This is a genomic window from Chryseobacterium sp. (genome assembly GCF_041914225.1).
In the GTDB taxonomy this organism is placed as follows: Bacteria; Bacteroidota; Bacteroidia; order Flavobacteriales; family Weeksellaceae; genus Chryseobacterium.
The window spans coordinates 57672-115342 of the sequence record NZ_JAYSDT010000002.1 but is presented as its reverse complement, the minus strand read 5'-3'; the positions used below and the strand labels follow the sequence as shown (position 1 = coordinate 115342).

Annotated in this window: 57 protein-coding genes, 1 pseudogene and 1 riboswitch (2 of these 59 cut by a window edge); of the genes and pseudogenes, 38 read left to right on the top strand and 20 right to left on the bottom strand. The window is 37.6% G+C overall.

Annotated elements, in window-relative coordinates; all coding sequences use genetic code 11:
• Positions 1–835, bottom strand: partial view of a BamA/TamA family outer membrane protein gene (locus ACE3RB_RS01505; RefSeq protein WP_374462564.1) — the 5' end (the start) only. 1775 nt of this gene lie to the left of the window's left edge; the window shows 835 of its 2610 coding nt (coding positions 1–835); its start codon is at positions 833–835; the stop codon falls past the left edge of the window.
• On the opposite strand from ACE3RB_RS01505, the gene ACE3RB_RS01500 reads away from it, so the two are divergent.
• Complete coding sequence (locus ACE3RB_RS01500; protein WP_374462563.1) at positions 821–1546, top strand: TrmH family RNA methyltransferase; 726 nt, start codon at positions 821–823, stop codon at positions 1544–1546. The genes ACE3RB_RS01505 and ACE3RB_RS01500 overlap by 15 nt on opposite strands.
• Positions 1547–1626: 80 nt before the next feature.
• On the opposite strand, the gene ACE3RB_RS01495 is transcribed toward ACE3RB_RS01500, so the two are convergent.
• The 5 genes from ACE3RB_RS01495 to porQ all read right to left on the bottom strand — a co-directional run bounded on the left by ACE3RB_RS01495 (position 1627) and on the right by porQ (position 4716).
• Positions 1627–2127 (bottom strand): phosphoribosyl-ATP pyrophosphatase, encoded by a 501-nt coding sequence (locus tag ACE3RB_RS01495; RefSeq protein ID WP_374462562.1) that lies wholly within the window; start codon positions 2125–2127, stop codon positions 1627–1629.
• 3 nt (positions 2128–2130) lie between these two features.
• The gene (locus ACE3RB_RS01490) at positions 2131–2439 is read right to left on the bottom strand and encodes a phage holin family protein (protein ID WP_374462561.1); all 309 of its coding nucleotides are present in this window, start codon (positions 2437–2439) and stop codon (positions 2131–2133) included.
• A gap of 79 nt (positions 2440–2518) precedes the next feature.
• On the bottom strand, positions 2519–2869 hold the full coding sequence (locus ACE3RB_RS01485; RefSeq protein WP_002979824.1) for a YtxH domain-containing protein: 351 nt from the start codon (positions 2867–2869) through the stop codon (positions 2519–2521).
• Between the two features lie 95 nt (positions 2870–2964).
• On the bottom strand, positions 2965–3639 hold the full coding sequence (cmk, locus tag ACE3RB_RS01480; protein WP_374462560.1) for a (d)CMP kinase: 675 nt from the start codon (positions 3637–3639) through the stop codon (positions 2965–2967).
• An 84-nt stretch (positions 3640–3723) separates the two neighbouring features.
• Positions 3724–4716, bottom strand: a complete 993-nt coding sequence (gene porQ / locus ACE3RB_RS01475) for a type IX secretion system protein PorQ (RefSeq protein ID WP_332387016.1) — start codon at positions 4714–4716, stop codon at positions 3724–3726.
• A gap of 167 nt (positions 4717–4883) precedes the next feature.
• Between porQ and pyrH the strand changes: the two genes are divergently transcribed.
• A complete protein-coding gene (gene pyrH / locus ACE3RB_RS01470) occupies positions 4884–5591 on the top strand; it encodes a UMP kinase (protein WP_002979821.1) in 708 nt (235 codons plus the stop codon).
• Between the two features lie 86 nt (positions 5592–5677).
• On the opposite strand, the gene ACE3RB_RS01465 is transcribed toward pyrH, so the two are convergent.
• The gene (locus ACE3RB_RS01465; RefSeq protein WP_374462559.1) at positions 5678–7039 is read right to left on the bottom strand and encodes a hypothetical protein; all 1362 of its coding nucleotides are present in this window, start codon (positions 7037–7039) and stop codon (positions 5678–5680) included.
• Between the two features lie 585 nt (positions 7040–7624).
• Between ACE3RB_RS01465 and ACE3RB_RS01460 the strand changes: the two genes are divergently transcribed.
• From ACE3RB_RS01460 to ACE3RB_RS01450, 3 genes are all read left to right on the top strand, one after another.
• On the top strand, positions 7625–8038 hold the full coding sequence (locus tag ACE3RB_RS01460; protein ID WP_374462558.1) for a hypothetical protein: 414 nt from the start codon (positions 7625–7627) through the stop codon (positions 8036–8038).
• 293 nt (positions 8039–8331) lie between these two features.
• The gene (gene frr / locus ACE3RB_RS01455) at positions 8332–8886 is read left to right on the top strand and encodes a ribosome recycling factor (RefSeq protein ID WP_002979817.1); all 555 of its coding nucleotides are present in this window, start codon (positions 8332–8334) and stop codon (positions 8884–8886) included.
• Between the two features lie 208 nt (positions 8887–9094).
• Positions 9095–10156: a 3-oxoacyl-ACP synthase III family protein gene (locus ACE3RB_RS01450; protein WP_374462557.1), complete on the top strand. Its 1062-nt coding sequence runs from the start codon at positions 9095–9097 to the stop codon at positions 10154–10156.
• Positions 10157–10221: 65 nt separating this feature from the next.
• Here the strand turns inward: ACE3RB_RS01450 and ACE3RB_RS01445 are convergent, their stop codons facing one another.
• The 4 genes from ACE3RB_RS01445 to ACE3RB_RS01430 form a co-directional block, all read right to left on the bottom strand.
• Complete coding sequence (locus tag ACE3RB_RS01445; protein ID WP_374462556.1) at positions 10222–11010, bottom strand: hypothetical protein; 789 nt, start codon at positions 11008–11010, stop codon at positions 10222–10224.
• Between the two features lie 130 nt (positions 11011–11140).
• A complete protein-coding gene (locus tag ACE3RB_RS01440) occupies positions 11141–12598 on the bottom strand; it encodes an LptF/LptG family permease (protein WP_374462555.1) in 1458 nt (485 codons plus the stop codon).
• 120 nt (positions 12599–12718) lie between these two features.
• The gene (locus ACE3RB_RS01435; protein ID WP_374462554.1) at positions 12719–13366 is read right to left on the bottom strand and encodes an outer membrane lipoprotein carrier protein LolA; all 648 of its coding nucleotides are present in this window, start codon (positions 13364–13366) and stop codon (positions 12719–12721) included.
• A gap of 64 nt (positions 13367–13430) precedes the next feature.
• A complete protein-coding gene (locus tag ACE3RB_RS01430; RefSeq protein ID WP_374462553.1) occupies positions 13431–16025 on the bottom strand; it encodes a DNA translocase FtsK 4TM domain-containing protein in 2595 nt (864 codons plus the stop codon).
• Between the two features lie 376 nt (positions 16026–16401).
• Here ACE3RB_RS01430 and ACE3RB_RS01425 point away from each other — a divergent pair, with 376 nt between their 5' ends.
• The 14 genes from ACE3RB_RS01425 (at position 16402) to ACE3RB_RS01360 (ending at position 35509) form a co-directional block, all read left to right on the top strand.
• Positions 16402–17043 (top strand): cysteine hydrolase family protein, encoded by a 642-nt coding sequence (locus tag ACE3RB_RS01425; protein ID WP_374462552.1) that lies wholly within the window; start codon positions 16402–16404, stop codon positions 17041–17043.
• Between the two features lie 67 nt (positions 17044–17110).
• Positions 17111–17689 carry a Crp/Fnr family transcriptional regulator gene (locus ACE3RB_RS01420; RefSeq protein ID WP_374462551.1) on the top strand — a complete coding sequence of 193 codons (579 nt, stop codon included), beginning with the start codon at positions 17111–17113 and terminating at the stop codon, positions 17687–17689.
• Between the two features lie 40 nt (positions 17690–17729).
• A complete protein-coding gene (locus tag ACE3RB_RS01415; protein WP_374462550.1) occupies positions 17730–18863 on the top strand; it encodes a hypothetical protein in 1134 nt (377 codons plus the stop codon).
• A gap of 215 nt (positions 18864–19078) precedes the next feature.
• Positions 19079–22348 carry a cytochrome c biogenesis protein CcsA gene (ccsA, locus tag ACE3RB_RS01410; protein ID WP_374462549.1) on the top strand — a complete coding sequence of 1090 codons (3270 nt, stop codon included), beginning with the start codon at positions 19079–19081 and terminating at the stop codon, positions 22346–22348.
• Between the two features lie 915 nt (positions 22349–23263).
• Complete coding sequence (locus tag ACE3RB_RS01405) at positions 23264–24130, top strand: SPFH domain-containing protein (protein WP_374462548.1); 867 nt, start codon at positions 23264–23266, stop codon at positions 24128–24130.
• 81 nt (positions 24131–24211) lie between these two features.
• Positions 24212–24400 carry a hypothetical protein gene (locus ACE3RB_RS01400; RefSeq protein WP_034694367.1) on the top strand — a complete coding sequence of 63 codons (189 nt, stop codon included), beginning with the start codon at positions 24212–24214 and terminating at the stop codon, positions 24398–24400.
• A 476-nt stretch (positions 24401–24876) separates the two neighbouring features.
• Positions 24877–26427 carry an aldehyde dehydrogenase family protein gene (locus ACE3RB_RS01395; RefSeq protein WP_374462547.1) on the top strand — a complete coding sequence of 517 codons (1551 nt, stop codon included), beginning with the start codon at positions 24877–24879 and terminating at the stop codon, positions 26425–26427.
• 112 nt (positions 26428–26539) lie between these two features.
• On the top strand, positions 26540–27865 hold the full coding sequence (gene lat / locus ACE3RB_RS01390; protein WP_374462546.1) for an L-lysine 6-transaminase: 1326 nt from the start codon (positions 26540–26542) through the stop codon (positions 27863–27865).
• Positions 27866–27927: 62 nt separating this feature from the next.
• A complete protein-coding gene (locus ACE3RB_RS01385; RefSeq protein WP_374462545.1) occupies positions 27928–28158 on the top strand; it encodes a DUF2007 domain-containing protein in 231 nt (76 codons plus the stop codon).
• Positions 28159–28591: 433 nt separating this feature from the next.
• Positions 28592–29104 carry an N-acetyltransferase family protein gene (locus ACE3RB_RS01380; RefSeq protein ID WP_374462544.1) on the top strand — a complete coding sequence of 171 codons (513 nt, stop codon included), beginning with the start codon at positions 28592–28594 and terminating at the stop codon, positions 29102–29104.
• A gap of 115 nt (positions 29105–29219) precedes the next feature.
• Complete coding sequence (locus ACE3RB_RS01375; RefSeq protein ID WP_374462543.1) at positions 29220–29675, top strand: transcriptional regulator; 456 nt, start codon at positions 29220–29222, stop codon at positions 29673–29675.
• A 1-nt stretch (position 29676) separates the two neighbouring features.
• The gene (locus tag ACE3RB_RS01370; RefSeq protein ID WP_374462542.1) at positions 29677–30864 is read left to right on the top strand and encodes an efflux RND transporter periplasmic adaptor subunit; all 1188 of its coding nucleotides are present in this window, start codon (positions 29677–29679) and stop codon (positions 30862–30864) included.
• A complete protein-coding gene (locus ACE3RB_RS01365) occupies positions 30864–34010 on the top strand; it encodes an efflux RND transporter permease subunit (protein ID WP_374462541.1) in 3147 nt (1048 codons plus the stop codon). Before ACE3RB_RS01370 ends, ACE3RB_RS01365 begins: the two co-directional genes overlap by 1 nt.
• Before the next feature lie 83 nt (positions 34011–34093).
• Complete coding sequence (locus tag ACE3RB_RS01360; protein ID WP_374462540.1) at positions 34094–35509, top strand: efflux transporter outer membrane subunit; 1416 nt, start codon at positions 34094–34096, stop codon at positions 35507–35509.
• A gap of 230 nt (positions 35510–35739) precedes the next feature.
• Here ACE3RB_RS01360 and ACE3RB_RS01355 read toward each other — a convergent pair whose 3' ends face one another.
• From ACE3RB_RS01355 to ACE3RB_RS01345, 3 genes are all read right to left on the bottom strand, one after another.
• Positions 35740–36147: a C1 family peptidase gene (locus ACE3RB_RS01355; protein ID WP_374462538.1), complete on the bottom strand. Its 408-nt coding sequence runs from the start codon at positions 36145–36147 to the stop codon at positions 35740–35742.
• A 1-nt stretch (position 36148) separates the two neighbouring features.
• Positions 36149–36316, bottom strand: a complete 168-nt coding sequence (locus ACE3RB_RS01350; RefSeq protein WP_374462537.1) for a hypothetical protein — start codon at positions 36314–36316, stop codon at positions 36149–36151.
• Between the two features lie 302 nt (positions 36317–36618).
• Positions 36619–37596, bottom strand: coding sequence for a BtrH N-terminal domain-containing protein (locus ACE3RB_RS01345; RefSeq protein ID WP_374462536.1), 978 nt, complete (start codon positions 37594–37596; stop codon positions 36619–36621).
• Positions 37597–37764: 168 nt separating this feature from the next.
• Between ACE3RB_RS01345 and ACE3RB_RS01340 the strand changes: the two genes are divergently transcribed.
• The 4 genes from ACE3RB_RS01340 (at position 37765) to ACE3RB_RS01325 (ending at position 39422) form a co-directional block, all read left to right on the top strand.
• On the top strand, positions 37765–38253 hold the full coding sequence (locus ACE3RB_RS01340) for a GNAT family N-acetyltransferase (RefSeq protein ID WP_374462535.1): 489 nt from the start codon (positions 37765–37767) through the stop codon (positions 38251–38253).
• Positions 38254–38255: 2 nt separating this feature from the next.
• The gene (locus ACE3RB_RS01335; RefSeq protein WP_374462534.1) at positions 38256–38735 is read left to right on the top strand and encodes a MarR family winged helix-turn-helix transcriptional regulator; all 480 of its coding nucleotides are present in this window, start codon (positions 38256–38258) and stop codon (positions 38733–38735) included.
• 115 nt (positions 38736–38850) lie between these two features.
• On the top strand, positions 38851–39231 hold the full coding sequence (locus tag ACE3RB_RS01330) for a YdeI family protein (protein ID WP_374462533.1): 381 nt from the start codon (positions 38851–38853) through the stop codon (positions 39229–39231).
• Entirely contained in the window at positions 39216–39422 is a 207-nt protein-coding gene (locus ACE3RB_RS01325) for a YdeI family protein (protein WP_374462532.1), read from the top strand. The genes ACE3RB_RS01330 and ACE3RB_RS01325 overlap by 16 nt, the downstream gene beginning before the upstream one ends.
• An 81-nt stretch (positions 39423–39503) precedes the next feature.
• Here ACE3RB_RS01325 and ACE3RB_RS01320 read toward each other — a convergent pair whose 3' ends face one another.
• Positions 39504–42113 (bottom strand): TonB-dependent receptor, encoded by a 2610-nt coding sequence (locus ACE3RB_RS01320; RefSeq protein WP_374462531.1) that lies wholly within the window; start codon positions 42111–42113, stop codon positions 39504–39506.
• Between the two features lie 373 nt (positions 42114–42486).
• On the opposite strand from ACE3RB_RS01320, the gene ACE3RB_RS01315 reads away from it, so the two are divergent.
• The 7 genes from ACE3RB_RS01315 (at position 42487) to ACE3RB_RS01285 (ending at position 46468) form a co-directional block, all read left to right on the top strand.
• Positions 42487–42900: a low affinity iron permease family protein gene (locus tag ACE3RB_RS01315; RefSeq protein ID WP_374462530.1), complete on the top strand. Its 414-nt coding sequence runs from the start codon at positions 42487–42489 to the stop codon at positions 42898–42900.
• Between the two features lie 18 nt (positions 42901–42918).
• Positions 42919–43488 (top strand): CinA family protein, encoded by a 570-nt coding sequence (locus ACE3RB_RS01310; RefSeq protein ID WP_374462529.1) that lies wholly within the window; start codon positions 42919–42921, stop codon positions 43486–43488.
• A 32-nt stretch (positions 43489–43520) separates the two neighbouring features.
• On the top strand, positions 43521–44273 hold the full coding sequence (locus ACE3RB_RS01305; protein WP_374462528.1) for an SDR family oxidoreductase: 753 nt from the start codon (positions 43521–43523) through the stop codon (positions 44271–44273).
• Between the two features lie 12 nt (positions 44274–44285).
• Positions 44286–44747, top strand: a complete 462-nt coding sequence (locus tag ACE3RB_RS01300) for an alpha-amylase family glycosyl hydrolase (protein ID WP_374462527.1) — start codon at positions 44286–44288, stop codon at positions 44745–44747.
• Positions 44638–45201 carry an alpha-amylase family glycosyl hydrolase gene (locus ACE3RB_RS01295; RefSeq protein ID WP_374462526.1) on the top strand — a complete coding sequence of 188 codons (564 nt, stop codon included), beginning with the start codon at positions 44638–44640 and terminating at the stop codon, positions 45199–45201. The genes ACE3RB_RS01300 and ACE3RB_RS01295 overlap by 110 nt, the downstream gene beginning before the upstream one ends.
• Before the next feature lie 27 nt (positions 45202–45228).
• Entirely contained in the window at positions 45229–45726 is a 498-nt protein-coding gene (locus tag ACE3RB_RS01290) for an alpha amylase C-terminal domain-containing protein (RefSeq protein ID WP_374462525.1), read from the top strand.
• A gap of 169 nt (positions 45727–45895) precedes the next feature.
• Positions 45896–46468 carry a DUF892 family protein gene (locus tag ACE3RB_RS01285; RefSeq protein ID WP_374462524.1) on the top strand — a complete coding sequence of 191 codons (573 nt, stop codon included), beginning with the start codon at positions 45896–45898 and terminating at the stop codon, positions 46466–46468.
• Positions 46469–46524: 56 nt separating this feature from the next.
• Here ACE3RB_RS01285 and ACE3RB_RS01280 read toward each other — a convergent pair whose 3' ends face one another.
• The 3 genes from ACE3RB_RS01280 to ACE3RB_RS01270 are packed head-to-tail and all read right to left on the bottom strand — an operon-like array spanning position 46525 to position 48436.
• A complete protein-coding gene (locus ACE3RB_RS01280) occupies positions 46525–47373 on the bottom strand; it encodes a cyanophycinase (protein WP_374462523.1) in 849 nt (282 codons plus the stop codon).
• 24 nt (positions 47374–47397) lie between these two features.
• Positions 47398–48243 carry a hypothetical protein gene (locus tag ACE3RB_RS01275; protein WP_374462522.1) on the bottom strand — a complete coding sequence of 282 codons (846 nt, stop codon included), beginning with the start codon at positions 48241–48243 and terminating at the stop codon, positions 47398–47400.
• Positions 48236–48436, bottom strand: a complete 201-nt coding sequence (locus tag ACE3RB_RS01270; protein WP_374462521.1) for a hypothetical protein — start codon at positions 48434–48436, stop codon at positions 48236–48238. The genes ACE3RB_RS01275 and ACE3RB_RS01270 overlap by 8 nt, the downstream gene beginning before the upstream one ends.
• A gap of 192 nt (positions 48437–48628) precedes the next feature.
• Here ACE3RB_RS01270 and ACE3RB_RS01265 point away from each other — a divergent pair, with 192 nt between their 5' ends.
• Together ACE3RB_RS01265 and ACE3RB_RS01260 are read left to right on the top strand one after the other, a co-directional pair.
• A complete protein-coding gene (locus ACE3RB_RS01265) occupies positions 48629–49267 on the top strand; it encodes an alpha-ketoglutarate-dependent dioxygenase AlkB (protein WP_374462520.1) in 639 nt (212 codons plus the stop codon).
• Between the two features lie 115 nt (positions 49268–49382).
• A complete protein-coding gene (locus tag ACE3RB_RS01260) occupies positions 49383–49994 on the top strand; it encodes a DUF4142 domain-containing protein (RefSeq protein ID WP_374462519.1) in 612 nt (203 codons plus the stop codon).
• Between the two features lie 134 nt (positions 49995–50128).
• On the opposite strand, the gene ACE3RB_RS01255 is transcribed toward ACE3RB_RS01260, so the two are convergent.
• Entirely contained in the window at positions 50129–50590 is a 462-nt protein-coding gene (locus tag ACE3RB_RS01255) for a DUF2383 domain-containing protein (RefSeq protein WP_374462518.1), read from the bottom strand.
• A gap of 125 nt (positions 50591–50715) precedes the next feature.
• Positions 50716–50824, top strand: a riboswitch (TPP riboswitch).
• Positions 50825–50848: 24 nt separating this feature from the next.
• Between ACE3RB_RS01255 and pnuC the strand changes: the two genes are divergently transcribed.
• Together pnuC and ACE3RB_RS01245 are read left to right on the top strand one after the other, a co-directional pair.
• Positions 50849–51445, top strand: coding sequence for a nicotinamide riboside transporter PnuC (gene pnuC / locus ACE3RB_RS01250; protein WP_374462517.1), 597 nt, complete (start codon positions 50849–50851; stop codon positions 51443–51445).
• Between the two features lie 1078 nt (positions 51446–52523).
• Positions 52524–53417: a cation diffusion facilitator family transporter gene (locus tag ACE3RB_RS01245; protein WP_374462516.1), complete on the top strand. Its 894-nt coding sequence runs from the start codon at positions 52524–52526 to the stop codon at positions 53415–53417.
• Between the two features lie 5 nt (positions 53418–53422).
• Here the strand turns inward: ACE3RB_RS01245 and ACE3RB_RS01240 are convergent.
• Positions 53423–55462: pseudogene (locus ACE3RB_RS01240) on the bottom strand (M13 family metallopeptidase).
• Between the two features lie 287 nt (positions 55463–55749).
• On the opposite strand from ACE3RB_RS01240, the gene ACE3RB_RS01235 reads away from it, so the two are divergent.
• The 4 genes in view from ACE3RB_RS01235 to ACE3RB_RS01220 are tightly spaced (at most 25 nt apart) and all read left to right on the top strand, a layout consistent with a single transcriptional unit that may run on beyond the window.
• Positions 55750–56286 (top strand): type 1 glutamine amidotransferase domain-containing protein, encoded by a 537-nt coding sequence (locus tag ACE3RB_RS01235; protein ID WP_374462515.1) that lies wholly within the window; start codon positions 55750–55752, stop codon positions 56284–56286.
• Positions 56255–56479: a hypothetical protein gene (locus ACE3RB_RS01230; protein WP_374462640.1), complete on the top strand. Its 225-nt coding sequence runs from the start codon at positions 56255–56257 to the stop codon at positions 56477–56479. Before ACE3RB_RS01235 ends, ACE3RB_RS01230 begins: the two co-directional genes overlap by 32 nt.
• 12 nt (positions 56480–56491) lie before the next feature.
• A complete protein-coding gene (locus ACE3RB_RS01225) occupies positions 56492–57538 on the top strand; it encodes an acetoacetate decarboxylase (ADC) (protein ID WP_374462514.1) in 1047 nt (348 codons plus the stop codon).
• A 25-nt stretch (positions 57539–57563) separates the two neighbouring features.
• Positions 57564–57671: the beginning of an aldehyde dehydrogenase family protein gene (locus ACE3RB_RS01220; RefSeq protein ID WP_374462513.1), read on the top strand. Its footprint extends 1254 nt past the window's final position; the window shows 108 of its 1362 coding nt (coding positions 1–108); it begins with the start codon at positions 57564–57566; its stop codon lies beyond the right edge, outside the window.

Genomic DNA, 57671 nt, shown 5'->3' with positions numbered 1-57671 from the left:
TATGAATTTCCAGAGTTAAAGGAACCTGTTTCCTGCTTTTAAGAGAATCCGCTACAAAATAAACTTCGTCATTGGAGGCATTGAATCGATAATACCCAAACTCCCTCATCATATCGGTAATTCTTGTTACTTCTCTTTCAAGAACGGTCTGGTCAAGAATCTGTCCGGATCTTATAAGACTTTTGTTAAGGAAAGACTTGTAGTATCCTTTGATCCCCTGATCCGGGATATTGTAGTAATAATCCTTGATGCGTGTAGGATCATTATGTCTGACAAAATAATTAACAGATGCTTTTTTAGATGCGGAGTCCAAATTATGCCTGAATTTTACATCTGCATCCCAATATCCTCTGTAGGTAAGTCTTTTCTTAATAGATTCAGCACTTTTTTCACTTCTGCCCTGATCAAGAATGACAGGCGGTGTTCCCCAATTGTGCAGTAAACGGTCGAAAAGAAGGCTTTTTCCAACGCTGCTTTTCATATTATATTTAAGGAATAAAGAGTCTCTCAGTTTCTGATTTCTCATCTCACCGGGATAGGTCATATATTCATTAAGTATAGTGTCGTATTTCGGATCAGCCATATTATACAGAAGGAGACTTAATGGCATGAAAAGGAATTGCTTTTTATTGGGCTTCTGCTGAATGTAGTCCTTGAGCTCCTCATCGAAAAACACTTTCTTATCCTCGAACTCTAAAGTGTTCTTGGTAAGCAGGTATTCGCCATCAGGAACTTTTTTCGTAGTACTACAAGCATAAAGGAGACCAACAAATGTTGCAAATGAGATAATTTTATAATATTTTTGAGGAGAATTCTTATAATGCTTACAGCTCATACAATAAAAGTTTTACAATCTTTAGATAAAAAGAAGTTCAGACAAAAATACAATTTGTTTTTGGTTGAAGGTAATAAAATCATTTGTGAACTTTTTAATTCTAACTTTAAAGTTAAAGAAATATTGTCAACCGATCCACAAAAATTGAACCGTACTGATATCCCTGTTACCCATATCTCTGAAAATGAATTAAAAAAAATCAGTTTTCTTAAAACCCCAAAAGATTCCGTTGCAGTATGCTATCTTGCTGAGGAAGAAAAACTGGAGGATAAGAATATACAGCTGGTTTTGGACGGAATACAGGATCCGGGAAACCTGGGAACTATTATACGTCTGGCAGACTGGTTCGGGATTGAGCAGATCATCTGTAGTGAAGATACTGTAGATGTATACAACCCGAAAGTCATTCAGGCAACCATGGGTTCTTTCATCAGGGTGAATGTGGTATATACTGATCTTGTGGAATATCTTTCCAAAACAGAAAATGTGAACATCGGAACAGATATGGAAGGGGAGAATATCTATACTTTTAAGAAACCGGAGAAAATCAACCTGATCTTAGGAAATGAAGGAAACGGAATGAGAACGGAAACGGAGAAGCTTTTACAGAAAAGTATCAGTATTCCGAGATTCGGAAAATCCCAGTCTACAGAAAGCCTGAATGTATCTATGGCTGCAGGGATTATTTTAGGACAGCTGTTTTCAAAATAGAAACTGGAAACTAGAGGTTAGAAATTAGTGTAAATCACTTTCTGAATATTCTCTAACTTCTAGTTTCTGACATCTAGCTTCTATATAAGCTGTTCCATACTTGAAACACTTTTGTTTTTCTGATAGACCTCAATCTTTTTTCTGACATATTTCAGTGCTATTGGAGCAAGGTAGATCAGAGCAGCACCAATCAGTTTTTTCTTCCAGTTGGAGCTTTTCATATTTTTTTTGGCATAGTTTCCTACGATGGCAGTAACTCCCAGCTTAACAAGGCCGTCTGTGAGATTTCCTCCTTTGAAGGCAGAGCTGGCAATTCCTACAGCTGTATTTTTGCTAATTAAAAGGTCTTTTACTTCGGAAGTAAGCTGTTTGGCAATGACATCCTTCCTGAGAACTACTTTTTCATCACCGTCTTCATCAATCTTTTCCTGAAGATACTGGTCTGTTAAGCCGTTGGTAAATGCACTCAGGCTTTCCTTCGTATTTTTGAAGGTAAGAAGATTTTCCAGATCACCTATTTCACTTTGAAGCAGTTTTTTCTTTCTTCTTAATTCTTCTATGCTCTCGTATTTTCTGCCCATAGTTTAATGATTTAAAAATTTAATAACCTGATCTGCAACAGTGTTGACAATTTTACCTTTGAATGCAACAACAAATGCCATTACCACAGCATAAAACCCTGCAACAATTAAGAATCCGTAAGAGTAATTATCCAGTGCTTTCCCGATGAGGAAGGCAATTCCAAAATTGAAAAGGATAATAAAAAAAGCAAAAGCAACAAGCAGTACTACAAAGTAAGTAATGAGCCCGGCAGAAAGAGACGACTTCTCAGTCGCTTCAATTTTCAGAAGATCTATTCTCTTGGAGGCGTATTCTTTAATAGTTTCTATCATTGTTTTTTTTTAAAGTTACAAAAAAAGGAACTTTCGCACAAAAGTTCCTTCCCGTAATTTACTTAAAAAGATAAATTACTTATTTTTTTAGGTCATTCAGTTCTGCTTCCACATCTTTTGCCAGATCGGCAGTTTTGGAAACAATCTGATCCTTGTATTTATCATATCCGTCTTTCACAGTATGTGCTACGCTGCTAGCAGTTTCTTTGAAAGTAGAAGAAATATTGCTGTACTGGTCCTTTACTTTTTCAGAAACCTCTCCGTATTTATTTTTTGCCTGGTCTTTAAGATCATTGGCTTTAGTTTTGATTTTTTTTCTGGTTTCTTTACCTTCTTCCGGTGCGTATAACATTCCTAAGATTACACCTGCCGCAGCACCTGCAAGAAGTCCTGCCAATATACCTGCTGTATTATTTCCTTTTCTAGACATTTTAAGTTTTTTAATAATTAATAATAGATTAGTTTTTACAGTAATAAAACTTACAATTTGTATACCAAAGGAGGCTTTAAGCCTATTAAAAATTGTTAAATCTTTTTGATGTGAGATAAAATAAGGGCTATGGTTTCGTCCTTGGTCAGTTCAGAATTATCTATAACAATAGCATCTTCAGCCTGCTTCAATGGGGCTATTTCACGCTCACTGTCGATCTTGTCGCGTTCTATAAGGTTTTGTTTTACCTGTTCTTTATCAGCTTCTATGCCTAGGCCTTTCAGTTCCAAAAACCTTCTGTTGGTTCTTTCATCAATGCTGGCAGTAAGGAAGAATTTATAGTCTGCATTTGGCAGAACTACTGTCCCTATGTCACGTCCGTCCATAATGACACCTCCTTTTTCTGCCAAGGTGCGCTGTGACTGAAGTAAGAAATCTCTTACTTCCTTTTGTTTAGCAACAAGGCTTACATTATCGGATACGATATTGGTGCGGATTTCTTTAGAGATGTCAGAATCATTAAGAAAAAGAATCAGTGTGCCGTCGTTGTTTTTAAATTCAAGTTTGATACGGTCAAAAGAAGAGAACAATGTATTCAGGTCAATCTCACCGTTTACATTCACACAATGCTGCAAAGCATACCAGGTAACTCCTCTGTAAAGCGCTCCTGTATCCATATGAATAAGTCCCAGTTGATCAGCAATGATTTTAGAGATAGAACTTTTTCCGGTAGACGAGTACCCATCGATAGCAATTACAGGTTTTTTCATACTGCAAATTTCAAGATTTTTTCTTAAAAATCAAGAAGAAGTAGGAAATTTTCGGAATAATTAAGAAATTTCAGGACTGAAGAGTTATTCTCCTCTGTGGCTTGAAAGGTCCATGGAAATCCCTATCTGATTGACATTCGAAGAGTTGTGATATCTTACATGAGCATAATCTATACGGAATCTGGAAACTTTAACTCCAAATCCTGCAGAAAGTCCTGAGAAGTTTCTCTGATCTGCAACAGCCAGCTCATTTCCTCTTTTTACATTATATCCCAGCCTGATATTGAAGTTCTTTTCCGGAAACAATTCTGCTCCCAATGAAAAGTGGTCTGCAATCTTTCTGCCGGTTCCCACTTTCTGCCCGTCCAGATTCTCTTCTGAAGAAATATCAAATTTCTGAAGGTCATGTGCTGTAATAGTAATGGCAAGAGGGAAGTTCTTGATGGTTTTGGTGTATCCCAGATCTACTCTGAAAGGAAGGTTTTCTCTTGTGCCGTTGAAAGACTTCAGCTGAAAACCAAAGTTTCTCATGACCAATGAAACAACTTCTTTGTTCTTTTTGTTATGATAGGTAATTCCGGCCGTTCCCGAAATAGCGGAAGAAGTATAATTGTCAATTTTTGAAGTAATAAAATTAAGTCCTCCACCAATAGTCCAGTCTTCTTCAAACTGGTAGGCATAGCCTGCACCAATAGCGACATCGGAAGCTTTGAATTCTCCGTTTTCGAAACCGCTTTCATCCGTTCTCGGAATACTTCCATAGCTCATATACCTTGCATTGATGGTCGCCATATGGCCGTTTTCAAAGTCTTTGGCATAAGCAATCGTTCCGTATTTCGAATCGGCAAGGTATGCCGTTGCATTTACAGAAAGCTGTTTATCAGAATCTTTATTTAACAGGGCAGGGTTTGCAATAGCAAAGGAAACATCATAATCTCTTACTGAAATTGCATCACCGCCCAGGGCAGCTTGTCTTGCAGATACAGGTACATTTAAGAACGGATAAACATTTGTTCCTGTTTGCGCATAAGAAACAATTCCTGATAGAAATAATGAAAAAATGATAATTTTCTTCAATTCAATTTATAATTAATGCAAAAATAATCCTTTTTCGTACTTTTCAAAATATTTCTTACATTATTTCTATTTAAATATTTTTCTTTTATCAACATTTTTAATGATTATATTTGCAAAATCAAATTCCTGGGAAACCAGTACTAATAAAAAGTTATTAAAAATAAAAGATGAAATATAAAAGAATCCTTCTGAAACTGAGCGGTGAGGCCTTAATGGGAAACAGACAATACGGTATTGACAATGAAAGACTGCAGGAATATGCTGCTGAGATCAAAAAAGTAGTTGACAAAGGGTGTGAAGTGGCGATCGTAATCGGAGGAGGAAATATTTTCCGCGGTGTTGCAGGAGCGGCAAAAGGAATGGACAGAGTGCAGGGAGATTATATGGGAATGCTGGCCACTGTAATCAACGGAATGGCTTTACAGGGAGCACTGGAAGATGCAGGAATCAAAACAAGACTTCAGTCTGCGATCGAAATGGATAAAGTAGCGGAACCTTTCATCAAAAGAAGAGCAGTAAGACACCTTGAAAAAGGAAGAGTAGTGATCTTCGGCGCAGGAACAGGAAACCCTTATTTTACGACTGATACGGCTGCTACGTTAAGAGCTATCGAAATCGGTGCTGATGTGATCCTGAAAGGAACAAGAGTAGACGGAATCTATGACAGTGATCCTGAAAAGAATGCAGATGCTGTAAAATACAATTCATTATCTTTTGATGAAGTATTTGAGAAAAACCTTAAAGTAATGGATATGACTGCATTTACATTAAGCCATGAAAACAAATTGCCTATCATTGTATTCGATATGAATAAAGATGGAAATTTAGAAAAAATTGTAGACGGCGAAAATGTAGGTACCCTGGTTGATTTATAATCAGATTGTATCAATACGATAATATAAAAAACACCTGTCATAGCGAGTAGCTTTGACAGGTGTTTTGGTTTAAGCTATAATTTTAATTATTCATTCACTTCAACATTCTGCTGGGTGATTTCCTGCTGAGCTGCCGCATAGCGAACAGAAATCCAGCCAATAATCTGATTGATTATTTTCATAATCATCTCAAATTTTGTAACAGCAGTTACTCCCGGTACCAGCTTCACCTGTTGGGGTTGAGGTAATGGCTGCTGCAGAATAAGGCCGTTTACCTGAGGATAGCCAGGACCAAAGGAAGGAATGCCCGAGTACATATCTATATGCTGTAAAAATAACTGGTACATATAATCATACAAAGATTGGGGTGGTGTATTGATGCTGACACCAGGCCCATCCGAGTTCTGAAGCTTACCCGGAAGTGACTGGTTCTGTATCCTTGTATACGTCACACCCGACAGGGAAGCGTCAGCAAGACCAATATCCTGTAAGGTATCTAATGTAAAGGCAGTAAGTCTGTCAGGAGATTTGCCATATATCGTTGCAATCTCTTCCAGATCTGCTGCCGGCCAGGCATGAGGCACCACATCCAGATCGTTCCAGTGCATGGTGTTCCAGCTCTGATAATCTCCTGTCTGAGCCTGCCATCCGGCGGGTAATGGTGGAAATGAAGCATTGAACAGGCTGGCAAAAGCTGCTTCACCAGGAGTAGGTCCGGCAGTAGGATATACCAGTGTTATCCCGAAAGCGTCAAGGTCTTTATTCTCTTTCAGATACAGGGCAAGGGTAGGCGATAATGCTCCTGCAAGGCTGTGTCCGCAAAAAATAATGGCTGTATCCGGATCCGGATTTAAACCGGCAAGAAACTGCTGGAGTGTAGTATTCGGTGATGCGGCTGTATCCGGGCTTATAAGTCCGAGAAGTATGCCTATACCGGTAGCGGTTCCTTTTGAAATATAGGGATCAGTTCCATTGTACGATGATGGTGTAAAATTGGAAGGATCATACGTCGTCCAGTTGACTACTTCGGATACTGAAAAATCTTCTGTTTCCCAGTCGTACAGTGATGATGGATTGGTAGCTGCAATTGCTACAACGTAGACAGGAACTGAGGGGCCTCCCGGAAATGCGACAGTGTCACATTGTGCTACATACAAAGCATTATCTGCAACCCCGGTAGGTTTACCATTTTCGTCAGTTTCTTCAATCAGAGCAGGGCCCCAGACAAGATTCCAGTTTCCCAATACCGGAGTAACTGAAGGATCGGCTGTTGAGGGGGTGGTCTGATTCATTATTTTAACAGGAGGAACATTGTTGAAATAAAAAGATAAATCATACTGAAGCTGTTGCTGCAACTCGGTACCGGTACCATTGTAGCCCCCGGCACGGTTGGCAAGACCTGACATTGCAAAAACCTGTTGGTATGCGTCTAAAGATGGATTTGTCATGATGTGATAGGTTTAAATTAGTTTATAATCATTAAATACTGTCTTCTCCGAGACTTTCTGTTGATCATGGGGGTATCAATATAAGACCTCCAGAATCATCTTTTAAAAGGCATAGTAAAGGAAGTTAGAAAAAACGATATCTCACAGAGTAGAAATAACCGAAATATCCTGTAGGTATTTCTACCCGGATTCTTTGTTTAAAAAGAATTGAAAGAAACTCTGAAATGAGAAAAGAGTAAGTGCATATCTGAAAAATTAAGCCTGTTTTCTTTGAGAAAATATATGTAAATCGTGTGGTATTTTGTAGATTCAATAATTTTTCTATCTTTGAGACTTAACTAAACTAATAACTATGAAAAAATTACTTCTGCTAGCAAGCAGTGTATTGCTATTTTCTTGCTCAACAAATGAAGAAATAGAAATCACGAAACATCTACACTTTCTGAAACAAAAATTCAAGCTTTTAAAAAGGGTTCCGAAAAAGGATCATCTGGTGATCCGATTACTTTTAAGTGTGGTTCGACCAGCTATATTAATCCTATCAACGTAAATCCGAACTATCCGTACATCAGTAATTACGAGGTATTGTACAAGGAAGGAACTCCAATGTGGGGAAGAAACCAGATATATCTTGATAAATTTGTTGCAGAGGCTTTATTTCCGTCTACAAATAGTCCATTTCCCACTCTAGGTCCGACAATCTACTATGGATATAATGCATACGGGGATTTCCTGAGCGATCCCACTCCTTATGATAATAATGCGGAGTATTCGTACGGGCAAGATGCTGATAATGCTTCATTCTACGGAGATATTTTCCCTTATAATGCACCAATGACGGATGATGCAGCAAATACAGTTTATCATCACTTTAAAACTTATATTGACCAGTGGACATCTCAAGGTAAGCATGTGGTAGCAGTACACATTTTTACTGAAAGTTATCTTTGTATACCTGCTGCAAAAGGAATAAGAATAAGATTGAAATTTAGTAATTAAATATCTTCTTCTTTAATACTAATAATAGCCTTCTCTTTGAGAGGGCTTTTGTTATAAAGTAATTGTTGTAATAAAATAATTTTGCACAGTGTCCTATTTAAAAATATCAACGTTTTACAAAATACAGAATGCTGTCTTACCAAAATATCGAAAACAATCATTATTTTTGCAGCACTGAATAGTAAAAATTCATGTAAAGTAATAAGAAACACTGATGTTTACAGCGTTTTTTAGCTTTAATGAGTATTCAGATCGATTAATAGATGTGTAATTTATCAAACTATACTATAATAATGGAAGAATTAGATCTTATATTAGAATCTGTAAAACAAGACATGGATGCAGCTGTAAAGCACCTGGATCACGCATTTCAAAGAATCAGAGCGGGACGTGCTTCTACAACAATGGTTCAGGATGTAATGGTAGAATATTACGGGGCTATGACTCCTATCAACCAGGTTGCGAATGTTTCTATTCCGGATGCCATGACCATCTCTATTCAACCTTGGGACAGAACTGCAATCAATGCGATTGAAAAAGCGATCATCAATTCCAACTTAGGTTTTGCACCTTCCAACAACGGAGAAAATATCATCCTTAACGTTCCGCCTTTGACAGAGGAAAGAAGAAAAGAGCTTGCAAAGCAGGCAAAAGCTGAAGCTGAACAAACCAAAGTTACAGTAAGAAACGCAAGACAGGACGGTTTGAAAGAACTTAAAAAACTGGATGGAGTTTCTGAAGACGTCATCAAAGGTGTGGAAGAAGAAATCCAGACGTATACAGATAAATATGTAAAGCTTTGTGATGAGCATCTTAAGACAAAAGAAGCTGAAATTATGAAAGTATAATTTTCAGTTTGAAAATAAAATAATAAGAGAGGTTTCCGAAAGGAGGCCTCTTTTTTCTTGCTGTATTCCTTATCTGTTATTCTTTTTCATTTTTTATAATGCAATACATTCTTGTTTCATACGATATTGATGAATATTTACGTTCATTCATTATATTTAATAAATAATCCTGAAATATGATTAAAGAACAGGTAACAAACTTACTATAATGATGACAAAAATTATCGGGGTAGGAAACTACATCCCATCGGAAACCATAACCAATTTATTTTTTGATAAACATGTTTTTCTAAATGAAGAAGGTGTTTTATTAAAAGAGAATAATGCTTCCATTACGGATAAGCTGAAAAAGATTACGGGTATTGAAGAAAGAAGATATGCCGACAATACACAGGTTACTTCTGATCTTGGATATATTGCCGCAAAGAAGGCTATAGAAAATTCAGAAATTGATCCAGAAACTTTAGACTATATTATCTTTGCTCACAACTTTGGAGATGTCCGCTTTGGAACGGTTCAGTCTGATATGGTACCCAGCCTTGCTGCAAGGGTAAAACATCTGTTGGGAATCAGAAATAATTTCTGCGTGGCTTATGACGTTCTTTTTGGATGTCCGGGGTGGATTGAAGGGGTGATACAGGCCCATGCATTTATCAGATCGGGAATGGCGAAACGGTGTCTGGTCATAGGGGCAGAAACCCTTTCCCGTGTGGTGGATATTCATGACAGAGACAGCATGATCTATGCGGACGGGGCAGGAGCTGCTGTTTTGGAGGTCAATAATGATGATGAATCCGGTATTAAAGCTCACTTATCCGCTTCTTATACATTGGAAGAAAAAGATTATCTGTATTTTGGAAAATCTTACAACAACGAAAGATGTCCTGATACCCGGTATATCAAAATGGATGGCAGGAAAATCTACGAATTTGCCCTGGTAAATGTTCCAGATGCCATGAAAAAATGTCTTGACAGCAGTGGATATTCTATTGATCAGTTAAATAAAATTATTATTCACCAGGCGAATGAAAAAATGGATGAAGCCATCGTTAACAGGTTTTATCAGCTATATGGAAAACCTGTTCCGGAAAACATCATGCCTATGGTGATCCATAAGCTTGGAAACAGCAGTGTGGCTACGATTCCTTCTTTATTGACAATGATTCTGCAGGATGAGCTGGAACATCATAAAATCAGGAAAGGTGATGTCGTGTTATTTGCTTCTGTAGGAGCCGGAATGAATATTAATGCTTTTGTTTATCAGTTTTAAAAATTAAGAGGCTGCCTCCTGTGTTTGCAAAGTTCAATGTAGGAGACAGCTTCTTTAGTTGTTATTTATTTACAGTTTTCGTTATAATCATAAACAACTTCATTAATGATTGAAAGTTTATCTACTGTAGCATTGCTGATTTCATCCCGGATAAATTTCCCAAAGCCGGACCTTTTCTTTTCTTCATTTTTCAGGGAGCCATATTCTCCTTTTGCTATTTTTGCTTTTACATAAGGACAGTCTGCCAGAATAATTTTAGCCTTTGCCGGAGTCAGTTCTTCTACTTTTCCCCCTTTTTTCGAAAATATATAATTAGGATTTTCTCTTAACCGGTCCGTTTCTGTCTGGGAGATAGCCTGTGTGCTGTTTGCGGAAAGAGCAGTTGGGTAGCCGTAAAGTTTATACACTGTGATTTTCCCTTCCGTTACCACTTCTGCAAACTGTTCCGTTCTCGAAAGATTATTGATCGCCTTGAAGCCTGCAGCAAGTCCTGTTGAACTTTCGGAACTGTTTAAAGCTTCTCTCATATTGGAGTATTTAACAGATTTAAAAATTCTGGGCTTATCACCTTCATAGAGCATATATTCCTTGATATCGTCAGTATCATACGTTTTGAACTTAATCCTGTTTTTTACTTTGTCAATATCAGCAATGGCGGCAAATTTCACTTTTAACTGGTTTTGCCACGGGCTGGAATAGCCGCCATGCAGATGCACAACCCCTTCAATTTTTTTTCCGGCTTTATTGATGATGTATCCGTATTTTTCACCGTTGTAGGTATCGTTCTCTTCATCCTGGGCATAAGCATTCAGAGAGACAAGGCTGAATAAGCCAATAAGTAGTAATTTCTTCATGGTTCTGTTTTAAGTTTCCACAAATATAATTTTTTATATTCAAAATAGCAGGAAATGAAGTATTTTAAAAGCAATCAACAAAAAAGCTCCGGAAATTCTCCGAAGCTTTTTATTAATATTGATGTCAGGGTTATTGATACCTCTGATGTTCTTTACTTTTTGTAAACCTTTTGGTAATCGGTTTGAATAATGCTTTGTACTTTTCTGCATCAAACAGTTGTGAATCTGTAAGCGCCTTATACGTCATCCACACTCCGAAGGGAAGAAGGATCAGGTTAGGGAGCCAGGCGGCAAGATAAGGATTCATTTTTCCGCTCCATGACATGTTTTCCACGCCAACATTCATTACATAAAAGATAATGAAAATAACGATAGCGATGATTACCGGAAGTCCCATTCCTCCTTTTCTGATGATAGATCCTAAGCTCGATCCGATCAGGAAGAAGATAATACAGGTTACCGAGTACGCAACGATTCTTTGCTGGTAAATCACAAGTTTACTGAAGTATTTTACATTGGAACTGTATTCATTCTTTTTAGATTCCAGTGTAGACTTAAGATTATCCAGCCTGTTGTAGGAATTATAAATGATTTCAAGCTTTTTTTCACCTTTTACCGTATCCAGCTTGATCTGGGTTTTAGGAGCCACCTTATGTTTATTACCTTTATCCATATAAGTAATAACAGAATTGGTCTGATTAAGGACTTCAGACCCTATATTATCAAAGAACTGCTTATTGTCTTTCTTGGTCTTGGTAATCGTTCCGTCGAGCTGGTTGTAGGTCTGGAAACGGTAGTCGTCCGTAATCTGTTCCTTTTCGATGGCTTTATTGATGATTTCACTGATGTCAAAGTGGGAAACCAATGTATCAAACTTAATGGCCTGGTCGGGTTGTTTCTGTCTTACATTATCTCCTTTTCCGGCAAAAGCGTCTTCAAATACATATCCGTTATACAGCACAAGCTTTAGGTAATTCTTGTTAGCGGCAGGAACAAATTTCCCTTTTTCTGCAACAACAGATTGCTGGTTTTCGTAAGCATTGGCTTTTTTATGGACAAAAACGCCTTCAATATTTTCCCCGTTTTCCCCGTATATTTTGTCAAACTTCACCATATAGCCGGGAATCTGATCGATAAACTGTCCCGGAGTAAAGTTGATGGCCGGCTTGGTCTGGGCAATATTGAAAAGCATGTTTTTAGCTTTCTTCTGAAAATCCGGAATGATATTATTGGAAAAGAAGAACAGCATAATAGCAAGTGCTGTCGAAATTCCCAGAAGGGGAGTCATTACTCTGGTCAAAGGAATTCCTGCGGCTTTCATTGCCGCAAGCTCATAGCGTTCTCCAAATTCACCGAAAGACATAATGCTCGCCAGGAGGATAGTAAGTGGAAGAACCATACTGATAACATTCACCCCAAGATAAAAAAGAAGTTTGAGGATCTGCCAGTAGCTTAATCCTTTTCCCATAAACTGCCCCAACTGAACCCAGATAATGTTTACAATAAAAATGAAAAACAATACGCTGAATATAAAGAAAAACGGTCCAAAGAAGGTTTTTATGATATATCGGTCTAGTATTTTTAACATGCGCCAAAATTAATCAAAAAGCCACAAAGTTTACTTGTGGCTTTTTATATTTTGTTATTTTTTTTAAACTAAATCGTAAAAATGCAAATTTGCAGACGAGCAGCTTTGCATTTTACCTTTCTAAAGTTCTGTAATAATGTAGTTTTTGAATTTATTTTTGTCAAAAACAAACATATTGGGATCCAGCTCCTGATTTTCTTTGTATTCCTTAATGGCAATTACTGCAACATCTTTGTTGGTTCCGTGCTGTTCAAGTTTTACCATTTGCTTTTTCGCCGAGTCTACAAAAAGGTAAACATTCTTTATACCGTTTGATTTTACCGGGGTCAGTTTGATAAAGTCAGCGTTAACGCCATTTACCATTTTCTTACCATTGTAGGTTACATTATAATCGTTTCTGTAGGTGGTAAGATAATTGATAGGGGAGAACATGGTACTGCTTCCGTTAGGTTTGGCAATGGTTACTTCCATATCATCAGCGTTGATATTGTAAATTTTGCTTCCGTCGAAGATCTGTTCTGTATCCATGATCTTCAGTTTGTATTTTTCTCCGGCAACATAATAAATACCAGGTTCTGTTTTTGTCACCTGTCCGTTAAGACCGCTTCCAAAAGAAAATTTGAAGTAAGAATTCTTTTTAGAATTGTAGTTGGCTGTAATATCATCCAATATCTTTTTAGCTTTAGCATCAATCTTCTGAGCATTGGCCATCCCTACTGCACCTACAACAAAACTTCCCAATATAACTTTTGAAATAATATTTTTCATTTTCTTAATTTAATAATCTTTAGACATTCTTAATTTTAAAAGGTTAAAACTACTCGCTTTTCCTTTAATTACGCAGATCTTCCAAAAACTGTTCCAAAGAATGCAGATCACTGATCAGTACCTCTCTTGCTTTGGCTCCGTTAAAGCCTCCCACAATACCGCTTGCTTCAAGCTGGTCCATAATTCTTCCGGCTCTGTTGTAACCCAGTTTCAACTGTCTCTGAAGCATTGATGTAGATCCCTGCTGTGTAGAAACAATAATTCTTGCAGCTTCTTCAAACAGGGCGTCTTTTTCATTCGGGTCAAAAGCTCCTACTGAACTTGCAGAGTCTTCAGAAACATATTCAGGAAGTAATAATGCTGAAGCATATCCTTTCTGTTCCCCGATAAATTCTGCCAGTCTTTCCACTTCCGGAGTATCTACAAAAGCACACTGAAGCCTTAAGATCTCGTTTCCGTTGAAATAAAGCATATCTCCCTTACCAATCAGCTGATCCGCTCCCGGAGAGTCAAGAATCGTTCTGGAGTCTACACTGGAGATTACCCTGAAGGCAGCTCTTGCCGGGAAGTTAGCCTTGATCATACCTGTAATAACGTTCACAGAAGGTCTTTGTGTTGCCACGATAAGGTGAATACCTACGGCTCTGGCAAGCTGTGCCAGTCTGGCAATCGGTAATTCAACTTCTTTTCCTGCGGTCATGATCAGATCGGCAAACTCATCCACTACCAGTACAATATAAGGTAAGTAACGGTGTCCGTTTTCAGGATTTAATTTTCTTTCTGCAAATTTCTTATTGTATTCTTTCAGGTTTTTACAGAAAGCATTTTTAAGAAGGTCATATCGGGTATCCATTTCAATACACAGAGAGTTCAGTGTATTGATTACTTTATTGGTATCTGTGATGATTGCTTCTTCCGCATCAGGAAGTTTGGCCAGGTAATGTCTTTCAATTTTTGAATATAATGAAAGTTCCACCTTTTTAGGATCTACCATTACGAACTTCAGTTCACTTGGGTGTTTTTTATAAAGAAGAGAAGTAAGGATGGCATTAATCCCTACAGATTTACCCTGACCCGTTGCTCCTGCCATCAGCAAGTGTGGCATTTTTGAAAGGTCAGCCATAAAAATTTCATTGGAAATGGTCTTCCCGAAAACCACCGGAAGATCCATATCTGTATTCTGGAACTTCTGGGAAGCAATTACAGAACGCATGGAAACCATCGTAGGATTTTTTCTTGGTACCTCAATACCGATTGTCCCTTTTCCCGGCATTGGAGCAATAATTCTGATTCCTAATGCAGAAAGGTTCAGAGCAATGTCATCCTGCAGCTTTTTAATGGCTGCTACCCTTATTCCTGCTTCCGGAACAATTTCGTATAAGGTAACAGTAGGACCGATTGTTGCTTTGATCTCTGCAATTCCAACATTGAAATTTTTCAGAAGTCCAACGATTTTATTTTTATTTTCTTCTAATTCTTCTTTATTGATGGAGATTTCTTCATTGCCGTAATCTTTCAGCAGATCTACAGGCGGCATCTGGAAATTGGCCAGGTCCAGCTTGTGGTCATATAAACCATGCTTTTCTACCAGGTCTTGGGATTTTTTTTCAGAATCGTCCAGAATATCAATAACAGGAGCTACTTCTACATTAAACTTAATATCTTCCTGCACCTGGGAATCTGTGATAACAGAAGATGGAGCAGAAGGTCTGATGTCAAATGCTTCCTCCGGAGTTGATACCGGAACAACTGGTTTTGCAGACAGGTTTAAACTTACCGGTTCAGAGGTGTTTCCCGGATTCGTATCAAAAGTATCAAAAGAAGTGTGGTTTGGAGTGGTAATGGTTTCTATATCTGAAGAAACGGGAACTTCAGGAAATCCTTTCGGAACACTTATCGGCTCCGGCTCTTTTCTTACATTCATTGAATTATTGGAAGTGTTATTGGTAACATCACTTACTGTAACACGGGGAGTAGCTTCTTTTTCTTCTTCTGTTTCCTCTGCTTCTTCTTTCAGTTCCTCATCCGCTTCGAAGTCTTCATTAGAGTCCGGCATCATAGATTTTACTTTTCCAATCGTATTTTCATTGATTTTATCCAGTTTCGCTTTGATTGAACTTGGACGAAGATTAAATTCAAGGATAAAATATAACAGGATACTTGCTGCCAGTACGGTCCAAAGACCTACGGCTCCGATGATGGAATTAAGATAATCCATAATCTGATATCCATAGACCCCTCCTAAAACACCCTGTCCTTTAGTAAGTGCGCCCATGAAAATAGGAAGCCAGCAGATAAAAAACAACGAGTGTCCAATGGTTTTCCATGGTTTGAATATTTTCTTCTTAAGAATCAGTGTACCTACTACAAGCAGCAAAAATGCGATGATAAATGAGGCAATACCAATACTTTCAAAAATGAAAATATTCCCAAGCCAGTCACCCACCTTACCAAAGATATTGGAAGATTTTATACTCTTGTCCAGCATTGTCCCTGCCTGGCTTTGATCTGCTTTCCAGTTCATCAGGTAAGAGATGAATGAGAATGCAAGAACAGCTGATAAAAGTATAAAGGTAAGCCCGAAAAAAATACGTGGCTTAGATAAAATTCTGCCTTTTTCAGGCATTTCAGTCGGTTTTTTTTGTGTCTTTTTATCCATAATATCAATGTCGCAAATTTAATGTTTTATTCAACATTAAATGAATCTTTTTTATCCAAAAAACATTTGGGTAATCCAGCTTTTATAAAGGGTATTTAAAATTTTTACTCAAAAATTATTTTATGTTTTAATACGATAAAATAAGGCTATTTTTTTTTGCTTATCCAAATCTGGTACCGTTAAATACTATTAATTGATTATAATTTGTTTTTCTTTAAAAAAGATAATAAAATTTTCGAATTGAATACATATAGCTGAAAAAAAATAACAATATTGGAAATCTGGTTGATATTATAATATGCCAATCGTGTTTTTTGAACTAGTTCAAAGGTCAGCAGCTGAGGCTGCAGTAATTTTGTCTCATAAAATTTCATATATGAAAAACAGATTCAAAACGATTCTGACCTCAGGTCTGATATTGATTTCAATGATTACAATGAATGCACAAAAACAAAAAATGGAAAACACGGCACTATTAATTATCGATGTACAGAATGATTATTTCCCGGGAGGAAAAATGACCCTGGAAAAGCCTGAACAGGCTGCAGAAAATATCCGGAAAGTATTAGACCATTTCAGAAAAAATAATCTTCCTGTTATTCATATCCGGCACATTTCAACCAACGAAGGGGCCACTTTTTTTCTCCCGGATACAGATGGGGCTAAAATCAATAATTGGGTTTTACCGCAGGAGAATGAAAAGATAATTACCAAACATTTTCCCAACAGCTTCCGGGAAACTGAACTTATGAACTACCTTCAGTCAAAGAAAATTAAAAATCTGGTAATTACAGGAATGATGACGGATGTATGTGTGGATGCCACCACCAGAGCCGCCTTTGATTTGGGATTTGGCAATACGGTTATCGGTGATGCTACAGCAACCCGAAACCGTGAACTGAATGGTGAAGTGATAAACGCGGCAGAAGTTCAAAAATCTTTTTTAGCCGGAATTTCAGCTCTTGGAAATCTTTATGCCCATATAATCAATACCAAAGATTTCTTAAACGGAAAATAACTTAACTTAACGTAGATTTATAAAGGTGTCAATAATTTTGATACCTTTATTTTGCTTAAATAATACCATGTCCGATTTACTTTTTAGAAATATCAGTCAATACATCGACCTTTCAGAAAATGATTTCCGGCAGTTTGTAAAACCTTTTGAACTTAAAACGTTTAAAAAGAAAGATGCTATTCTCCAAGAAGGTGATTATTGTCTTTTTGAAGGTTTTGTACTGAGTGGCTGTTTTAAAATCTATTACCTTAACGAAAAAGGTTTTGAACAAACCCTGTATTTTGCAGTAGAAGGCTGGTGGATTACAGATATAGACAGTCTTATCAATAACGTTCCCAGTATTCTGAATATTGAAGCTCTTGAAGACAGTGAAGTGCTTATGATTTCTAAAAAAGAGAAAGAAAATCTGTACGAAACAATGCCAGAGATAGAAAAGCTTTTCAGGATTATGAATCAGAAATCTTCGGTAGCGCTGCAGAGGAGAATCCTTTCCTTAACAGGTAAAACGGCTGATAAAAGATATCTAGAATTTCTTGAAAAATATCCTGGGCTGGAACAGAGAATTACCCAGCAGCAGGTGGCTTCCTATCTGGGAATTACCCATGAATTTTTAAGTAAAATAAGAAAGAAAATTTCAAGTCAATGAATTGAATATGAATATTTTTTATTTTTGAAATAAAAATACCATGAGAACTTTAATATTACCATGTCTGTTCTGTTTTTCCAGCATATTTTCTCAATCTTATGAAAATTTTATGCAGGATGCTTCCAAAAAATTAAAAGCAAAGGAGTATTGTGCTGCACTTTCAGATTTTAAAAACGCTTTTGGCCTGCAGGTAAAAGTTGGAGTGTATGAATATGTGAGTGGTGCTTCAGCAGCTGCCAATTGCAGTGATACAAAAACAGCAGTAGAGTGGTTGAAAAAAAGTTATGAGCTTGGATTAGGAAAAAACCGTGATGAAATAACCTATCTGAAAACCAATGAAAGATTTAAAAATCTTACTTCTGATACGGAATTTCAGCAGATTATAACAGGTATGGAAAATAAACTGGCTCAAAAGGAAGAAGATAAAAGAAAAGAATCAGAGCTGTGGAACCAGGAGATTATCCGTAATCAGATTACAGAAAATAAACCATTCAATCAGCCTTCACCAGGCTTTGCCCGGTATTTTACTGAAACTGAAGGTATGAAGATTCCATATATTGTTTTCGTTCCCAAGAGTTATAAAGCTTCTGCAAAAACAAGAGTGATCTTTTACCTTCATGGAGGAGTAAACTCACTGAATGATTTCTACTATAAAAATACTGACGTCAAAACAGAACCTATTTTTTCTGTAGGAGAAAATTTTAATGCTATTATTGTTTATCCTTTTGCTAAAAAAGATTTTGGATGGGTAGACCAGAAGAAAGCATTTGAAAATATATTCACGATTGTCCATGATATTGAGAAAAAATACAATGTAGACCGGAATAAAATATATCTTGGAGGAATGTCTAATGGCGGAACCGCCACCTTTTGGTTTGCATCACAGAAAAAGACACCTTTCCGGGCTTTTTATGCTTTTGCTCCCAATCCTGTATTGAATATCGGGGATATTCCGTTTGGAAATATCACTGAAAAACATCCGTTGTATACCATGAATGCAAAGGATGATGATACTTTCAGTTATGAAAATGTTTATAAAATTTACAACGAAAATAAATACAAGGCGGTAGGATGGACGTTTAAAACGCTGGAGAAAGGATCTCATTCTTTTATTTATAATCCACAAATCAATAAAGAATTGTTAACACATTTCTTTTCAGAGGTTTTAAAATAAAAGATGAATTTTAAATAGAATACTTCGATTACCCGGATAGGTAATATGAATCTGAATTCTAAGGTTTTTAAAGATTGAATTTTCCTTAATGTTTTTTGAGCTTATTAAGAATGTTTCAAAATAAGCAAAACGGGGATCAAAGTGACAAAAAACAGCTTTTTTTAAGCTCTTTGTGGTTTATCATGCTTATTTTTGCATGTCAAGTACAATAAATCATGAAGAAGCTCCAAGATATTCTTATCTCAACCAGGACAATGGCTGTATTGTTGCTGGTGTACGCATTTGCGATGGCTTATGCAACGTTCTTAGAAAACGACTACGGAACTCCTACAGCAAAAGCATTAATTTATGAGGCCAAGTGGTTTGAACTGATCATGGTCCTGCTTATTCTTAACTTCATCGGAAATATCGGAAGATACAGACTTTGGAAAAAGGATAAATGGCCGGTTCTTGTTTTCCACCTTGCCTTTGTTTTCATTTTTATCGGAGGTGCTATCACAAGATACATCAGTTTCGAAGGAACTATGCACATCAGAGAAGGCGAAACGTCCAACGAAATTGTAACGGATAAAAATTTCTTTAAAATCCAGATTGAGGAAAAAGGAGATGTTCTTAACTATCAGGATGTTCCTTATCTGATGTCGCCGTTACATAAAGATTTCCAGGCAACCTATGACTTCCACGGAAAAGAAGTGAAAGTATTTGCAAAGGAATACATTCAGAGAAAAAAAGACAGCCTTGTTGCTGAGCCAAACGGTACAGAGTATCTTCATCTTGTTTCTACCGGAAATACCGGAAGACAGAATATTTACATCAAACCCGGTGAAACAAAATCGATCAACGGAACTTTGGTGACTTTCAACAGAGCGATTGACGGAGCTGTTGAATTCAAAAATGAAGGCGGAAAACTATTCATCAAAACTCCTGTAGATGCAAGCTATATGACCATGGCTACCCAGGCAACAGGAACTACTGTAAAAGATGAATTCCAGCCGCTGGCATTAAGAAGTTTATATACCATCAACGAACTGAAGCTTGTAGTTCCTGAAGGTCTTAAAAAAGGAAAGCTGATGGCCATTGAAGGGGACAGAAAAAAAGATGCAAACGTACCGGATATGCTTCAGGTTGAGCTTCAGGGACCAAAAACAAAGCAGCTGGTAGATCTTTCTGTTGAAAAAGGAAACCCGAATGCTTACAAGCAGGTTACGATGGATGGTTTGAACATTATGGTAGGTTTCGGACCTAAAATATACAACACCCCTTTCGCCTTGAAACTGGATGACTTCGTAATGGAAACTTACCCGGGAAGTTCATCTCCAAGTGCTTACGAAAGTCATGTGAAAATCATTGATGAAGGTAAAGAAACTCCTTATAAAATCTATATGAACCACGTTCTTAACCATAAAGGATACCGTTTCTTCCAGTCAAGCTTTGACCCGGACAGAATGGGGACAGTTCTTTCTGTAAACCACGATTACTGGGGAACTTTGATTTCTTATATCGGATACGGGCTTTTATTCTTAGGGATGTTTGTGATCTTCTTCTGGAAAGGAACCCACTTCTGGAAATTAAATAAAATGCTGGCTGATGTTAATAAAAAGAAAGCAGCCGGTATGCTTTTATTGTTCTTAAGTTTAGGCTTGCATGCACAGAAAATTGAAACTCACGGAACAACTGATGGAAGCAGAGAGCACATCCATGTAGAAGGTGATAACCATACTCATGCTCCGGCTCCGTCTGCCCAGCCGCTTGATGGCGCTGCTCCGAAGCAGAATTCTCTGGCAACTCCAATGGGGAAAATGAGAACTATTTCTCCGGACGAGATCATTGCAAGGAACAAAATCAGTAAAGAACACGCTGATAAATTCGGATATCTTTTGGTACAGAATTATGAAGGAAGAATTGTTCCGATCAATACTGAAGCATTGGATATTTTAAGAAAACTATACAAAAAAGATGAATTCAAAGGAACAGATGGTAAGTATCTTACTGCCAACCAGTGGTTCCTTTCTATCAATACAGACACACCAAGCTGGACAATGGTTCCGATTATTAAAGTAGGAACTAAAGGTGGAGATGAGCTGAAGAATAAAACAAAAGCTGACGAAGACGGATATACATCGCTGATGAACCTTTTCCCGGCGGATGCCAACGGTAACCTTACCTATATTCTGGAGCACGACTACAATACGGCATTCCGTAAGAAACCGGCTGAGCAAACGAACTATGATAAAGAAGTTATTGCTGTAAACGAAAGGGTACAGATTTTCAATGAGTTCTTCAGCGGTCAGTTTATGAGAATTGTTCCTGTGAAAAATGATGCGAATCATACATGGCACTCATGGCTGGATCAGAAATTCGAACCGGATATGGAATCTCAGCAGGTAATGGGGCCTTACTTCGCAGAAGCCCTTACTGCTCAAAAAACTGGAGACTGGAGCAAAGCAGATGCTGAATTGGCAAAGCTTTCAGAATATCAGCAGAAATGGGGTAAAGCGGTCGTTCCTGCAAAATCCAAGGTTGATCTTGAAGTATTCATGAATAAAGTAGATATTAACTTTAAATTGTTGATTTTCTACACGCTTATCGGAGGACTTCTTCTGATCTTAGGTTTTGTTGAATTATTCAAACCAAATAAAGTATTAAACAAGGTCATTAAAGTAATTATTGCGATTGGTTTAATCGGGTATCTGTGCCATTTCTTAGGACTTGTTGCAAGATGGTATATCTCAGGACACGCTCCTTGGAGTAACGGATATGAAGCAATTATCTTTATCTCATGGGTAGGGATTACGGCAGGTCTGATCCTGTACAGAAATGCCAATGCTTTGATCCCGGCAGCCGGATTCATGGTAGCGGTTATCATGATGGGATTTGCACACGGAGGTTCGGCGCTTGATCCGCAGATTACACCGCTGGTTCCTGTTTTAAAATCTTACTGGCTGATTGTACACGTAGCGATTATTACCTCCAGTTACGGTTTCTTTGCGCTGTCGATGATTATTGCTGTGATCTCTTTGGTGTTCTATATTATTTCCAACAAAGAAACATACAAAATTCACCACGATACAACATTGAAAGAATTGGTAATTGTTTCTGAAATGTCATTAACCATCGGATTGTTTGCATTAACGGTAGGTAACTTCTTGGGAGGAATCTGGGCAAACGAATCATGGGGAAGATACTGGAGCTGGGACCCGAAAGAAACATGGGCTTTCATTTCCATCATGGTATACGCATTTGTACTGCACATGAGATTGGTACCGGGATTAAGAAGCAGATGGGCATTCCACGTAGCAACAATGTTTGCATTCTGCTCAATGGTAATGACATATTTCGGAGTAAATTACTACCTGAGCGGACTTCACTCATACGCAGCAGGGGATCCGGTACCGGTGCCGGCATGGGTATATATCGGAATCTCAACAATGATCATCTTATCAGCTGTTTCTTATTGGAAGTTTAAAACTTTAACGAAGAAATAAAAATCTGAATATAAAATTAAAATCCCGGAATTCATGTTCCGAGATTTTTTTATTTCTATTGTTTTTAGCATTGGGGTGAGGTGTTTTAACGCTAGGATCGCAATGATTTTTATGATGATAGATATCGTTCGCAAAGGCGTTTCACTCAGCAAAGAAATTACTGATCTTAGCTAAACGAAGTGGCTTTGCGAACAAAAATATAATGGATCCTAATAAATTAACCTGGTAACCTTACGTTAAATTAAATACTGAGGATCTCGAATTCTAACGCTAAGATTCGCAATGATTTTTATGATGATAGATATCGTTCGCAAAAGCGTTTCACTCAGCAAAGAAATTACTGATCTTAGCTAAACGAAGTGGTTTTGCGAACAAAAATATAATGCATCCCAATAAATTAACCTAGTAACCTAGCATTACATTAAATACTGAGGATCTCGAATTCTAACGCTAAGATTCACAATGATTTTTATGATGACAGATATCATTCGCAAAGGCGTTTCACTCAGCAAAGAAATTACTGATCTTAGCTAAGCGAAGTGGCTTTGCGAACATAAATATAATGTATCCCAATAAATTAACCTGGTAACCTTGTGTTACATTAAATACTGAGGATCTCGAATTCTAACGCTAAGATTCGCAATGATTTTTATGATGATAGATATCGTTCGCAAAAGCGTTTCACTCAGCAAAGAAATTACTGATCTTAGCTAAGTGAAGTGGCTTTGCGAACAAAAATATAATGCATCCTAATAAATTAACCTTGTGAACCTTGCGTTAGTTAAAAATACCCGCACCCCGAATCTCGAACCCCGAAACCCGCACCGCATTAAAAAAACAAAAATTTATCATTCATAATTCAAAATTGATTGCTATCTTTATGATATCAAAATAATATCAAAATAAAATTATATCATGGAAAAAACATTAAAACCCATGTCGGGCTATCTTACATTGGTTATCTGCCTGGCTTTGTTTATTGCAGCTGTTTACTTCTTCATTACGGGAGTAGACCAGAATATAACTTTTGTTGCACTCGCTATGCTGTGTTTTCTGGTATCATGTTTTTTCTTAAAAGGGTTAATGATTATTCAGCCTAACCATTCCAGAGTGCTAAACTTTTTTGGAAAGTATGTAGGAACAGTGAAAGAAAACGGATTGTTCTTTATTAATCCGCTTTACTCATCACAGAGAATAAGCCTTCGTTCTGAAAACCTTCAGGGTCAGACTCTGAAAGTAAATGATAAAATGGGAAACCCTATCGAGATTGCTGCTGTAATCGTTTGGAAAGTAGGAGATACCTATAAAGCTGCTTACGAGGTGGAGCGATATACGGATTATGTAAGAATGCAGAGTGAAGCTGCTGTAAGACACCTTGCAGTAAGTTTTCCTTATGATAATCTTGAAGATGAGCATGCGGATATCACTTTAAGGGATGGAGGAGATCAGGTAAACAAAATTCTGGAGCAGGAGTTATTGGAAAGACTGGCACCGGCAGGAATCATCATTCAGGAAGCGAGAATTACCCATTTGGCCTATGCTTCAGAAATTGCAGGAGCAATGCTTCAGAGACAACAGGCTACTGCAATTGTTGCTGCAAGAACCAAAATTGTAGAAGGTGCAGTAGGAATGGTAGACCTTGCATTGAAAAAACTTTCTGAAGACAATATTGTTGAGCTGGATGATGAAAGAAAAGCCGCAATGGTAAGCAATTTAATGGTAGTTCTTTGCGGTGAAAAAGCAGCAACTCCTATATTAAATGCAGGAACGCTTTATAATTAAGAAGTGAAAATGTAATAATTCGGTTTTAGTGCAGAGAGTTCTTCACTGAAATAGTCAGAAATAATGCTAGAGAAATAGAAAATGAAATCAGAAAAAGCTCAGAACTCTTCGGAAAGCAAAGGCAAAAAATCCTTTGTAATAAGGATAGATGAGTCTACTTATAAACTCCTTGAAAAGTGGGCCAATGATGAATTCAGAAGTGTAAACGGACAGATAGAATACCTGCTGCATCAGAGCCTGGTCAACGCAGGGAGGAAGAAGAAAGAGTAAATGAAAAGGAAAGAATTGAAGAGGAAGGATAATCTTTTTGGGAGGTAAATCCATAGAAAATTATGATATCCTCCTTTTTTTTAATTACAGAAAATATAAAAAAGACCTCTTTTTTTAGCTTTTCAATAAAGAAATAACAATTCACTTAACCTTATACTAAAAAAGAAAGCAGAGAAATTTTCTCTGCTTTTTTATTGTATACAACTCTGGAGACTATCTGCTCCAACGTAGAATATGACGAGCCAAATCAAGCCTTTAATGGTAAAGAAAGCTAATCCAGCCCATCCCACACGCTTGAACCACTTTTTAAGCTTTGAGTTATTTTCTTGTGAATTTTCCATTGGTGATTATCAAAATGATTACCCTGCAAAGATAAGCATGATTATAATTAGTCCAAATAAAAAGCCTGTTAAAAATTAAAGTTTTGAGGTTCACATAATATTTTTATCTTTAGAGAGAACGAAAAGTAAGATTTTATGTCAAAAAAAGTAAAGGATTTCGGAATCGAAAAAACACTCAAAAACCTTGGAATTAAAGAAGAGAACAAAGGGACTTCAGTGGGCGGGAAGTATTTCGCTTCAGGAAAGGTGATAGAAAGCATTTCTCCTGTGGACGGAAAACTGATTGCTAAAGTAAAAACTTCCGGAGAAAGTGATTATGACAAAGTAATTGAAACTGCCCAAAAGGCATTTCAGGAATTCAGGCTGATCCCGGCTCCCAAAAGAGGCGAGATTGTAAGGCAGCTGGGCTTAAAATTAAGAGAATATAAAGACGACCTTGGTAAACTTGTTTCTTACGAAATGGGTAAATCACTGCAGGAAGGTCTTGGTGAAGTTCAGGAAATGATTGATATCTGTGATTTTGCCGTAGGACTTTCAAGACAGCTTCAGGGATATACGATGCACTCTGAAAGGCCAGGACACAGAATGTATGAGCAATACCACCCGCTGGGAGTAGTAGGAATTATTACAGCATTCAACTTCCCGGTAGCCGTATGGTCATGGAATACAGCGCTGGCATGGATCTGTGGTAACGTTACCATCTGGAAGCCATCTGAAAAAACACCGCTTTGTGCTATTGCATGTCAGAACATTATGACTGAAGTTTTGAAGGAAAATAACCTTCCTGAAGGAATTTCAAGTGTATTGGTATCAGACCACGAAATCGGACAGAAATTAGTAGACGATAAAAGAGTAGCACTCGTATCTTTCACAGGATCTACAAGAGTGGGAAGAATGGTTTCTTCTAAAGTAGCAGAAAGATTCGGGAAGTCTATCCTTGAATTGGGTGGAAACAATGCTATCATTATTACAAAAGAAGCAGATATCGATATGTCGATCATCGGAGCTGTTTTCGGAGCGGTAGGAACTGCAGGACAGAGATGTACTTCAACAAGAAGACTGATTATCCACGAAAGTGTATATGATGAAGTAAAAACAAGACTGGCGAAAGCTTACGGTCAGTTGAAAATCGGAAATCCTTTGGACGAAACCAATCATGTAGGTCCACTGATCGATACTGATGCGGTAAATCAATATGAAGCAGCCATCAAGAAATGTAAAAAAGAAGGAGGTAAATTTGTTGTAGAAGGCGGAGTATTATCTGGAAAAGATTACGAATCCGGATGCTATGTGAAGCCTTGCGTTGCGGAAGTGAAGAATTCTTATGAGATTGTTCAGCACGAAACTTTTGCACCAATCCTGTATCTTATCAAGTATAAAACACTGGAAGAAGCTATCGCTATTCAGAATGATGTTCCTCAGGGATTGTCTTCTGCGATCATGACCCAGAATCTGAGAGAGGCGGAATTATTCCTTTCCCATGCAGGTTCAGACTGTGGTATTGCCAATGTTAATATCGGAACATCAGGTGCTGAAATCGGCGGTGCTTTTGGTGGAGAAAAAGAAACAGGTGGAGGAAGAGAATCTGGATCTGATGCCTGGAAATACTACATGAGAAGACAAACCAATACTATAAATTACACCACACAACTTCCTTTAGCACAAGGGATTAAATTTGATTTATAAAAGCATTGCTTTAAAGTAATTAAAAACAAAAAAATTAATAACCTGAATGATTAAGTGCTTCATTCCCTGGATCATTTAATCATTCACTTATTAAATCACACTACAATTTATTATGGAACAAACATTAGATATAAAAGTAAATAAAGTAAAAGAAACAGTAGGAAGACATGTACTGGCTGACGGTTTCGATTTTGTGATGGATATTGAAAAATCACACGGTTCATGGCTTTACGATAAGCTTACAGACAGAGAATACCTGGATATGTTCTCTATGTTTGCATCAGCGTCTGTGGGATATAACCACCCTTATCTTGTAGAAAGATCAGAATGGCTGGGAAGAATGGCGGTGAACAAACCTACTTTGGCTGACGTTTATTCAGAAGAATATGCTCATTTCCTTGAAGTATTTGAGAGAGTGGTCATTCCTGAAGAATTACAGTATGCTTTCTTTATCGAAGGCGGAACGTTAGGCGTTGAAAATGCAATGAAGGCATGCTTCGACTGGAAAACCCGCAAAAACTTTGAAAAAGGACTTGATACTGAAGCTGGAATCTGTATCCACTTCAAACAGGCTTTCCATGGAAGAAGCGGCTATACTTTAAGCTTAACCAACACTGCTGACCCAAGAAAATATCAATATTTCCCGATGTTCAACTGGCCGAGAATTTTAAATCCGAAATTAAAGTTCCCGATTACAGAAGAGAACCTTGAAGAAACCATCAAAAACGAAAACCTTGCTTTGCTTCAGATTGAAGAGGCTATCCTGATGCACCCTGATAAAGTGGCTTGTATCATCATAGAGCCTATTCAGGCAGAAGGAGGTGACAATCATTTCAGAGATGAATTCTTATTGGGATTAAGAAGAATCTGTGATGATAACGAAATCTTACTTATTTTTGATGAAGTTCAGACGGGAATCGCTATTACAGGGAAAATGTGGGCATTCCAGCATTTTACGGCAAAACCGGACATTATTTCTTTCGGGAAGAAGGCGCAGGTTTGCGGTGTGCTGGCCAACAAAGAAAAATTTGACCAGGTTCCGAACAATGTTTTCAGAGAAAGTTCCAGAATCAACTCTACATTCGGAGGAAACTTTATTGACATGCTTCGCTTCCAGCTTGTTATGGAAGTTATCGAAAAAGAAAATCTTGTGGAGAATGCAAGAGTAGTTGGAGACTTTTTATTGGAAAGTTTAAAGGCTCTTGCTGAAAAGTATCCTGAGAAAATTTCAAATGCAAGAGGAAGAGGACTGATGTGTGCGATCGATCTGCCAACTGCAGAACAGAGAAACCACCTGATGAACGAGCTTTTCAAAGATGGATTGATCATTCTTCCTTGTGGGGATCAGTCTCTTCGTTTCAGGCCTCACCTGAATGTTACGAAAGAAGAAATCCAGCTTGCTTTAGATAAAATTGAGAGCAATATTAATAAAATTTAAAACCCGGAATTTGTAATTTTGAAAAAAACGTTGTACATTTAGATACTCAAACATTTAGAAATATGGAAAGAAGTACGAGAGTATCAGTTTATGAAAGTGATAACCCTTCAGAAAATCAGTTGGTTAAATCTAAATTGGATGACGCACAGATTACAAACACGGTTGAAAATAACTATCTTACATTTACTACAACGCCAACAGCTACTTCGCTGAAAGTAATGGTAGATCTGGAAGATGAATCCAAAGCATTTGAAATTATTGATGCTTACCTTCAACAAAGTGAAAATCAATAAACAATTTCATAATTTTAAATTTTACTACTTCGAACCGAAAATTAATTTTAATTAGTTTTCGGTTTTTTAATTAAAATAATCTTTAAATTATTGAAAAACTAAATGTTTAAAAGATGACTTGAAGAACTGTTATTTTATTCAGAATCAGAAGTTTGTATTGGTCAGTTTTAAATTTGACGCAAAGTTTTAATAACCTTATACTATATTTTTAAGGAAGCAAAGGTGGAATCAATGAAATTGATTCTCATGAAGCGAGCGCCATAGCCATTTGCTTATTCAACGACGAAGTCGAAATCTTTGCTCCCTCAAAGTTTTAAGCCTTATAAATCAATCTTTGCGTTAATAAAAACAGAGCTTTAATTCAGAGGATCAAAAGGGAAATAGTTCTAATTTTTAATCTTTAAACTTTAGATTTTTAATCAAAATCAACAACATGAATCCAGAAATTAAACTAAGACAAGCGGAAATTGAAGACAGAAACATTATTTGGGAAATCATCCAGCAATCTATTGAAAGAAGAAGACAGGATGGAAGCACCCAATGGCAGAACGGATACCCTAATCTTGGAACGATAGAAAGTGATATTGCCAAAGGATTCGGACATGTTTTGACGGTAGATGGAGAGATTGCAGTGTATGCAGCCCTGATTCTGAATGACGAACCTACCTATAGTACCATTGAAGGAGCATGGCTGAGTGATGGTGAATTTGTAGTTGTTCACAGGGTGGCTGTTGATGAAAAATTTGCAGGTCAGGGTATGGTGAAAAAGCTTTTTGACCATATCGAAGAATTTACAAAATCCCATGGGATTCAGAGTATTAAGGTTGATACGAACCATGACAATATCCCCATGCTGAAAATCCTTGAAGGCAGAGGATATTCTTATTGCGGGGAAGTTCTGTTAAGAGACGGCATGAGGAAAGCTTTTGAGAAGATTATAATTTAGGTAAAAAGTTAAATCAACTTTCATTGAATTTTTAAAACGCCGTGTATTTATAAACTCTATCAGGTTTGTTCGTTTGGTTCTGAACTAATTTCTACTTTTGTTCAAATTTTATATTATGCACCAAAGTATAGAAATTGATGAGAAAATTTTTCAGGATGCCGTAAAATTTTATGGCACCGTGTTCAGCTTACCCCCTTTAGCATCAAAAATCTATTCCTACCTTCTTTTCGATTATGAGAAAGTAGGAATTACTTTTGACGAATTTGTTGACGTGCTCTCCGCGAGCAAAAGCTCTGTTTCCACCAGTATCTCACTACTGCTCAATGCTCAGCTTATCGTAGATCACAACAAAATGGATGAGCGGAAACGGTATTTTTTCATCAATGATGAATACAAGAAAATACGATTCGAGAAAATTGTCCAGAAAATGCAGGACGAATTAAGACTACTAGATGATTTAAACAATTTTAAAAAAAGTAAAGACGATGGATACAACGAAAGAATAGAAGTTTACAAAGCACTCTTAAATAAAAACATAGAAAATATTCAGGAATCTCTTAATAAACTATAAAATGAATAATAAGCTAGTTATACTTTCCATTGCAGCGCTTTCACTGACAGCCTGCAAAAAAGAAGCTCCGAAGCAGGATGGTGCCAAGCCGTATCCTGTTATCTCAGTGGAGTCGAAAAATATAGTGGGTTATCAGACGTTTCCGGCTACCATCCAAGGTAGGGTAAACAATGATGTACGTGCAAAAATACAGGGATATATCACCCAGGTATTGGTAGATGAAGGGCAATATGTTACAAAAGGACAGCCATTGTTCCGCCTGGAAACCAATATTCTGAACGAAAATGCAGCGGCTTCCAAGGCAGGAATCGGTGCGGCAGCATCCAGTGTGGCAGCAGCTCAGGCAGCCGTAAATGCGGCTCAGGTTGAAGTAAATAAACTAAAACCACTGGTTCAGAAAAATATTATCAGCAATGTCCAGTTACAAACTGCCCAGGCTCAGCTGGCTCAGGCTCAGGCCCAGCTTCAGCAGGCCAATGCAGCCAAAAGACAGGCTGAAGCCAATTATAAAGGAGTAGAAGCCAATATCGAATATTCTATCATCCGTGCACCTATTTCAGGGGTAATCGGCAAGCTTCCGTTAAAAGTGGGAAGTTTGGTAGGTTCGTCTGATCAGACTCCTCTGACAACGATTTCTGATACGTCTGAGATCTATGCTTACTTTGCTATGAATGAAAAAGAATATTTTGATTTCCTTGAAAAATCTCCGGGAGCATCCATGCCTGAGAAAATCAAAAACTTACCAATGGTTGAGCTTCAGCTGGCCAATGGAAGCCTTTATCCTGAAAAAGGGAGAATTGAAGCCATTACCGGTCAGATTGATCCTACAACCGGAACTATTCAGTTCAGAGTTGCTTTCTCGAATGCTCAGAAATTATTAAGTAATGGTAACAGCGGAACCATCAGATTCCCTCAGCATTATGATAATGTTCTTGTAGTTCCTGAAAGTGCTACTTATGAACAGCAGGGTATTGTATATGTATACAAAATAGATAAAGGAGATACTGCCAGAAACGTGGTTGTCAATGTTATTGACAGAATCGACAATATGGCTCTGATCAAATCAGGAATTAATAAAGGTGAAAAAGTTGTTGCAGCTGGTATCGGAGGTTTGAAACCGGGAACAGCAGTGAAGCCGCAACCCATTAAAATGGATAGTCTTGTTCAATCAATAAAACCGAAATTCTAATGATAAAAAACTTTATTAACAGACCGGTTTTATCTACCGTAATCTCAATTTTGATTGTGATTCTCGGTGTGCTGGGACTGATCTCGTTACCGGTTACACAGTACCCGGATATTGCACCGCCCACGGTAAGTGTTTCCGCAAACTATACGGGAGCCAATGCTGAAACGGTAATGAAAAGTGTAGTAGTACCTTTGGAAGAACAGATCAACGGGGTGGAAGGTATGGATTATATCACTTCCAGTGCCGGAAACGACGGTTCTGCTCAGATTCAGGTTTTCTTCAAGCAGGGAATAGATCCGGATATTGCAGCGGTAAACGTACAGAACCGTGTGACCAGAGCAACCCCTTTGTTACCTGCCGAAGTAACCCGTTCCGGAGTGGTAACCCAGAAACAGCAGACCAGTGCCCTGATGTATATGTCTTTCTATTCTGAAAATAAAGATCTGGATGATGTATACCTTCAGAACTTTTTGAATATCAATATTATTCCTAACCTGAAAAGGGTAAATGGTGTTGGGGATGCGAACGTTTTCGGGGGTAAAAACTACTCGATGAGAATCTGGCTGGATCCTGCAAAAATGGCTGCTTACAGTGTAACACCTACTGATGTTACCAATGCTATCAACGAGCAGAGTAGAGAAGCAGCGGCGGGTTCTATCGGGCAGAACAGCGGTAGTTCTTTTGAATATATCATCAAATATGTAGGTAAATTCAATGATAAGGAACAGTACGATAATATCATCATCAAATCTCTTGCAAACGGACAAAACCTGATGCTGAAAGACGTTGCTAAAGTAGAACTGGCAGGGCAGTCTTATACAGGAATCGGTGAGAACGGAAACAACCCTTCCATCAGTATGGGGATCTTCCAGACTCCGGGATCCAATGCTCAGGAGATTATTAAAAATATCAAAGCTTATCTGAAATCAGCTGAGGGAACTTTCCCGCAGGGAATCAAATATACTTTCAACTTTGATACCAACGAATTCCTGGAAGCTTCTATTGACAAGGTAGTACACACACTTATTGAAGCCTTCATACTGGTATTTATTGTAGTATATATTTTCCTTCAGGACTTCAGATCAACATTGATCCCGGCTATTGCAGTTCCGGTATCTATTGTGGGAGCATTTTTCTTCCTAAACTTGTTTGGATATTCATTAAACCTCTTGACCTTGTTTGCATTGGTACTTGCCATTGGTATTGTGGTGGATGATGCCATCGTCGTCGTTGAGGCGGTTCATGCGAAGATGGAGCACGGTATTTCTGATGCTAAGAAAGCTACGGTAGAAGCGATGGATGAAATTACAGGGGCTATTATTTCGATTACTTTGGTAATGGCAGCCGTATTTATTCCGGTAACGTTCATTACTGGGCCTACAGGGGTATTCTACCAGCAGTTTGGTATTACGCTGATTATAGCCATCATCATTTCTGCGATTAACGCATTAACTTTGAGTCCGGTTCTATGTTCATTATTCCTGAAACCTCACGAAGCACATCATGCAGAATATAAAAATCTAAACCTGCTACAGAAGTTTTTCTATAAGTTTAATATTGCTTTTAAAACAACTACTGAGCGTTACGGAAGAGGATTTGTATTCCTTTTAAGACATAAATGGGTAACCCTGATTATTTTTGCTGTTACCGGAGGAATTTTATTCTGGGCAAGCAGCAGCATGAAGAAAGGGTTTGTACCTACAGAAGACAGAGGGATTATCTTTACAGATGTTCAGCTTCCTCCGGGAGCTTCTATGGAAAGAACTTATAATGCATTGAAAACGCTTCAGGCTAAGGCTTTGAAAGTTCCGGGCGTGCAGAACGTAACGATTTCAACAGGTAGAGGGTTCTTATCCGGAAACGGAAGTAACAATGGTCTTGCCTTTGTGAAACTGAAACCATTCGAAGAAAGAAAAAAAGATGGACAGACTTCTGAAGATATCACCAAAAAATTATTCGGAATTGTAGGATCTGTTCCTGATGCCAAAGTAGTATTCTTCCAGCCGCCAAGTGTACCGGGATTTGGTAACAGTGCCGGTTTTGAAATGGTATTGCTAGATAAATCAGGGGGTGAATATGCTGATCTGGATGCTAAAACCAATGAATTCATCGGTAAGCTGATGCAGAGACCGGAAATTCAGTTTGCACAGACATCATTTAATACAAAATATCCTCAGTATCAGATGGAAATTAATGTTCCGCTGAGCAAGCAGCTTGGGGTTTCTGTCAATGACATTCTGGCTACGATGCAGGGATATATCGGGGGGATTTATACGGCCGACTTTACCAAGTATGGAAAGCAGTTCAGAGTTATGGTTCAGGCTCTTCCTGAAAACAGAAAGAATATTGATAATCTGAATCAGCTCTATGTAAGAACAGGATCAGGTATCATGACTCCGATTTCACAGTTTGTAACCTTGACAAAAGCATACGGGCCACAATCCGTAAGCCGTTATAACCTCTTTACTTCTGTGAAAGTAACAGGAGCGAACTCTGACGGTTACAGTTCCGGGGATGCGATTGCTGCGGTACAACAGGTAGCGGATGAAACCCTGAATCAAAACTATGCGGTAGAATTTACCGGGTTAACCAGAGAAGAATTAAATTCAGGCTCTCAAACGCTTTTGATTTTCGGATTAAGCTTAATCTTCGTTTACTTTATCCTTTCTGCGCAGTATGAAAGTTATATCCTTCCGCTGATCGTTATTATTTCCCTTCCTCTTGGGGTAATGGGAGCTTACTTCGGTCAGAAGATTATGGGACTGGAAAATAACATCTACTTCCAGATTGCCCTGATCATGCTTGTGGGACTGCTGGCGAAGAATGCGATCCTTATTGTTGAATTTGCTGTCCAGAGAAGGCATCATGGAGAGACTATTGTGATGTCAGCCATTAATGCAGCGAAAGCCAGGGTGAGACCTATTCTAATGACATCATTTGCCTTTATTTTCGGTTTATTGCCGTTGGTTCTGGCAAATGGAATCGGAGCAGTAGGTAACAGGTCTATCGCCACGGGTGCGGCAATCGGACTATTGATAGGAACCGTTTTGGGATTATTTGTAATTCCGGTTCTGTATGTGATTTTTGAAACACTGCAGGAAAAAATTAAGCCTATCAAAAAAGAAGATATCAGTTTAGCAGAATAAAATTAAGGTTTAAGAAATTAGAAGTTAGATATATGTCTAAAAACTAACTTCTAATTCTAAACTCTAACTTCTAATTAAAAACAATGAAGAGTTTATTAAACATCATAAAAGGGATCACTTTTTCAGTTTTCATACTCGGAGCCATTTCATCCTGTATGGCAAGAAAAGAATATGAAAGACCGAAGAACGTTGTGGACGAAAAGCTTTTTCGCACAGACATGCTTCCTTCGGACAGTACCAGTATTGCAGATATTTCATGGAAAGAAATATTCACTGATCCGATTTTACAAGGACACATTTCTAAGGCATTGGAAAACAATCTCGATATCAGAATTGCTTTGGAAAGTATTAATTCTGCGGAAGCGTATCTTAAACAGAGTAAAGCAGCCTATCAGCCGACACTTTCTATCGGACCCAACTATACATTTCAGACCCAGTCTATCAATACCCAGTTTGGACAGATCATTGGAGAAAGACGTTATGTAAACCAGTTCGATATTACGGCAAGTATCGGTTGGGAAGCTGATATCTGGGGCAAATTAAAGGCACAGGAAAAAGCACAGCTTGCGACTTATTTAGGAACTGTTGCAGCTCATAAAGCCGTTAAAAGCAGTTTGGTGTCTTCCATTGCTTCTGCGTATTATCAGTTGTTGACTTTTGATGCACAGAAAAGAATTATCACAGAAACAATTGCCGTAAGGGAGAAAAACCTTGAAGCCACAAAAGCTTTAAAAGCTTCCGGAACTCTTACTGAAGTAGCTGTACAGCAGAGTGAAGCACTTGTTTTCAATGCCAAGTCATTACTGATTGATATTGATACACAGATCCAGCTGCTTGAAAATACCATGAGTCTTCTGATGGGAGAACCTTCTCATTCTATTGAAAGGTCTACTTTAGAAGGACAAAAACTTCCGATCGATCTGAAACTGGGATATCCTACTCAGCTTCTAGCCAACCGTCCGGATGTGATGAGAGCAGAGTTTAACTTAATGAATGCTTTCCAACTGACGAATGCTGCCAAAGCCCAGTTTTATCCTACTTTAAAATTAACGGGAAGCGGAGGACTTCAGTCTGTAGACATTGACCATTTATTCAGCGTAAATTCATTGTTTGCGAATGTAGTAGCAGGATTGGCACAGCCGATTTTAAATAAAAGACAGATCCAGACTAACTATGACGTAAGTCTTGCCAATCAGGAAACGGCCTATCTGAATTTCAGAAAAACTGTTCTGACAGCCGGAAAAGAAGTTTCTGATGCCATCAGGGTATTTTCTGTACAGGATTCATTTATTGAATTGAAACAAAAAGAACTTGATGCCTACAAAAAATCCGTTGACTATTCCCAGGAATTGGTTAACTATGGTATGGCCAACTATCTTGAAGTGTTGAATGCAAGTGTGAATTCATTGAATGCAGAGCTTAATATTTCCAATGCAAGATACAGTAAAATGAAAGCAGCCGTAGAGCTTTATCAGGCTTTGGGCGGCGGCTGGAAATAACCGTATTCAATGTAACATTATAAGAACGTATGTCATCAATGGCATACGTTTTTTTATTTCTAAAGACTAAAATTATAAATATGATATTTAAAAGTTATAGCAATATTGTAGATTACCTGTTCGGAATAAGAAGACGATATGGAGAGTTTGAAATTAAAATTGGATGTAAATGATTATCCAAAAAAATGGCCGGAATTTACTCCGGCCACGATTAATTTTATAATCTCTTTTTATTGAACATAGGCTACATAAGATTCATTAATAGCTCCTTTTGAAGTTGCAGCAAAGAATGCATAGTCTATCCAGAAAAATCCATTGTCACCCCATGTTGAACCCCAGGAATTTTGTACTTTGAAAGCCTGCTTTGCATCGTCATAACCTACTACACAGATAGCATGTCCTCCTCTTACACGGCCGGAATGGTTTTTCCATATCCAATTGTTTGCTGAGCTTAAATTATCAAAACTTGAATCTACTGAAATTGCAATGACTATTGGTAAATTCATACTTAGAAGAGTCTTTACATTATTGATATTTGTTTTATCCACAGTAGCCCAGGTTGTAAATGTGTGTGTAGCTGCTGCACTTTTTTGAGTAGCATTGGGTTGGGTGGAACATTCAACATCTGTATATGGCATTTCATTCCAGCTGCACACTCCCTGATTCTTTATTTACTGCTCCTAATGAACGCATTGCCTGATTTTCCTGTTTTGGCTCCTGAATATTTTGTTCTTCTTCATTTCTGTTACATGAGGAAAGAGATAGTGCTCCCAAAACAATAGCGATTAATTTTAGATTTTTCATCATTATATTATTTAAAGTTTACTCTGTGAAAATATAAATTATTATCATATAACGATGTTTTATTTTATGAATTTATCAATGATTTAATTAAATTTAAGAATTTATTTAATTTATTGACTGGATTTGGTTCTTATTATTGATTTTATTCATTATTAATGAATTTTAATGTAAAATTATAAAATATAGCTTTTGGATGCATTTTTCATAGTGTATCTATGTATTCTATTGAATTCCGATAAATTTTTGAGAAGCTCAAAGCGGATATCTATAAAATTTCTTCTTTAAGAATATTGCAGGTTCGTCAGCTAAAGTGTTGCCAGGATCTCCATGGCTTTTTTCTCCTTTTCAGAGATTGTTTTTAAAATATCCGAAGCCTGCTGAATATATTCCATTTCCTTTGTCTGGCTTACTTTTTCAAACAGTTGAGATACAGTTGTCCAGAGTTCAGCGATTTCTATGAATTCTTCATATCCTGTTTTCAATTGATCCAGTTGAAGCAGTTCATAACTTTCTTTCAAAAAATCGCGGTACAAATTTCTGAACAAAGCTCCACCTGTTCCTGCTTTTTCCATAAGCAGGGCTGCCTGTTTAAATTCTCCTTCAATATTCTTGCTTGTATTGAACCATTTGACAATTTCAGTGCTTGTTTTCAAAATGCCTTTGTATGATATATTCGTAATGAGTGGGTTCAGATACTCTGCAGCATTATTTTTAATTGCCGTTACTATTGCTTTTCCCAGATCAGATTTTTTGTTTTTCCGGATTGTGTAATACAGGTTTTTGGAAGACATTGGTCCCTTTTCAGCACGGGCCATTGCCAGACTTTTTAATGAAGTTTTCACCTGGCCGCCCTGTTGTCTGGTATCAATCAGGAATGCATTTTCATGATCATAACCGTAAATCGCAGCATAATGCCCGGCAAAATGGAAAGGATTTGAAAAATATTCCAGATGATAGCAATCCATTTTCAACCCAACTGTCTGTCCGTTATCAAGAAGCGCTTTTACCTGATCCCATGCCTTTTGTTGTGAAGAGGTTTCTTTAACCGTTAACTCAAGGTTTAAGTTTTTTGCTAAGTTCTGAGTGAGCAGATCAGGTTTTATTCGTCCTCCGATGAAAGGGAAGTCCATTGTTTTCATATTCCAATAGATAAAGCCAAAACCTTCGCCCAACCCGAAAAGCATTGGTTCAGAAAGTTCAATTCCGATTTGTCGCAGTAGAGTTCCTGTTGCTGTAGTTTCGCAGTGCTGTCCGTCAAAGGGCTTTAGATTTTCTATTTTCATTTTTAAAGTGATGTTTTGTATGGTATTAATTTGAGCAGAGAAAATTACATAAATATCATCGAATAGAAATTCAGGTTTGCTATTTTGTGTTAAATTTCTTTAAAACAGAAAAATAATTTACAAATATGTATTCAACTACGTAGTTTTATACTTTAAAATACAAACACTATGAAATTAGAAATACAGCCCATAGGAAATTCTTATTCGGAACAGGCTATTGACCTGATTTTAACGATCCAGCAGAAAGAGTTTAATATTCCGATCACCATTAAAGATCAGCCTGATCTTTTACAGATTGAAAGTTTTTATACGGAAGCCGGAGGTAACTTCTGGGGCGCTTTCGTGGATGGCGAACTGGTAGGTTCCATTGCATTGGTTAAGTTTGACGAAAGGGCAGGAGCGATCAGGAAAATGTTTGTGAAAAAAGAGTTCAGAGGAAAAGAACTCAATATTGCGCAGGAATTACTGGAAATTTTAATTGCTTTCTGTCGTGAAAACGGAATTGATGATCTGTATTTGGGGACCATAACGGTACTGAAAGCAGCACAGCGTTTCTATGAAAGGAATCATTTTGTGAAGATTGAAAAAGGAAATTTACCTGTTAAATTTCCCCTGATGAGTGCCGATGATATTTTTTACCATTTACATATTGACTGAACATGAATGTAATTAACGAAGCAGGAATTCTTGCCATATCCACAAGGCTGCACCGCCTGAGCGAACAATTGAGAAAGGACGGTGCATTGATCTATAAAGCATTCGGAATCGATTTTGAATTGAAGTGGTTTCCGGTCATTTTTACCATTTACAAAAAAGAAATAGCAAGTGTGGTAGAAATAGCCAATGAAATCGGATATACGCATCCATCAACCATAACCCTGCTCAAAGAACTTGAAAAGCTGGAGTTGATACAGTGGGAAAAAGATAAACAGGATGAAAGAAAAAGACTGTTTAAGCTCACTTCAAAAGGTAATGAGCTTATTGAAAAAATGAAACCAGTGTGGGAACTGATGTCACAGGTTTTGGGAGATATCGCAGACAATAAAAACAATCTGCTGACTGCCATTGATGAAGCAGAAGAGAAAATTGCCAGTCAGTCTTTTTATCAGAGAGCGATGCAGGTGAAGAATGAGAAATAATTTTATTTGCTGTTAAAAAATTAGCTGTTCAAATAATACATATAGCTACTGACAAACTATTGTCACCAAAGTATTTTAATTTTACATCATCAGTAAAAGAAAAATTATAGGGAAAATGGATGAGAAAAAAACTTTCTATGTCAATACAAAAGAAGACTGGCGGCAATGGCTGGAAGAGAATCATCATATAGAAAAGTCCGTATGGCTCATCTGTAATACCAGAAAATCAAACTTACCCACTGTTTCCTGGAGTGAGCTGGTAGACGAAGCACTTTGTTTTGGCTGGATTGACAGTACAAGAAAAACCATTGATGAAGGATCTTTTATGCAGTTATTCAGCAGACGTAAGCCCGGCAGTACATGGTCTAAGATCAATAAAGAGAAGGTTCAGAAGCTGATAGAAAATAATCTGATGACAAAAGCAGGATTTGATGCATTAATATTGCAAAAGAAAATGGCTCCTGGAATATTTTGGACAGTGTGGAAGACCTGGTAATCCCGGAAGATTTGAATGAAGCTTTTAAAATGCATAAAGGCTCCGAAGCATATTTTCTGAGTCTGAGCAAATCTGTGAGAAAAATGATGTTGCAATGGATTGTACTTGCCAAAAGACCGGAAACACGAAAAAAACGTATTGATGAAATTGCAAGACAGGCCGCTCAGAATAAGAAGCCTGATAACTTTTAAGTTTGTGATTAATATATAAAAACAGGCTGTTCCAAAAAAGAACAGCCTGTGTAATTCATTCATTATTGAAATGATATTGTATTAGAATCTCAAAGTCGCTGCAACAGACCAGGTTCTTCCAAAACCAAGGAATCCTGTATTACCGTCTGCAACTCCCTGATACATTCTGCCAGCTTCCTGGTAATTTTTTCCGGCATCCGGGCCATTGGCAATTTTATCACCTGCGAAGATGTTGGAGCTTAATTCAGAAATATAATATTTGTTGAATAAGTTGTATACGTTCGCTCTCAATGTTAAAGACTTTTTCGCATCAAGTGTGAATTTGTAGGAAGCACCTACATCAAATAAGTGATAGCTTGGTAATTTTACAATTCCTTTTTCTCTTGCGGCTTCCGTAAGGAAATTGATCGGGTTGAACTGTGCATAAAGCTTGTCATAATATTCCCAGTTGGCATCAATACTGAAAGCTTTGGTAATATTATAATCAGCTCCGATGCTGGCTGTTGTTTGAGCTGCATCTCCAACCTTCAGGTCTTTAATATTGATTGTTCCTGTTGCTCCTGCAATTTCCTGGTTGTTCTGAACATCAAGAATATTAAAGTTGGCGTTTCCTTTATACTTCCAGTTCCCCAATGACACCATTCCTCTCAGTCTAAGGTTGGCGAAAGGTCTTGCTTTTGCCTCCAATTCAATTCCCTGGTGTAATTGTCCTACGTTCAATGCATTATAGAAATAAGCATTTCCAAGGGTTAATTGAGAGAATTTGGCAACATCAGCAGCCGTTGCATTGAATGTTCTTGAAATGAATCTGTCATCCCACTGCGTTCTGTAAGCGTTGATGTTCACATCCACATAACGGGATTTGAAACCGTAACCTAACTCTACAGAGAAGATTCTTTCATTCTTCGCATCATTATAGATGTTCTGGTTAGAAGGGAATAAAGCGTTGAATAAAGGCTGTCTTGAGATAACCCCTGTATTGAAAAATACATTGTGGTGATCGTCAATATTATAGTTGGCACCTCCTTTTACAATATAACCCGTTTTGTGATACCATTTTGTTTCCTGGTTCCCGGGAGTGTACAGCATATAATCTCTTCTCTTATAATATTGCTCGGAAACTGATCCCTGAACAGATGCACTCAGCTTTTCAGAGCTGTACTCAACCATTCCGTAAATACCTGCCCATTTTACCAGACCTTCATTGTGGATAGATACTTTCTGAGCATCTTTAAGCTTGGTAAGCGGTTCCGGCTTCACAGTTTGATTAATATAGTATCCTTTTGGAGCATTGGCTGTAGTAGGAACAAATAATGCATCAGATCCTAACATATCGGTTACAATATCATATAAAGCTCCTTTGTATGTTTTAAGATCAATACCTCCGTTGAAAGTCCAGTTATTTTTTTTGTAATTAAGGTCTGCGATTACACCATACCAGTCATGAGCATTGATACTCTGCTTTCTTACAATACCGCTGGTTCCGTTCAGAGTAGAAACATATTGTCCGTTGTAATCACCAGGAGAACCTGCAGGTGCTGTAAAGGTAGATTTCTGGAAGGTATTTCCATTATAATCTGTTACCATACCACCTCTGTTGTAACGGTAAATCATATCCCAGTTGATCGTACCGTCTCCGCCAGGACCATAATTCATGAAATTCATGGTTTGTCCAGCAGCGTTCTTGATAGAACCGTTAAGTCCGGTACCTCCACCGCCACGTCCCCATGAACCATAAACAACTGTAGATAACTTAAGATTATCATTCATTGTCCAGTCCCAGTTCAACGATGCGATTGGCTTATGGTAAAAGTTAGGAGCTAAATTGAATTGAGAACCGTTTAACATCCCTGTCTGCGGGTTGTATCTTCTTCCATAGGTTTCAAACTGCTGCAGTGTTGCTACGTTCGCTCCGGTTGCAGAAGATCTTCTTGTATCGTGTACCTGTGGCGCTCCGGTTGCGATTAAATTGAAAGCATGTTTTTCATTAGGCTTAAACCCTGTTGAGAAAAACCATGAGTAACCTTCTCCTTTCGTTCCGTTGATGTATCCGTCACCTTGCCAGCGGGAAAGCAATACGGTTGTTCCCCATTTGTTTTTTAACCCTGAAGAGTACATCGCAGAAATTCTGGAGTAGTTATCATTACCAACTTCACCTTTGATCATTGCTTTCTGCTCGGCATCGGTAGCTTTGGTTACAATATTGATCGTTCCTCCCACAGAAGGAACTACAAATTTAGACGCTCCCAAACCTCTCTGGATCTGAATATTGCTGGCAATATCTGCCAATCCCGTCCAGTTAGACCAATATACAGTACCTCCCTGCATGTCATTCACCGGCTGCCCGTTGATAATCACCGCAATGTTGGCACCATCAAAACCTCTCATGTTGATTCTGCTGTCTCCAAATCCTCCACCTACTTTAGTTACGTAAACGGATGGGGTAGACTTCATAATCTCAGGGAATTCTCTGTTTCCCAGTTTCTCCTGAATTTCTGCAGCCTTGATGTTGGAAACTGCAACAGGAGTTTTTCTCTCTTTGGCTGTTTGGGAAAGGTTTCTACCCACCAACATCACCTCATCAATAGATTTGGATTTTTCTAATGAATCCTTCGTACTCTGCCCGTAATACAGGGCCGCCGTAGGTAATACAAGCGCTATAATTAGACGCTTTTTAAAAATAATGCTCATGAAATAAACTAGCGTGTTTGATTTTAAGGCTGCAAAGATGGATAATTATTTTTTAATTAAGTATTAAATCTTAACGAAGTGATTTTATTCAGTTTTTGGAACATGCTTTATGACTCACTTTTTTGAATATGTTAATTATTTTACCTCTTTCGTTTACAATTTGTTATAAAAGAAAATGATGAAAAAAACGGCTTGTTTTTAACGGATAAAAATAATTATGTGGTTCTCCACATTTTTAAATAAAACCAAATATTGTTAAAGAATATATTATAATAATAGCTAAGCAATACAAGTTATAGATGACTTGGATCATAATTTTTATACTGTTGTTTCGATAACTTGTATCATCATTTTATTCCAAATCGTATTATTTATGAAAAAAAATTTTTTTGAAAGGTTTTCGGATCGTGTTGTTTGTATAACCGGAAGTCCCGGTGCTTTTATTACGGCAAGTTTACTGGTTATTGTCTGGGCTGTATGCGGACCTCTTTTCAATTATTCTGAAACCTGGCAGCTTGTTATCAATACAGGTACCACCATTGTAACTTTTCTGATGGTATTCCTGATTCAAAAAACCCAGAACAAAGATTCCAAGGCTATTCAGATTAAGCTTAATGAACTGATTGCATCTTATGAAAAAGCCAGTAACCGGCTGGTTGATATTGAAGATCTGACGGAAGAAGAACTGGACAAGCTCCATAAATATTACGAGAAGCTTGGCCAGCTGTCCAAAGAACAACAAGATCCGAAGGATTCCGAAAAAGAAGAAAAGCCGGGGAAGTCCTGATATAATAAAATATAATCAATGATTTTAAAATCTTCACAAATTGCTCACGCTGATTCATTATCGGTGAAATCATTAGTGCATTTCGTCATAGAACTGGAAAAGCTGTTTAAGCGTATCGGAGAATATCTGCTTTTGGGTAATGAAACTGTTTCAACAGCCGAAAGTGTTACTGCTGGCTTTCTGCAGTTTTCCTTTTCCCAGATGAAAGATGCTTCCCAATTCTTTAAAGGGGGAATGACCGCGTATACTTTAGAAGAAAAACTAAATCTTCTTGGCGTAGATGCTGCTGAAGCCAGGCAATATAACAGTGTATCTCCCCATATTGCTGAAACCATGGCGTTACAGGCAGGTAAAATATACAAAACAGACTGGTCTATAGGAGTAACGGGATATGCTACTCCGGTGGAAGAATCACAGGGAAAGCTTTTCGCCTACTTCGCCATTGCTTATAAAGGAAAAGTTGTGCTTTCAGAAAAATTAGATCTGCATTCCAGGACAAAATCTGTTAATGCCCAGCTTTATTACAGTGAATTCATTCTGGTATGCTTTAAACTGGAGCTGGATAAGCACCGACAAAACAAAGAATAAAACTATTTCTATACTAAACTATAATCACACCTATGAAAGATTTACAACTGGAAAATAAATCTGTCCTTATTACAGGAGCAGACAGCGGAATTGGTAAAGCCATAGCTCTTTTGTTTGCCAAAGAAGGAGCTGATATTGCATTTATACACTATCATGATGCCAAAGATGCTCAAAAAACAAGTCAGGAAATTGAAAAACTGGGACACAAAGTGCTCTCATTTGAAGGAGACATTAATGACAGTACATTCTGTAAAACTGTTGTTGATGAGGTCGTTTCCAAATTCGGTGGAATAGATATCCTGATTAATAATGCCGGGACACAGGTTCCTTGCAAAGCGATAGAGGACCTTAAAGAAGAAGATATCCGCAAGACTTTTGATTCAAACATTATTGGAATGATCCTGCTGACAAAATTTGTATTTCCCCATTTAAAAAAGGATGGTGTTATTATTAATACAACCTCTGCCACCGCTTATATGGGACATGAAGAACTACTGGATTACTCCGCTACCAAAGGAGCCATTGTTTCCTTCACACGCTCACTGGCGCTTCAGGCTAAGCCCAAAGGAATACGGGTAAATGCCGTAGCGCCCGGGCCTGTAGCCACTCCGCTTACGGAAAAAACATTCGGGGAAGAAGATGAGGATCAGGATAAACCGCCGTTAGAACGTAATGCCTCTACTGAAGAAGTGGCAGCAAGCTTTTTATTTCTTGCTACAGAGGCTTCGGCACAGTTTACCGGGCAGGTTCTTCATCCGAATGGCGGTTTAATTGTTAACGGTTAATACTTTTTAAATATGAACGGTGTTATTATTCAGTTTTTCCATTGGTACCATCCGGGAAACCTTTGGAATGAATTTGCTGAAAAAGCAGAATATTTAAAAGATCTGGGGTTTACTGCCGTCTGGTTTCCTCCTGCCAATAAATGCAGTCTCAATATGGAAGGGCGTGGCTATGATGTCTATGATCTTTATGATCTGGGAGAATTTGATCAGAAAGGAAGTATACCGACCCGGTACGGGACAAAAGCGGAATATTTACTGACCATAGAGAAAGCGCATGAAGTGGGAATGTCTGTGTATGCAGATATTGTCTTAAACCATAGGATGGGAGGAGATGAAGAAGAAAAGATGGTGGTGCATCAGCTGAATGAAGAAAACCGTAGTGAAAGAATCTCTGAAAATATGGAGGTTTCAGCCTATACGAAATTTACTTTTCCGGGAAGAAAAGGAGTCTATTCGGACTTCATATGGGATTAAAGAAGGAGAGGAGCTGAAGGGTGTTTTTAAAATCCATAATGAATATGGTGAAGAGTGGACGGATGCCGTAAGCCACCAGTTCGGTAATTATGATTATCTGATGGGAGCTGATATAGAATACCGGAATCCTTATGTTGTGCAGGAAATGAAAAACTGGATCAAATGGTATATGGATACAACTAAAGTTGAAGGGATACGCCTCGATGCTTTAAAACACATTTCTTCAGACTTCCTGAAAGAATGGACCCAATATATAAAGACAGAAATTAACCCTGAATGCTATATTCTGGGAGAATTCTGGAAAGACGAAGCCGAGAAAATTGAATATTTTTCTGATAAAATGACTGATCTCATTTCCTGTTTTGATGCCCCGTTGCATTATAATTTCTTCAGGGCTTCAGAGGAAGGTAGAAATTATGACCTGAGCGGAATATTAAAGGGAAGCTTTTTGTAAAAGAAGCCCGTCTTCTCCGTTTCCTTTGTGGAAAATCATGATACGCAGCAGCTTCAGGCTCTTGAGTCTGCGGTGAAAGATTGGTTCAAGCCTTTGGCTTATGCTATTATTCTTCTTACTGATGAGGCTTATCCTTGTGTATTTTATCCTGACCTTTTTGGCGCAGAATATATTGATATAAAAGAAGACCAGGAAGTACATATCATCATGCCGAAGGTAGAAGAACTTCCTGGTCTCCTTGAAGCAAGAAAGCTTTTTGCATACGGTAAACAGATCGATTATTTTGATCATCCCAACTGCATAGCTTTTGTTCGGACAGGAGATGAAACACATCCGGGATGCGTTGTGATTATGTCTAACAGTGAAGAAGGTTATAAAGAAATAGAACTGGGGAAAGAGCATGCCGATTCAGTCTATATTGATTTTTTGAAGAACCGTCACGAAGAGATTTCTACTGATCAGAATGGAAAAGCAGTATTCCGGGTAAATCCGGGTTCGGTAAGTGTATGGGTGAGAAAACAATAGAGTAATGGAGATAAACCGTAGGTTTCTTATTCACTGTAAACAGCTGTACTTTTATATCTAACAATATGAACTACCGATGGCCATTTTAGATACCACATCTTTGTATTTCAGGCAAAAATGGTCTTATAGTTGCAGATTTATTATCAATCAAACACTAAAATATTATATTATGGAAACTAAAACGGCAACTAAAAAAGCATCAGCCAAAAAAACAACAACAGCGAAGACATCCGCAAAAGCTCCGGATAAAAAAAATGCAGCCAAAAATCTTGAAGACCTTTTTGAAGATGCACTCAAAGACATATACTGGGCTGAAAAGGCACTATTGAAAGCGCTACCGGGAATGATGAAAAATGCTGCCGATGAAAAGCTTAAAAAAGGCATTGACAAGCATATCACCGAAACAGAAGGTCATGTTGAAAGACTGGAGGAATGCTTTAAAGCACTGGGTAAAAAAGCTCAGGCAAAGAAATGCGATGCCATGCAGGGATTGCTTGATGAAGGGAAAAGCATCATGGAAGAGACAGAACCGGGAGCAGTAAGAGATGCGGGAATCATTGCAGCTGCACAAAAGGTTGAACATTATGAAATTGCTACGTATGGTACACTGGCAGCATTCGCAAAAGTATTGAAAGAAGAAGAATGTCTTAAAAACTTTTTAAGCACATTGGAAGAAGAAAAAAAATGTGATGAACTGCTTACAAAAGTTGCTGATACCAATCTTAACAGCAAAGCAATGTAAACATACAATCTTTATAAAAAAAGGAGACCTGAACAATCAGGTCTCTTTTTTTGCGGTTACCGGTCTCCTGGACTTGTTCCTTCAAATATATTATTCATAAGATCAATTTTACAATGGTCTGTCAGAATATGAACCTTTAGATTTTCTACATAAACGGGAAATCCTTTTTTAGCAGTTTCAGTATTTGTCTGTCTGATTTCCTTTGCATTGATGATCCATACAGACCCCGATCCTCTGCAGGTTGCCTTATGTCCTTCCTCAATAAGAAGCGCAGTATCTTCTCCCAGGCCGATTCCCCAGCATTCCTGATGTAAAATCACAGCATGCGCAAGCCTGCCGAACCTTGCACGGTGAGCAAAATGAGTATCTATAATACAGTTTTCAATGAATCCCAATCCGGAATCCAGCTCAATGTCATGTTCAAGGATTGCTTCTCCGTTTACTGCTTCGAGAATAACTATTTTAGGCATACACATTGCCCCTGCGCTGGTACCCGCAATCATAAAGCCTTCTTCTTCATTATATTTTTTCTTCAAAATATCCGTAAAAACAGAGGGCTGCAAAAACCTGCAGATTTTATCCTGGTCACCGCCTGTAAAAAATATCGTTTTTGCTTCTTCTATTCTTTTCAGATAAAAATCTGTATGTACCTGATCATCACAAATATCCAGAAAGCCAAAGTTGGTATATCCGATTTCTTCAAATGTTTTGGTGTAAGTTTCCTGCATTTCTTCAGGCTCAGAAGTTGCCGTTGTAATTACTTCAATACGGTCATCTTTAGAGGTTACCAGCAGTTTAAGAATCTCGTTGGGCGAAAAATTATTGTTTTTTTCTTCCATATCAGGCTCATCGCCATCTCTGTCTTCCTTACCGCCAATAATAAGTAATTTTCCTTTGGGTATCATATGTAAATTTATTTAAGGTTAAAATCATTGAATTGTATTTCTACGGGTAAAATTTAAACTGTTATGAAACTGATTATCTTTAATAAGATCTCCGGTACATAAATTAATACCTGATCCTTCAGTAAGAATATGTCCCCTGAGATTTTTCATAAAAACAGTAGTTCCTTTTCCTGCCTTGTTTTTGTTAATATGCCTGGCGTCGACTGTCATTACTGTACTGCTGCCGTAGCAGGAAGCTTTGTAGCCTTTCTCAATAACCAGCAACATTCCGTTATTAAGGCCAATACCAAGACATTCAGGATGAAGCATAATGGCTCTGATCAGCTTTTTAAATCTTGTTCCGCACTCAAATTTTGTATCAATGATACAGTTATTGATAAATCCGAAACCTTGATGAATTCCTTTTTCGTTCACCAAAAGTCTTGGAACATACATTGAAGCGGCATTCATTCCGATAATTGTAAAATCTTCTTCATGAATGTACTTCTTATGTAAAAGCTTTAGTATATCGGATTTTTTCAGTATTTCACAAATTTCCGGATCCTCATTCGCGATAAAAATTATTTCAGCCTGGGAGATTCTGGCATAATAATCATTAAAATTATTTTCCTGATGAACATGGATAATCCCTAAGTTGATATATCCATGCTTCTGTAATGCAGCAGAATACTTTTCTTTATATCCTGGCTTGGAATCTGAAATGATCATTTCAATACGGATGTTTTTATGTTCTGGTAACAAGTTGAACAGCTGAGCAGGAATCTGGTTGATATCCGGTTCCTGTTCTCCTTCCAGATAAGTATCAGGAGTGCTGTCACCAATAATGATGAGCCTGCCTTTTGGATACATAGGATAATGATCCTTATTCATTACCGGTTTTTACGTTTATACTGTCGTTTTCCTGCTGCAAGGTGTCTGAAACTTCAGTAAGGGTTTGGATCGTATCTGAAGCTTTGTTATTTACCGTTTCTTTTCTGTTATTTTGATCGGTATATTGGGTTTCGGATTTTGTACATGCCGACAGCATGAGCAATAATAACATATATAATGCTGCTTTTTTCATAATAATCAATTTGGTTATATCAAACTTAATGATCAAAAAGAGAAATATTTATGATGTGAATCACAATTTCCGGATAGTAACAAATGGTGAAAACAAATTGTTCAGACTCTTGTGAAAAGAATACCGTTCACTTATGTATCATATTTAATATATTTGCAGATATATTTTGTATCAATATGCTGAAAGAATTATATGCTTTGGCGGAAAACAGCAACAACAATGGGACAGCTTAGTTTATTTAATACGGAGGATCTGTACGAATTTCCGAAGGATCTTCTTGAGTACAGAGAGCATTTTCTGAGCAGGGAAGAAGCGGACCAGCTTAAGGATCATCTGCTTGAAACGGTTTCCTGGAAACAAAGGACCCAGAAAATGTACGATAAGACAGTTTTAACACCACGATTAACCGCATGGTATGGGGATCAGGAAAATGATTATCCTTTAGGGAATGGTGAACTGGAAACCAATCATTGGACACCTGAACTGTTATCCCTGAAGCAGAGAATAGAAGAAACATTCGGGTATAAGTTCAATTCCGTATTGCTCAATCTGTACAGGGATCATAATGATTCCGTTGCCTGGCACAGAGATAAAGAAAGCAGATATGGCAAACGTCCTGTGATTGCATCGGTGAGCTTAGGGCAGACCAGAAATTTTGATTTCAGAAAAAAAGACCACTATCAGAGTAAATACAGCCTTCCGCTTCCGCATGGCTCATTATTGATTATGAAGGGAGATTTGCAGGAACATTGGGAACATCGGATTGCTAAATCTGTAACGGCTATGAAAGAGCGTATTAATCTGACATTCCGGTTGGTTCATCAGTCTTAAAATATTCATTCATACTGTTTTATGATCATGCCTGATCTGTTTTTGGCAGATAAATTGTTGCTTGTATAAACAAGTCATTACAGACTTCAATTATCACCATTTAAAATTTATTATTATGAAAAATTTTGTAGTAACAATTTTTGCAGCAGCTGCTTTAATGGCCTGCAAAAAAAATGAACCGACATCAACTACCCAATCTCAGGAAAGTACGACGATGTCTGCTCCTGTAGAATCGGGAACGACAGTAAGTGACTCAACCAAAATGCCTGAAACAAAGAACCAGGCAGGCACGCTAAGCGATCAGGACAAAAAGTTTGCAGATGCTGCAGCCATAGGAGGACTGATGGAAGTAATGATGGGAAAACTGGCAGCAACCAATGCAGAGAATTCAGTTGTAAAATCTTTGGGAGCAATGATGGTTACAGATCATAGCAAAGCAAATGACGAGCTTAAGAAATGGGCTTCAGGAGCCGGCTATACCTTACCTGCAACCTTAGATGCCGAAAAGCAGAAGATGTATGATGATCTGAAAGCCAAGAAAGGAAAAGACTTTGACAAAAAGTATACAGATCTTATGGTGAGTGATCACAAAGAAGATATTGAAGCATTCCGGAAAGAATACATAGAAGGAAAAGAAGCTTCTCTGAAAGCGTTTGCCGGCAAAACTCTTCCTACATTGGAACATCACCTGCAGGAATCTGAAAAAGCTAAAAATGCAGTAAAATAATATCGGGAAACTTACTGATCTTATGACCTGCATCATAAAAAGGACAGGATATAATTGATACTTTTGAAAGGATTAAATATTATTTTGTTCTTGATTAATAAGCTCCTCTTTTTAAGAGGGGTTTTTTATGAACTTTACTCTTTCTTTTTATATTCTTCAATTTTCCTGAACTGGTTATAAGAATTTTTCAGGCTGCGAAGCTGTTCGGATACTATTTTGTTACTCTTTTCACTTAAATTCCCGCTGATCAATGCGTTTTCATAAGTTTCTATAGCTGCTTTTTCTCCAAACACTACATTTTCCAGGGTAGACTCTACCAGATTTCCCATGGTAAATGAATTTTTAATATCAATCCATGTTCTGTGAAGGGCGCCTACAATGGAAGTGGAGCCATCAGGAACACCCTGTTTTTCTGTGATGAGGTTGATCAGTTCATTTTTCATAATTTTCGACTGGGAAATCATATGATCATATTCATCCTTTACATCAGGATACATTTCCCATACTTTTCCTTCAACTTTTTCAAAGCCTTCCATTCTGTCGTTGGTAATGTGAAGTAAGTCATTCAATACTGCAATTTCTTGTTGATTGTTCATAATATATTTTTTTTAACTAACCATAAAATTATAATTTGCCTGACCGGTTTTTTATAATCCTGGTCATATAATCCGGAAATAAAGACTGATGTAATTTTCTTTTTCGAGAAAAAAGCAGCAACTTTGCCTCAACAATGGGGTGCTACAAAATAACAGTGGCTGAGATGATACCCGGGATATATTTCCACACCTGATCCGGATAATGCCGGCGTAGGGATTGCTTATTGATCATCTCATCATTTGATTTCTAAAATTAATATGATGCAGGACATTTTAAAACAAATTACCTGGCCTGAATGGTTCGGGGTTTTATTTTCGGTAATTCAGGTCTTACTGGCCCGTAAAAACAATGCCAACAATTATCTTTTCGGAATAGCAGGTATTCTGCTTACTTTATACGTAATGGTGACCTCGAAGCTTTATGCTGAATTCACATTAAATCTTTATTATCTCATCATGAGCATCTACGGATGGCTTTACTGGAAATTCGGAAAGCAGAAATCTGAAATGGAAATTTCTGTTACTTCCACACCAGAAAAATGGATTGCGGGAGGAATTGTTCTGGGAACATTCATTTTATTCTGGTCTTTTCTCACACATTTTACCGACTCGGATGTTCCGGTCTGGGATTCTCTGGTAAGCGCTTTTGCTTGGGCCGGCATGTGGCTTATGGCACGAAGAAAAATTGAGAACTGGGTAGTCCTCAATATCAGTAATATAATTTCCATACCGCTGTTGCTGCATAAAGAATTATATCTCTATGCTGTTTTAACATCATTTTTATTTATAGTAGCCATTTCGGGTTATATGGAATGGCAGAAACTTATTAAAGCCAAAGCCCATACTCAGTACTAAAGACTGCTGATAAATATCCTGATTTTTGAAATAAAGTTAATATAGATTTAATATGATTGACATTGCTTTTAGATATTTTTGTAATACTATTCCATTGGAATACAAGCGAAATAATGTAAAAAAAACTCTGAACTGAAGAAAGTTTCAGCAGGGAATAACCTCAATAAATTGTATGCTCCAAAGGGGATCGGAAATAGAGGTTATTTTTTTCATCAAAAATATAAACCTGGAATTTCAATCTTTTACAATTTACAGGAATTTTTCTAAAATTATTGTTAAAATCGTTAATATTAAACAACTGTATAGTATATTTTTAATTATTTCACTATATTTGGAATAATAAACTAACCCATGGAATAAGCCACCATAAAAATTTGTAAAACAAATTATCAGAGATTATGCAAGACTTATTTTCGTTAAACGGTAAGAATAGGGATTATGTTATTATGCATTTTAAAAAAGAAATGTACCAATGGAGAGAAAAGGATGGCTGGATTACTGTTACCATTAAGGAGTGGTACAGAACAATGGTTATATCATATCTGATATGCAATAATCTTGTTATTTTAATGATTATAAAGACAAAGGTCACTCCATTTTACGAAAAATATACAGTACTATAATATTTTACCTGTTACAGTAAATGATTTTATCTGAGGGTAGGATATTCCCGTAAAAAGATACCACAAAAATATATTATTCAATATTAAGTGAGTAATTTGGCATGCTCGTTGATGTGTTGAGAAAAGTTTTATTGAACACCACTTCACATAACTTATAATTCATTTTACACTTTTTCACCTCCTGATCATTCAGGAGGTTTTTATTTGGTTTTTAACATTTCACATCCTGGAGTATTAAAAGTAATGAATAAAATATACCTTACTTTGACGGATAAAACAGCCACATATTGCTATTGAAAGAAATCAAGTGTAAGGATTTTCAAAGCCTAAACATAAATACAAAATGTTAGACCAGAACCTGGATTCAGTTATTTTCATCGGCTTGGTTTTTGTAACATGATCAAATATGAGAACAATGGCTGATAATAACCTTCTTTCATATTTATAACTAACTTATGAACAATAATCAGAAGTCTATTTACAGTGCTCTGGCCGCAAATCTTCTAATTGCGCTGACAAAATTTATTGCCGGAAGTTTCACAAACAGCTCCTCCATGATCTCTGAGGGAATTCATTCAACGGTTGATACCGCCAACCAGCTGCTTATACTTTATGGGATAAAAAGGAGTAAAAAAGCACCGGATCAATCACATCCGTTCGGATATGGCAAAGAACTTTATTTTTGGTCCTTCATAGTTTCTATTTTAATATTTGGGCTGGGTGGGGCACTATCAATCTATCAGGGAGTAGCGCACATGATGGAACCTGAGATAATGAAAGACCCTTTCTGGAATTATATCGTGCTGGTTCTTTCACTTATTTTTGAGGGAACTTCTTTTATTATCGCTGTAAGAGCATTTAACCAAACCCGCAACGGGATGAGATGGTGGGATGCAATTGTCAAAAGTAAAGATCCATCCAGCTTTCTTGTTGTTTTCGAGGATGGGGCTGCAGTGGCAGGGCTTATCATTGTAATGATTCTGATGTGGTTCAGCCATTCACTGCAAATTCCTGAACTGGACGGATTAGCGTCTGTAATTGTAGGGTTATTACTGGTTTTTGTTTCCTTTATTTTGGCACGGGAGAGCAGGAGCTTACTTATGGGAGAAGGAATCGCCTCCGAAACGAGAGATAAAATTACCAGACTTGCAGAAAAGGACGCCGCTGTTGTAAAAGTAAAAAATATACTGTCCACTTACCAGTCGCCGGAAGAGGTAATATTGATGCTGATCATCGATTTGGAAGAGCACCTTGATACTGAAGAGATCACCGAAGCCACACAACGGATACGGACAGATATTAAAAATGAATTTAAGTTCGTTCGGTTTGTGATTATCCAGCCGGAATAAAAAGGTTACCAAATTTCTATCCCTTTGTTATTCAAATTGGCTGAACCTTTTTTATCACAATTCCACGCCTGTTTAAATTCCCTTAATTGTGCCAGAGGGCCGTTTATTCTAAACCTGAAAGGTACATGAGGATTGGTAAGCAGTTCATTACGTAAAGCTTCAGAACTGATGTTGCCATGCCACATTTGTGCCCATCCTAAAAAGAAACGTTGCTGCTAGGTGAATCCGTTAATGGGTTTAGGCTGATTTCTTTTATCGTAACTTTTTTCAAGTGCATGATAAGCCAGGGTAAGTCCACCGAGATCCGCTATATTTTCACTTATTGTGAGCTGTCCGTTAATATGTAAACCCGGCTGCCCCTTCATTTGGTTAAAATAATCAATGTATTGTTTTGTGAGGTTTTCAAAATTATGTCTGTCTATTGATGTCCACCAGTTATTTAAATTACCTGACGCATCGAATTTAGAGCCTCTGTCATCAAAAGCATGGGTTATTTCATGTCCTATTGCTGCGATTATGGCCCCATAATTTATAGCATCGTCCGCTTTATGGTTATAAAAAGGTGGCTGCAGGATACCAGCTGGGAAACATGCACTGTTGGTATATTGATCATAAAAGGCATCAACGGTCTGCGGTGTTGCATGCCATTCACCTCTATCTACTGGTTTGTCAATTTTCCTGATGTTTTCATTATGATGAAAAACTGCTACAGAAATAATATTGTCTATCAGACGTGATGGTTGTATGGAGATCCCGAAATAGTCGGGCCATTTGTCCGGATATCCGATCTTGAAAGTCATTGTGCTTAGTTTTTTGTGTGCCGAAGCTTTAGTGCTGTTACTCATCCAGTGTAAGCTGTCTATACGCTGATGATAAACCCAGCGCACATTCTCAATCATTTCACCTATCTTTTGTTTATCCTGCTCAAGGAAATATCTTTGAACAAAAAGCTTACCCAAGGGCATACCCAATGCTTGCTCCAACTCTTTGATGGCCATATCTATGCGGCTTTTTTGTTCTTTTTTCCCAGCCAGTACTGTTCCGAAAAAAGCAAAGTGAGGATTGCTGTATTTCTGTGGCAGATAAGGTGCAAAACGAGATAAAAGCTGCCACCGGGTATATAATTTCAATACAGTTAATGGTGTTTTATACAGAACAGCTGTTAAATTACTCATATAAGCCCTGTCTTCAATAATAACAGTCTGTGTATTAATTCCCTGTGCTTTTAAAAACCCGTTCCAATTAAACTGTGGTGTTATGCGACTGAGTTCCGGGACAGACATCTTATTATAGGTTTTTATCTGATCGCGCAACATCAGACTGGATAGCTGCAGACCGGCCACGTTTTGTTCCAATTCGTAAATTTTAGAACCAGGGGAGACCTCTTTAAGGCCTGCAATTTTATACATATTGTCGATGTGCCGGATCATTGTGTTTTTTAGGCTGACATTTTTAGGTTCTTTTAGAGTATAATAGCTTTTATCACCCAAAGTTAGTCCGCCTTGCCCTAACGAAAGAATATTCATCTGATTGTTATGAGCATCGGCTTCTACCTTATAACTGATAAAAGTGGGTACACCAAGCTTTTGAAGTTCCCCGGAGAAGTTTACCCAGTCGTTATAATCTTTAAGATGATCAATTCGCTCAAAATAGCTGTTAAGCGGTGAAAGTCCTAGTTTTTCTATGGTAGCAGTATCCATATAAGATTTGTAAAAATCAGCTATCTGCTGAGATTCTGAACCTGATTTGAGATCAGGTAGTTTACTTATGCTGTCTACAATGTTTTTCAGTTTCACTTTGTTGTCCCGATCAAGAATTTCGAAGGCACCCCATCTGCTTTCAGTAGCGGGAAGCGGATTTTCCTTCTTCCAGTTACCATTGGCAAAGCCATCAAAATCAATACATGGATTCTTAGTAGAATCAATATTGCTGTTATCAAAACCTGAATTATTAGAAACCGGATGAATGTCCGATTTCTTTTCAGTTTTGCAGGAAAATAGTATCGTTATAATAATTAAAAGTGTTGTTAACTTGTAGTTTTCCATACTAATAAATGTATAATCTTCACCTATTTAGTTAAACGGTTTAAGGTAGCGAGAAATTTTGTTGTAATACATTTTTTTTACCGTTTAATGATGTGCTGTTTCATTATTTTATCCAAAAAGATATTGAAAAGATATATGGTAATTATTATCATCCATCGTTTTAATCATTATTTACTTTTCAATTTGAAATAATCCATAAAACAGAGATTCTGTTACAACTTTCCTTATTTGGGCTACATTAACCTATTAGATGTTTTGGACCTTTGTTGTATAAAAATACCTACACAATGAGCCTTATCAAAATATTAATTATTGTTACCAATATCAATATATATGCGAGTGGGAATTATCCTACCGGTCTGTGGTTGAGTGAGCTCACCCATATTTACCATGCAGCAAAAGAAAAAGGTTATGATGTTACCATCGCAAGCCCCAATGGCGGCCATATTCCTATAGATCCTGAAAGCCTGAAATTTTTTACACTGGATAAAGTTTCAAAAAAATACTGGAATGACAATTCCTTCCGTGAACTGCTGAATAACAGCAAAAGTCTTAAAGAAGTGGAGAATGAAAATTATGATGTAGTATATCTGGCAGGCGGACATGGAACAATGTATGATTTTCCCGAAGACAAAACGCTTCAAAAAATTATTGCTGAACAATATGAAAACGGAAAAATGGTGGCGGCCATTTGTCATGGAGTCGGTGGTTTGCTTAATGTAAAATTATCTGATGGAAGTTATCTGATCAGAGATAAAAAACTTACAGGCTATAACTGGTTTGAAGAAAGTCTTGCCGGAAGAAAAAAAAGAAGTCCCCTTTAATCTTGAAGCAAGCTTAAAAGACAGAGTCTCCGATTACAGAAAGGCGTTTATCCCGATGACTTCCAAAGTTGTGGTTGACGGTAACCTGATTACCGGGCAAAATCCGTTCAGTTCAAAGAAAATGGCAAAAGTTATGATACATGAACTGGATAAACAAATTGCAAAATCTAAAATCATAAATAATCAACATTAAAAACAGGCTAAAATGAAAAAATTAAAAATTCTGGCAATTGTAGTAATTATCGGTATAATCCTGCTCTTTGCCCCTGGCTTTTTTCTAAGTAAAGCTGCCGTTAATACTGCTTCAAATAAGGAAAGTGTACAACCGATAACCAATAATCCTACTGATAAGGATACGCTCATTGAACTGGCAGGGCAGAAGATACCCGTACTGAAAGGCGGTTTGTTTGACAGGTTTCGTTCCAATTCGCCTATGGATATAGTGGCAAAGGAAAGGTCTGATATTGATCTGAGTTGGTTCAAAACCATTCAAAAGCAAAAAAAAGAAGTGGGATTTACTACCTACTCGCCGAACTTCTATTACAGTAACAGCAGCATAACAGCTATTTACACTGCGGATATGGCCAAAATAAAAGAGCTGATACCGGAAAAGGTTAAAGGCCTGGTAAAACCGATTTCCTATACGCCTGGCAAGGGACTGATAGCTATTACATCTTACGCTTACCATTATTGTGATAACGATTTTTATAACGAATTGTCTATCTCTATTGTAACCACACAACCGGGTAGAAGCAACTGGGGATTGATTTCGCTGATGGGTGAGCTTAAAGATAAGAATCTGTGGGGTTATGTGCTGAAACTGCCTGTAAATACGGAACTGGCAAGAGTGAGAGGTGTTTATGGTTACAATTTACCAAAATGGCTGATACCTATTGACTATACTAATGAAGGCAATAATCTGACGTTCAATTACTATGATGAAAAAGGGAATTTTGACTTTTCAATGGCAGGGAAAAAGCTGGATATCTCCGCGTCAACACCGGAAATTACCCGTTCCAATTTCATCAATCTGAATAAGCAGGGGCAGCTAACTCATGGTTATACCGATGTTCGCGCCATAAAGAAAGCGAGCAGCAAAAAAGCTGAAGACATCCAATTAAACCTGTCTGATGGCCCTTTGTCAACCTTTATCAAATCATTAGGTTTACATAAACTGATTAAGTATGATTATCAGCCGGAGTTTCAGGCAGCATTATACACACCAGAACTGGTGCAGGAAGAGAATAAATAATCCAATAACCTAAAAACTTAAAGCAATGGATTTTGATGAAATATTCCGGTCACAAAAAGCATTTTTCAATACACATCAGACAAAAGATATAGCCTTTCGCAAGGAAACGTTGAAAAAGCTGAAAAGTATTCTC

Excerpts from the sequence above, each read along its gene's own strand:
- ACE3RB_RS01485 (WP_002979824.1), bottom strand. The coding sequence starts at position 2,869 with ATGTCTAGAAAAGGAAATAATACAGCAGGTATATTGGCAGGACTTCTT.
- ACE3RB_RS01400 (WP_034694367.1), top strand. The coding sequence starts at position 24,212 with ATGAAATCAGAAAAAGCTCAGAACTCTTCGGAAAGCAAAGGCAAAAAA.
- ACE3RB_RS01490 (WP_374462561.1), bottom strand. The coding sequence starts at position 2,439 with ATGATAGAAACTATTAAAGAATACGCCTCCAAGAGAATAGATCTTCTG.
- ACE3RB_RS01270 (WP_374462521.1), bottom strand. The coding sequence starts at position 48,436 with ATGAAAAAAGCAGCATTATATATGTTATTATTGCTCATGCTGTCGGCA.
- ACE3RB_RS01445 (WP_374462556.1), bottom strand. The coding sequence starts at position 11,010 with ATGAAGAAATTACTACTTATTGGCTTATTCAGCCTTGTCTCTCTGAAT.
- ACE3RB_RS01235 (WP_374462515.1), top strand. The coding sequence starts at position 55,750 with ATGAGCCTTATCAAAATATTAATTATTGTTACCAATATCAATATATAT.
- ACE3RB_RS01495 (WP_374462562.1), bottom strand. The coding sequence starts at position 2,127 with ATGGGCAGAAAATACGAGAGCATAGAAGAATTAAGAAGAAAGAAAAAA.
- ACE3RB_RS01225 (WP_374462514.1), top strand. The coding sequence starts at position 56,492 with ATGAAAAAATTAAAAATTCTGGCAATTGTAGTAATTATCGGTATAATC.
- pyrH (WP_002979821.1), top strand. The coding sequence starts at position 4,884 with ATGAAATATAAAAGAATCCTTCTGAAACTGAGCGGTGAGGCCTTAATG.
- ACE3RB_RS01330 (WP_374462533.1), top strand. The coding sequence starts at position 38,851 with ATGGATGAGAAAAAAACTTTCTATGTCAATACAAAAGAAGACTGGCGG.
- ACE3RB_RS01370 (WP_374462542.1), top strand. The coding sequence starts at position 29,677 with ATGAATAATAAGCTAGTTATACTTTCCATTGCAGCGCTTTCACTGACA.
- ACE3RB_RS01425 (WP_374462552.1), top strand. The coding sequence starts at position 16,402 with ATGAAAAACAGATTCAAAACGATTCTGACCTCAGGTCTGATATTGATT.
- ACE3RB_RS01500 (WP_374462563.1), top strand. The coding sequence starts at position 821 with ATGCTTACAGCTCATACAATAAAAGTTTTACAATCTTTAGATAAAAAG.
- ACE3RB_RS01465 (WP_374462559.1), bottom strand. The coding sequence starts at position 7,039 with ATGACAAATCCATCTTTAGACGCATACCAACAGGTTTTTGCAATGTCA.
- ACE3RB_RS01260 (WP_374462519.1), top strand. The coding sequence starts at position 49,383 with ATGAAAAATTTTGTAGTAACAATTTTTGCAGCAGCTGCTTTAATGGCC.
- pnuC (WP_374462517.1), top strand. The coding sequence starts at position 50,849 with ATGATGCAGGACATTTTAAAACAAATTACCTGGCCTGAATGGTTCGGG.
- ACE3RB_RS01365 (WP_374462541.1), top strand. The coding sequence starts at position 30,864 with ATGATAAAAAACTTTATTAACAGACCGGTTTTATCTACCGTAATCTCA.
- ACE3RB_RS01415 (WP_374462550.1), top strand. The coding sequence starts at position 17,730 with ATGAGAACTTTAATATTACCATGTCTGTTCTGTTTTTCCAGCATATTT.
- ACE3RB_RS01435 (WP_374462554.1), bottom strand. The coding sequence starts at position 13,366 with ATGAAAAATATTATTTCAAAAGTTATATTGGGAAGTTTTGTTGTAGGT.
- ACE3RB_RS01440 (WP_374462555.1), bottom strand. The coding sequence starts at position 12,598 with ATGTTAAAAATACTAGACCGATATATCATAAAAACCTTCTTTGGACCG.
- ACE3RB_RS01305 (WP_374462528.1), top strand. The coding sequence starts at position 43,521 with ATGAAAGATTTACAACTGGAAAATAAATCTGTCCTTATTACAGGAGCA.
- ACE3RB_RS01375 (WP_374462543.1), top strand. The coding sequence starts at position 29,220 with ATGCACCAAAGTATAGAAATTGATGAGAAAATTTTTCAGGATGCCGTA.
- ACE3RB_RS01380 (WP_374462544.1), top strand. The coding sequence starts at position 28,592 with ATGAATCCAGAAATTAAACTAAGACAAGCGGAAATTGAAGACAGAAAC.
- ACE3RB_RS01255 (WP_374462518.1), bottom strand. The coding sequence starts at position 50,590 with ATGAACAATCAACAAGAAATTGCAGTATTGAATGACTTACTTCACATT.
- ACE3RB_RS01355 (WP_374462538.1), bottom strand. The coding sequence starts at position 36,147 with ATGCCATATACAGATGTTGAATGTTCCACCCAACCCAATGCTACTCAA.
- ACE3RB_RS01265 (WP_374462520.1), top strand. The coding sequence starts at position 48,629 with ATGCTTTGGCGGAAAACAGCAACAACAATGGGACAGCTTAGTTTATTT.
- ACE3RB_RS01285 (WP_374462524.1), top strand. The coding sequence starts at position 45,896 with ATGGAAACTAAAACGGCAACTAAAAAAGCATCAGCCAAAAAAACAACA.
- ACE3RB_RS01350 (WP_374462537.1), bottom strand. The coding sequence starts at position 36,316 with ATGATGAAAAATCTAAAATTAATCGCTATTGTTTTGGGAGCACTATCT.
- ACE3RB_RS01245 (WP_374462516.1), top strand. The coding sequence starts at position 52,524 with ATGAACAATAATCAGAAGTCTATTTACAGTGCTCTGGCCGCAAATCTT.
- ACE3RB_RS01405 (WP_374462548.1), top strand. The coding sequence starts at position 23,264 with ATGGAAAAAACATTAAAACCCATGTCGGGCTATCTTACATTGGTTATC.
- ACE3RB_RS01450 (WP_374462557.1), top strand. The coding sequence starts at position 9,095 with ATGATGACAAAAATTATCGGGGTAGGAAACTACATCCCATCGGAAACC.
- ACE3RB_RS01310 (WP_374462529.1), top strand. The coding sequence starts at position 42,919 with ATGATTTTAAAATCTTCACAAATTGCTCACGCTGATTCATTATCGGTG.
- ACE3RB_RS01275 (WP_374462522.1), bottom strand. The coding sequence starts at position 48,243 with ATGAATAAGGATCATTATCCTATGTATCCAAAAGGCAGGCTCATCATT.
- ACE3RB_RS01420 (WP_374462551.1), top strand. The coding sequence starts at position 17,111 with ATGTCCGATTTACTTTTTAGAAATATCAGTCAATACATCGACCTTTCA.
- cmk (WP_374462560.1), bottom strand. The coding sequence starts at position 3,639 with ATGAAAAAACCTGTAATTGCTATCGATGGGTACTCGTCTACCGGAAAA.
- ACE3RB_RS01340 (WP_374462535.1), top strand. The coding sequence starts at position 37,765 with ATGAAATTAGAAATACAGCCCATAGGAAATTCTTATTCGGAACAGGCT.
- frr (WP_002979817.1), top strand. The coding sequence starts at position 8,332 with ATGGAAGAATTAGATCTTATATTAGAATCTGTAAAACAAGACATGGAT.
- ACE3RB_RS01320 (WP_374462531.1), bottom strand. The coding sequence starts at position 42,113 with ATGAGCATTATTTTTAAAAAGCGTCTAATTATAGCGCTTGTATTACCT.
- ACE3RB_RS01335 (WP_374462534.1), top strand. The coding sequence starts at position 38,256 with ATGAATGTAATTAACGAAGCAGGAATTCTTGCCATATCCACAAGGCTG.
- ACE3RB_RS01315 (WP_374462530.1), top strand. The coding sequence starts at position 42,487 with ATGAAAAAAAATTTTTTTGAAAGGTTTTCGGATCGTGTTGTTTGTATA.
- lat (WP_374462546.1), top strand. The coding sequence starts at position 26,540 with ATGGAACAAACATTAGATATAAAAGTAAATAAAGTAAAAGAAACAGTA.
- ACE3RB_RS01345 (WP_374462536.1), bottom strand. The coding sequence starts at position 37,596 with ATGAAAATAGAAAATCTAAAGCCCTTTGACGGACAGCACTGCGAAACT.
- ACE3RB_RS01360 (WP_374462540.1), top strand. The coding sequence starts at position 34,094 with ATGAAGAGTTTATTAAACATCATAAAAGGGATCACTTTTTCAGTTTTC.
- ACE3RB_RS01300 (WP_374462527.1), top strand. The coding sequence starts at position 44,286 with ATGAACGGTGTTATTATTCAGTTTTTCCATTGGTACCATCCGGGAAAC.
- ACE3RB_RS01385 (WP_374462545.1), top strand. The coding sequence starts at position 27,928 with ATGGAAAGAAGTACGAGAGTATCAGTTTATGAAAGTGATAACCCTTCA.
- ACE3RB_RS01295 (WP_374462526.1), top strand. The coding sequence starts at position 44,638 with ATGAAGAAAACCGTAGTGAAAGAATCTCTGAAAATATGGAGGTTTCAG.
- ACE3RB_RS01395 (WP_374462547.1), top strand. The coding sequence starts at position 24,877 with ATGTCAAAAAAAGTAAAGGATTTCGGAATCGAAAAAACACTCAAAAAC.
- ccsA (WP_374462549.1), top strand. The coding sequence starts at position 19,079 with ATGAAGAAGCTCCAAGATATTCTTATCTCAACCAGGACAATGGCTGTA.
- ACE3RB_RS01430 (WP_374462553.1), bottom strand. The coding sequence starts at position 16,025 with ATGGATAAAAAGACACAAAAAAAACCGACTGAAATGCCTGAAAAAGGC.
- ACE3RB_RS01280 (WP_374462523.1), bottom strand. The coding sequence starts at position 47,373 with ATGATACCCAAAGGAAAATTACTTATTATTGGCGGTAAGGAAGACAGA.